Genomic DNA, 57,494 nt, shown 5'->3' on the forward strand with positions numbered 1-57,494 from the left:
CGCTTGGCGCGCACACGGTGGATGCGTTGGCGCACCACACCAATCGGCGCACGGTCACCGAGGTGGTCGGTGAGGCGTTCGTGAATGGTCAGGAAGTTATGGTCGTGGTAGCCGTTGACGGTGGCGCGGGGCAGCAGCACCACGTCCGGCAGGGCTTTCAATTCAGCAATGACGCTGGCAACCCATTCAGCGGCTGGCTTGCCGTCGAGGCTTTCGCGCGAGTCCAGCAGCGAACCGCCAAACTCTTCCTGCTCGTCAGCGAGGATCACACGGGCACCGCTGCGTGCAGCCGCCAGCGCAGCGGCCAGCCCAGCAGGGCCTGCACCTACGACCAGCACATCACAGTGACGGTTGAAGTTGTCGTAGGTGTCCGGATCGTTCTCGGTCGGCGAGCGGCCAAGGCCGGCGGCCTTACGGATGTACTTCTCGTAGGTCATCCAGAACGATTGCGGGTACATGAAGGTTTTGTAGTAGAACCCCGGCGGCATCAGCTTGCCGCCAACCTTGCCGAGGATGCCCATCACGTCAGTGTTGACGTTCGGCCAGCCGTTGGTACTGGTGGCGACCAGGCCTTGGTACAGCGCCTGTTGCGTGGCGCGCACGTTGGGAATCTGGGTAGCTTCGGTGGCGCCGATCTGCAGCACCGCGTTCGGCTCTTCGGCGCCCGCAGCGAAGATGCCGCGAGGGCGCGAGTACTTGAAGCTGCGGCCGATGATGTCGACGCCGTTGGCCAGCAGGGCGGCGGCCAGTGTGTCGCCTTCAAAGCCTTTGTAGCTCTGGCCGTTGAAGGTAAACGTCAGGACTTTATTACGGTCGATCCGGCCACCGTTGGACAGGCGATTGGTCTGGCTCATACCTTCTCTCCAGAGGCCTTGGCGGTGAATTGTGGCTTCTCACCGATCTTGTAGGTTTCAAGAATTTCGTAGGTCAGGGTGTCGCGGGTCGCGTTGAAGTACTGGCGGCAACCGGCGGCGTGGATCCACAGTTCGTGGTGCAGCCCGCGGGGGTTGTCGCGGAAGAACATGTAGTCGCCCCACTCTTCATCGGTGCAGGCATTCGGGTCCAGCGGGCGCGGGATGTGCGCTTGGCCGGAGGCGTGGAATTCCTCTTCGGAGCGCAGTTCGCCACAGTGAGGACAGAAGATATGCAACATAGGGAATTTCTCCTGTTAGTGGGCGACGGCCGCAGCGCCGTGTTCGTCGATCAACGCACCGTTGTGGAAACGGTCGATGGAAAAAGGTGCGGCCAACGGGTGCATTTCACCCTTGGCGAGGCTGGCGGCAAACACGTTGCCTGAGCCCGGCGTGGCCTTGAAGCCACCGGTGCCCCAACCGCAGTTGAAAAACATGTTGGGCACTGGGGTCTTGGAAATGATCGGGCAGGCATCCGGCGTGGTGTCGACGATGCCGCCCCACTGGCGGTTCATGCGCACGCGGGACAGCACCGGGAACATCTCGACGATGGCCTGGATGGTGTGTTCGATCACCGGGTACGAGCCGCGCTGGCCGTAGCCGTTGTAGCCGTCGATACCGGCGCCGATCACCAGGTCGCCCTTGTCGGACTGGCTGATGTAACCGTGTACGGCGTTGGACATGATCACACTGTCGATAATTGGCTTGATCGGCTCCGACACCAACGCTTGCAGCGGGTGGGACTCAATCGGCAGGCGGAAGCCCGCCAACGACGCCATGTGCCCGGAGTTACCGGCAGTGACCACACCGACGCGCTTGGCGCCGATAAAGCCCTTGTTGGTTTCCACGCCGATGCACACACCGTTTTCCTTGCGAAAGCCGATCACTTCGGTCTGCTGGATCAAATCCACGCCGAGGGCGTCAGCCGCACGGGCAAAGCCCCAGGCCACGGCATCGTGACGGGCCACGCCGCCGCGACGTTGTACGGTGGCGCCGAGGACCGGGTAGCGGGTGTTCTTGGAGCAATCGAGGTACGGGATCTCGTCGGCCACTTGCTTGGCGTTGAGCAGTTCGCCGTCCACGCCATTGAGGCGGTTGGCGCTGACGCGGCGCTCGGAATCACGGATGTCTTGCAGGGTGTGGCACAGGTTGTAGACGCCACGCTGGGAGAACATCACGTTGTAGTTCAGGTCCTGGGACAGGCCTTCCCACAGTTTCATCGCGTGTTCGTACAGGTGGGCCGATTCATCCCACAGGTAGTTGGAACGTACGATGGTGGTGTTGCGCGCGGTGTTACCGCCGCCCAGCCAGCCTTTTTCGACCACGGCCACATTGGTGATGCCGTGCTCCTTGGCCAGGTAGTAGGCGGTCGCCAGACCATGCCCGCCGCCGCCGACAATGACCACGTCGTAGACCTTTTTAGGGGTCGGCGTGCGCCACATCTTCTGCCAGTTTTCGTGGTGGCTGAGTGAGTGCTTGAAGAGGCCGAAGCCCGAGTAGCGTTGCATAGTCATTACTCCAAAACCGCGCTCAGCGATAAACCGGGAAATCAGCGCACAGGGCAGACACGTGCTTGGCCACGTTGGCCTCGACATCGGCATCGCCGAGGTTGTCGAGGATGTCGCAGATCCAGCCAGCCAGTTCAATGCACTGCGGCACTTTGAAACCACGCGTGGTCACCGCCGGGGTGCCGATGCGCAGGCCCGAGGTCACGAATGGCGACTGCGGGTCATTCGGCACGGCGTTCTTGTTGACGGTGATGTGGGCGCGGCCCAGGGCGGCATCCGCCTCTTTGCCGGTGAGGCCCTGACGGATCAGGCTGACCAGGAACAGGTGGTTGTCGGTGCCGCCGGACACTACATCGTAGCCGCGTTTGATAAACACCTCGGCCATGGCCTGGGCGTTGTCGATCACTTGTTGCTGATAGGCCTTGAAGCCCGGCTCCAGCGCTTCCTTGAAGCACACGGCCTTGCCGGCGATGACGTGCATCAGCGGGCCACCTTGGGCGCCAGGGAATACGGCGGCGTTGAGTTTCTTTTCGATTTCTTCGTTGGACTTGGCCAGGATCAGACCGCCCCGTGGACCGCGCAGGGTCTTGTGGGTAGTGGTGGTGACTACGTCGGCATACGGCAGCGGGTTCGGGTACAGGCCAGCGGCAACCAGGCCGGCGACGTGGGCCATGTCGACGAACAGCAATGCGCCCACCTTGTCGGCGATCTGACGGAAACGTGGGAAATCCAGAGTCTTGGAGTAGGCAGAGAAACCGGCTACGACCATTTTCGGCTTGTGCTCGACGGCCAGGCGCTCGACTTCGTCGTAGTCGATCAGGCCGGTGTCGGTGTTGATGCCGTACTGCACCGCGTTGTACAGCTTGCCCGAGGACGACACCTTGGCGCCGTGGGTCAGGTGGCCGCCGTGGGCCAGACTCATGCCGAGAATGGTGTCACCGGCGTTCAACAGGGCCAGGTACACCGCGCTGTTGGCGGAAGAACCGGAGTGCGGCTGCACGTTGGCGTAATCGGCGCCGAACAATTGCTTGGCGCGTTCGATGGCCAGGGCTTCAACCTTGTCCACGTGCTCGCAGCCGCCGTAGTAGCGCTTGCCTGGGTAGCCTTCGGCGTATTTGTTGGTGAGGCCGCTGCCTTGAGCTTCCATTACGCGTTTGCTGGTGTAGTTCTCTGACGCGATCAGCTCGATATGATCTTCCTGACGCTGCTCCTCGGCATTCATCGCCGCCAGCAGTGCGTCGTCATATCCCTGAATCTGGTCTTGTTTGCTGAACATCGCGTCTCTCCCAGCCTTTCGTATTGTTGAGGCCCGTGCAGGGCCCTTTGATGCGATGGTAGGGCTGGCGTCAGCAGGTCAAATGCCTACGCACGCCACGCAAAGGTGCGTTTACGACATGGAATGAATTCTGCGACTCAAGCAAGGCTGTGGCGCAAGGCCAGCAGCAGCAGGAAATGCGCGGGATAGAGGGCATACGCCCAGCGGCGCATAGGCGGCGGGGAGGCATTTTTGGCGTGTCGTAACAGGACCAGGCCGAGTATTGGCGCAATCAGGCAAGTGGCCAATCCCGCCAACGCGACGGGGGAGCCACTAGCGAGCAAAACCTGCCATTGATTGGCCGCGACGCAGACCACGCCAGGCAATACGCTGAAATACCAGGGACGACGGAACACCAGCAGCATCGCCAGTGGCAGTAATACACCGAAAAAACCAAACATCAGCTGCGTGGAAAACACCGCCGCAATCGTGGCCGCGATCAGCGCCAATCCGCGATCAAAAAGCGCTTTCTGCTGCCATCCTCGGGCAATAAGCAAACCCAACGCCAACGTCGGCAATACGTTCAATGTATCGGCATCATCGATAAACAGTCGGTACGGCACTTCGCTGATCACGCTGAACAGCAGCAGCCAGCCCAAATACCGCCACTGGCCCATGACAGGTGAGTTTCTCGCCCGATGCAGGTTGGCCGCAATCGCCAGGCAAAACCACGGGAACGCCAGGCGCCCCGGCACATACAGGCCATCCAGGTTCAAACCGACATAGCGCAAGTGGTCCAGCACCATGCTCAACAGCGCCAGCCACTTGAGCAGATCCAGAGCGCCATCACGGACGCGTCCGACAGGAATCGTTTGAGTACCGTGCATAATTCCCCAGTGACTTTGCATTTACAGTACGTGCGCACCCGCGACAATCTTGGTTACAGTGCGCACCAACATCGACCACAGGAATGGGCCATGACCGACAAGAGCCAACAATTCGCCAGTGACAACTATTCGGGCATCTGCCCGGAAGCCTGGGCCGCCATGGAACAAGCCAACCAGGGCCATCAGCGCGCCTACGGCGATGATGAATGGACCCACCGCGCCGCCGACGGTTTCCGCAACCTCTTCGAAACTGACTGCGAAGTGTTCTTCGCCTTCAACGGCACTGCTGCCAACTCCCTGGCGTTGTCTTCGCTGTGCCAGAGCTACCATAGCGTGATTTGCTCGGAAACCGCCCACGTCGAAACCGACGAATGCGGCGCGCCGGAGTTTTTCTCCAACGGTTCCAAGCTGCTCACCGCTCGCACCGAAAACGGCAAGCTGACCCCGGAGTCGATCCGCGAGATCGCCCTCAAGCGCCAAGACATTCACTACCCCAAACCACGCGTGGTCACCCTGACCCAAGCCACGGAAGTCGGCAGCGTGTATACCCCGGATGAAATACGCGCCATCAGCGTGACCTGCAAAGAGTTGGGGCTGAACCTGCACATGGACGGCGCGCGCTTCTCCAACGCCTGCGCGTTCCTCGGCTGCTCGCCCGCCGACCTGACCTGGAAAGCCGGCGTGGACGTGCTGTGCTTTGGCGGCACCAAGAACGGTATGGCCGTGGGTGAAGCGATCCTGTTCTTCAACCACAAGCTGGCCGAAGACTTCGACTACCGCTGCAAGCAGGCCGGCCAACTGGCCTCGAAAATGCGCTTCCTGTCCGCGCCGTGGGTAGGCCTGCTGGAAAACGACGCCTGGCTCAAACACGCGCGTCACGCCAACCACTGCGCTCAACTGCTGAGCAGCCTGGTGGCGGATATTCCCGGCGTGGAGTTGATGTTCCCGGTGCAGGCAAACGGCGTGTTCCTGCAACTCTCGGAACCGGCGATTGCCGCGTTGACCGCCAAGGGCTGGCGTTTCTACACCTTTATCGGCAAAGGCGGCGCACGCTTCATGTGTGCGTGGGATACCGAGGAAGAACGTGTAAGAGAATTGGCGGCGGATATTCGGAAAGTGATGGAAGCCTGAAACCACGGGCCTTTCAGCGCGTTTTCAGAGACTGTTTGTACGTATTTCTGACAGTATCTATCTACCCCCTGTCTTGGATAGGATCTCGTCACCCCGAACACACGGACGCGTTACTTCGGGGCTGACTGCCTGCCGAATAATCGGTCGGAAATGGAAATCCAGCAGAGGGTTACATCATGGAATATCAGAACAACGGCAACACCCTGCAAAGCGACGGCACGATCAGCACCACCGTCATTGATTGGGATGAATTTCGGAAACACGCAAAAGTCGGTGACACCATCCGAGAGCCATCAAGGACATTGAGGATCTACGAAAAAGCCTATGAATTGACAGCATCAGGCCAGCACTTTGTAGTCCATATCTACGCCCAATAACCGTCAGCGCCTAAGACCCGCGCCGCAGACTCATGACCTGCAACGCGGGACTTTTGATCGTTCCCACGCTCTACGTGGGAACGATCATTGGTCAGAACTCGATGCGCACATCACCCTTCGGCACACTGCAGCACGACAGGATGTAGCCTTCGGCTTCGTCTTCCTCAGTGATGCCGCCGTTGTGGTCCATCTCGACCTCCCCGCCCAGCTTCATCACTTTGCACGTGCCGCAGATGCCCATGCCACAGGCTTTCGGGATCAACAGCCCAAGCTTGGCCGCCGCCGCATGCACGGTTTCACCAGGGGCGACACGAATGCTTTTGCCCGACGCGATGAACTCCACCTGGTGCAGATCCGCCAGGTCGATTTCCGGCGCGTCGGCGGCTTGTTCGGCTTGTTCGACCGCATCCGCACGGGCTTCCGGCGGCGTGGCGCCGAACGATTCCTCGTGGTAACGCGTCATGTCGAAACCCGCCACTTCCAGCAGGCGCTTCACCGCGTTCATGTACGGCGTAGGCCCGCAGCAGAACACTTCGCGCTCCAGGAAGTCCGGCACCATCAGTTCGAGCATCTTGTGATTCAGGTAACCGCGATAACCCGCCCATGGCTCACCCAAGCCGTGTTTCTCGCAGATCAGGTGCAGGCTGAAGTTATCGATCCGCGACGCCATGTGTTCCAGCTCACGGTGGTAGATGATGTCCTTGGGCGAACGGGCGCTGTGGATAAACGTCATGTCGACGTTGGCGTTGGTGTCGTAGAACCAGCGCGCCATGGACATGACTGGCGTTATCCCCACACCGCCGCTGAGGTACAACACTTTCGGGCTTGGGAAGTCGATGGCATTGAACAAGCCTACCGGCCCGTGCACCGCCAGCTCTTGCCCTTCATGCAGGGTGTCGTGCAACCAGTTGGAAACCTTGCCGCCCGGCACGCGCTTGATGGTCACCGAGAAACTGTACGGCACCGACGGTGAGCTGGAGATGGTGTAGGAGCGCATGATCGGCTGGCCTTCGATTTCCAGCTCCAGGGTGACGAATTGCCCCGGCTTGAAAAAGAACAGGATCGGCTGGTCGGCCATGAAACAGAAGGTGCGCACGTCCCAGGTTTCCTGGATGACTTTGACGCAACGGACAATGTGCCGACCATTGGCCCAGGTCTGGGTGGTTACCGGATTCAGGAAATTATTGGACATGTTGTTCTCCACCGCCGACATCGGCCTTATGGTGGCGATTCTGCGTAACGCCAGAACCATCCATTTACCTATCTGCGACATTCACATACTTATCGCGACCAGGCCCCAACGACCTAGGGTTGCGCGTCGGGAACAGATTGGGCCATGTCGCCCATGGATAAGGTTCGGCCCATCGGCGGCCCCACACTCGCTCCCAACACAGACGCTTTTTTTACGCCTTGCTGCAAACCTGATTAGCCACTTATCTCGGCCACACAGAATGGCCATGAGGACACACACGATGGACGTCACCGCAACCTTAAGCTTGGGCGATCCGCTGGAACCCGCACGCAAGGCCACCGCGCAAATGCTGCAAGAGCGCGAGCGCACTTTCTCGCTGCCACAGCCGTTCTACTCTGATGAACGGCTGTTTGATATCGACATGCAGGAGATCTTCCAGAAAGAGTGGCTGATCGCCGGCATGACCTGCGAGATCCCCACCAAGGGCAACTACCTGACCCTGCAAGTAGGCAAGAACCCGATCATCGTGATCCGTGGCGCCGAAGGCGTCGTGCATGCCTTCCATAACGTGTGCCGTCACCGTGGTTCGCGCTTGTGCACCAGCGACAAGGGCAAGGTCGCCAAACTGGTCTGCCACTACCACCAGTGGACCTACGAACTGGACGGCCGCCTGCTGTTCGCCGGCACCGAGATGGGCGCCGACTTCGACATGAAGCAGTACGGTTTGAAGCCGGTGAACGTGAAGACCGCTGGCGGCTACATCTTCATCAGCCTGGCGGAGAACCCGCCGGCCATCGATGATTTCCTGTCGACGCTGAACCATTACATGGAACCCTACGACATGGAGAACACCAAGGTGGCGATTACCACCACCTTGATGGAGAAAGCCAACTGGAAGCTGGTGCTGGAAAATAACCGCGAGTGCTACCACTGCAACGCGTCGCACCCGGAACTGTTGAAAACCCTGCTGGAATGGGACGACGTCACCGACCCGCGCGCCGACCAGGCGTTCAAGGATCACGTGGCCGCCTCCGCCGCCGCCTGGGATGCCGAGAAGATCCCGTACGCGCACGCCAGCTTCGGCTTGCGTAACCGCATCGTGCGCATGCCGCTGCTCAAGGGCACCGTGTCGATGACTCTGGACGGCAAGCAGGGCTGCGCCAAACTCATGGGCCGCATCAAGAACCCGGACCTGGGGTCGATGCGCATCCTGCACCTGCCCCACTCCTGGAACCACTGCATGGGCGATCACATCATCGTGTTCACCGTGTGGCCGATCAGCGCCCAGGAAACCATGGTCACCACCAAATGGCTGGTGCACAAGGACGCCGTGGAAGGCGTGGACTACGACGTCGAGCGCATGCGCCAGGTGTGGGACGCCACCAACGACCAGGACCGTCGCCTGGCCGAAGAGAACCAGCGCGGCATCAACTCCACCGCCTACCAGCCAGGTCCATACTCCAAGACCTATGAGTTCGGCGTGGTGAACTTTGTGGATTGGTACAGCGAGCGCATGCTGAACAACTTGGGGGCCGCTCCAGCACCGTACCTCAAAGGTGTTGCAGTTCACGAATAACCTTTTGATCTTCAGGGGGCTGGGTTGTACAAAAAACACCCAACCCTCTGATAACCCTTGATTCCCCTGCCCTCCAGCCTTTACCCAACAACTTATCCACAAAGCCACCCACAGCAATTGTGGGCAAGTACGCTTCCCTCCTGAAATTAAGTGAAAAAAATCCGTGACTTATTCCAGTCAGTCGGTCTGGCCCAGCCTTGTTCATTTATTGATCAACTGAATAGAAGCCATGATTTACTTGGCCTGTAGCGGTACGCGAACACCTTATCCACAGAAGCACCAACAGACTTTGGGGGCAACTCTGAGAACGCTGTGGAAAACCACCGAAAACCTTCATAAATCGCGGTTTCCAGGGATTTCAGCCGGGAAAAAAACCAATTCGATCATATTTTGATCAATCCGGTGAAAGCCTTGATTAATAAGGGCTTCAGCCGAGAGCGAACATGTTATCCACAGAAGCGCCAACAGACTATGGGGGCAAGTCGGCCTGGAGAAATGCATAAGAGCAAAGAAAAACCCAAGTAAAAACCGTCAGTTAGCCTGGTTGTTTTTCGTACAGAGGGCTGCAGGGCTTGATTCACAGGGGGCGTGGACAACCGCGAACAGGTTATCCACAGACGGGTCAACAGGGATTGTGGGTAAACCCTCTGTAGGAGCCGGCTCGCCGGCGATGACGGCGTGTCAGTCGAGACATCCATCGGCTGAACGATTGCTATCGCTGGCAAGCCAGCTCCTACGGGGGGTTAGCGCACGACGCCTTCCTCTATAAGCAGTTTGAGGATAGCTTCGGCGCCCGCTTCCGGGCTGAGGCCCTTGAGTACTTGCCCACCGCCGCCACTGGCCTTGGCCGTGGCGGCTTTCATCCGGTCGGCACCACTTTTGGCCTTGATCACCTTGAGGCGCTTTGGCCGTGGTTTGGCCGGCTGGAGCACGGCGCCTGTGAATAACTCGTCTTGTTCGATTTCGACTTCATGGGCCGCCAGCTCACCGCGCTGCGCCGGACCGTAAGCGCTCTGCCGTGGTTTAGGCGCGGCGTTATCCACTGTCGCCAGGAACGGCAAGCGCACCTTCAGGCGCCGCCGCTGACCGCGTGGCAAGGCTTGCAGCACATGGGCCACGCCGCCATCGATGGACTCGACCTGCGCCAGCCCGACAATCAGCGGCCAACCCAACTGCTCGGCCAGCAGGTACGGCAACATACCCGAGCCTTCGCCGGTTTCGGCCTGGCTACCAGCGAGCACCACTTGGGCACCCGCGTCGCGCAGGTATTCACTGAGAACGGGCAAGGCATCGCTGCCCGCCGGTTGCTCCAGCACCTGCAATTGCGGCAATCCCATGCCCAGGTAGCTACGCAGGGTCGGCTCATTGATGTTGCCGGCGTGCAACACCTGCAACTTATCCCCAGCCATTTGCAGGCCGAGCTCCACCGCACGCGCATCCTGTTCGGCGCGGCGCGGGCGCCCTGAGGTCGGGTGGGCGCCGATGGATACCAGGCTGATGACATTCGTGTTCATGCTCATATCCTCAAGCCGCGTCGCGCTTGGCGCCGTTGCGGTAGGCCTCGACCGCAACGATCAAGGCTTGCAGAATCGCGGCGCTTTCGCCGATGACCGAGAGATCGGCCCGCTTGATCATGTCGCAACCAGGGTCGAGGTTGATCGCCACTACCTTGTCGCAGGCACCGATGCCTTGCAGGTGCTGGATCGCCCCGGAAATACCCACGGCCACGTAGACCCGCGCCGTGACCCAGGTGCCGCTGGCGCCGACTTGGCGATCACGCGCCATGAAGCCATCGTCCACCGCCACCCGCGAGGCGCCTTCGGTGGCGCCCAGGGCCGCCGCGGTCTGGTGGAACAAGGCCCAGTCCTTCACGCCGTTGCCGCCGGAGAAAATGAATTCCGCTTCGGCCATGGGAATCGCCGCCGGGTCCACCGCCACCGCGCCGAGGTCTTCGATGCGTGGCAGACTGCGCGCCAGGGCTGTGGATAACTCCACGGGGAGGACTTCGTGACGGGTTTCGCTGACGGGATCGGCACATTCAACGGCCGCCAGAATCAGGCGTGGCAGCGGACGGGCCAAGTCTTCCTGGCCCGCACCGGCGCGGCCGATGCACTCGTCGCCCTTGATCTGCCAAACCCGCGTAGCCGGGCGTTCCTTGAGGCTGGCGGCAAACCGTCGGCCCAATTCGCCACCACCGCTGCGGCTGTCGGGCAGTAACCAGTGGCGCGGGTTGAACTGGTTATCCACAGCGCGTAAACCCTGTACCCGTTGTTCCGGTGAATAACCGTCGAATTCGTGGCCGTCCAGCACCAGCAGGCGGTCGACACCTGCGGTGGCAAACGCATTTTCCTTGTGTTCGCCAAACACCACCGCCAGCACCGCGCCGTCGCTGCCAGCCAGTTGCCGGGCCAGGCCGAGCAAGTCGCGGTCGTGGCTGCTCAAGCGACCACCGACCATATCCGGCACCACGTTGATGTAGAACGCAGGCGCCGCCACCTGATGCAGTGGCAACTGCACTTCCACGGCCGCGGTACGCTTGGCCGCGCCGCCCTGCTGGGCGCCGCTGCGGTCGATGCGTTTGATGCCGTTGGGGCCGATGAAGCCGACGCCATGGACGTTCTTGCGGATGACCCCGTTAGGTCCCATCCAGCTGTGTTGCACCGGTTGCATCGCTGCGTGCAGCGGGTGCAGGCGGTTGCGGGCGATCCATTCGGCCCGTGGGTCGCGGCGGATAATGTCGCTCATTAATGCACCTCCGCAGGTTCACGCTTGATGGGAGCTTTGGTGGGCACTGCATCTTCAAGTAATGCGTCGGCCACCAGCTCGGCAATATCCTTGATCAACGGGCGCGGCTCGACTACGCCTTCCAGCATCGCCGTGCATTGCGGGCAACCCACGGCCACCAGCTCGGCGCCGGTTTCGCGGATGTCGTCCATACGCATGTCCGGGATCCGTTGCTTGCCGGGAATGTCGGTAATCGGCGCACCGCCACCCCCACCGCAGCAGCGTGAGCGGAAACCCGAGCGTTGCATCTCCTTGACCTCGATGCCCAATGCCCGCAGCACTTGGCGCGGCGCCTCGTACTCGCCGTTGTAGCGGCCCAGGTAGCAAGGGTCGTGATAGGTCACGCTGTTGCCCTTGTGCTGGCCCAGGTTCAGCGCGCCTTCGCCGATCAACTCGGCCATGAAGGTGCTGTGATGCTGCACCAGGTAGTTGCCATTGAAGGCGCCGTATTCGTTTTTCAGCACATGGAAGCTGTGCGGATCGCAGGTGACGATGCGCTTGAAGCTGTATTTGGCCAGGGTCTGGATATTGCGCGAGGCCAACAACTGGAAGGTCGCTTCATCGCCCAGACGACGGGCCACGTCGCCGCTGTCACGCTCTTCCAGGCCCAGCACGGCAAAGTCGACCTTGGCGGCTTTGAGCACTTTGACGAAGGCACGCAGGGTACGTTGGTTACGCATGTCGAAGGCACCGTCGCCGACCCAGAACAGCACGTCGGCGCTGCCCTTTTCGCTGAGCAGCGGCAGGTTCAGGTCTGCCGCCCAGTTCAGGCGACCACCCGGTGCGAAACCGCCCGGGTTGTCGGTGGCGATCAGGTTCTCCAGCACTTCGGCGCCCTTGTTCGGCGTGGCGCCTTTTTCCAGGGTGAGGTGGCGGCGCATATCGACGATGGCGTCCACGTGCTCGATCATCATCGGGCACTCTTCCACGCAGGCGCGGCAGGTGGTGCAGGACCACAGGGTCTCGGCGTCCACCAGGCCGTTGACGATGGGCTGATGCGGGTTGCCGCTGTGTTCGCCGATCGGTTTGCCTGGATAGGGGCTACCGGCGAACTTGGCATCAGTGCCACCGGCCAGGCCGACCACCATGTCCTGGATCAGCTTTTTCGGGTTCAGTGGCTGGCCGGCGGCGAAGGCCGGGCACGCGGCTTCGCACTTGCCGCACTGCACGCAGGCGTCGAAGCCGAGCAGTTGGTTCCAAGTGAAATCCTTGGGTTTTTCCACGCCCAACGGCGCGGTTTTATCGCTGAGGTCCAGCGGCTTCAAGCCGGTGGAACGGCCACCGCCAAAACGCTCGGCGCGGCGGTGCCAGGCCAGGTGCAAGGCACCCGCGAAGGCGTGTTTCATCGGGCCGCCCCAGGTCATGCCGAAGAACATCTCGGACACGCCCCACAGCACGCCCACGCTGAGCAACGCTGCAAGCAACCAGCCGCCGAAGTCCGCTGGCAGGATTCCAGCCACCGGCAGGGTGACCAGGAAGAAGCTGACCGAGAACGCCATGAGGCTTTTCGGCAGGCGCATCCATGGGCCCTTTGACAGACGTGAAGGCGGATTACGGCGACGCAGGTACACAAAGGTGGCGCCGACAAACATCAGCACCGACGCCAGCAGTAAGGCATAGCCAAGGATACGGCTCTGCAGGCCGAAGCCATGGACCAGAATGGCGAGCAACGCCGACAGCACAAAACCCAGCGCGGTGGCGACGTGGGTATTGGCGATGTATTTGTCGCGGGCGACCACGTGGTGCAGGTCGACCATGTAGCGCTTGGGCATGGCCAGCAGGCCGCCCAGCAGGTCGACCTTGGACGCGCGGCCACGGCGCCACATGTTCACCCGGCGCAAGGCGCCGACGACAGCAAGGCCCAGGGCGGCAAACAAGAGAATAGGCAGCAAGGTGTTCAACATGGTGAAGCTCCCGCAAGGCTCCTGTAGGAGCGAGCTTGCTCGCGAAGGTCGTCAGCGATTACGCGTCCATCCTGGATGAACACGTTGTCCTGGCGTTTTTCGCGAGCAAGCTCGCTCCTACAGGGAGGTTGCCTAGAAATCCTTGCACAAGCGCAGGGCGTCATAGATCGCAGCATGGGTATTACGCTGCGCCACACAATCACCAATGCGGAACAGCAAGTACCCATCACCCGCCTCGCTCAGGCACGGCTGCGGCTTGATCGCGAACAAGGCTTCGACGTCGATCTGGCCCTTGTTGCGCGAGCCTTCCTTGAGTGCGTAGTAGATGGCTTCGTCCGGGCGCACGCCGTTCTCGACGACCACCTGGTCCACCACCCGCTCCTCTTTGGCGCCGGTGTATTCGTTTTCCAGCACCGCCACCAGCTTGTCGCCTTCGCGGTAGACCTTTTCCAGCATCATGTCGCCGGTCATGATCACTTCCTTCGGGTACATGCTGCGGTAGTAGGTCGGGAACGACGTACCGCCAATGGCCACGCCCGGCTTGATGTCGTCGGTGACGATTTCGACCTGGCTGCCTTTGTCCGCGAGGAAATCCGCCACCGACATGCCGGTGAATTCGCAGATAGTGTCGTACACCAGCACGTTCTTGCCCGGCGCCACTTTGCCGTCGAGCACGTCCCAGCTGCTCACCACCAAGCCTTCGGCTGCGCCCCAGTGTTCGTTCTGTTCCACGTTCGGATGTCCGCCCACCGCCAGCACCACCACGTCCGGACGCACGTCCAGGATAGTGTCGGCATCGGCGGCCACGCCCAGGCGCAGGTCGACCTTCAACCGTGCCAGTTCCAGTTGGTACCAGCGGGTGATACCGGCAATCTGGTCACGTTGCGGCGCCTTGGACGCCGTGGTGATCTGCCCACCAATAAACTCTTTTTTCTCGAACAGGGTCACGTCGTGACCACGTTCGGCTGCCACGCGCGCAGCCTCCATCCCGGCCGGGCCGGCACCGACCACCACAACCTTGCGTTTGACGCCGGTGGTTTTTTCGATGATGTGCGGCACACCCATGTATTCACGGGAGGTCGCGGCGTTCTGGATGCACAACACATCCAGGCCCTGGTACTGGCGATCGATGCAGTAGTTGGCGCCGACGCACTGCTTGATTTGGTCGATCTGGCCCATCTTGATCTTGGCGATCAGGTGAGGGTCGGCGATGTGCGCACGGGTCATGCCGACCATGTCCACATAACCGCCCTCGAGGATGCGCGTGGCCTGGTTCGGGTCCTTGATGTTCTGCGCGTGCAGCACCGGAACCTTGACCACTTCCTTGATGCCGGCCGCCAAGTGCAGGAACGGCTCCGGTGGATAACTCATGTTGGGGATCACGTTGGCCAGGGTGTTGTGCGTGTCGCAACCCGAGCCCACCACGCCGATGAAATCCAGCATGCCGGTGTCGTCGTAATACTTGGCGATCTGCTTCATGTCCTCATGGGACAGGCCGTCCGGGTGGAACTCGTCACCGCACAGGCGCACGCCCACGCAGAAGTCGTCACCGACCTCGGCGCGTACGGCTTTCAATACTTCCAGGCCGAACTTCATGCGGCCTTCGAAGGTGCCGCCCCACTCGTCAGTACGCTTGTTAACCCGCGGGCTCCAGAACTGGTCGATCATGTGCTGGTGCACAGCGGACAACTCAACACCGTCCAGGCCGCCGGCCTTGGCGCGTTTGGCGGCGCTGGCGTAGTTGCCGATCACGCGCCAGATTTCTTCCGGCTCGATGGTCTTGCAAGTGGCACGGTGCACCGGCTCACGTACACCGGACGGCGACATCAGCGTCGGCCAGTTGAAGCCGTCCCAACGCGAGCGACGGCCCATGTGGGTAATCTGGATCATGATCTTGGCGCCATGCTTGTGCATGGCGTCGGCCAGGTTCTGGAAGTGCGGGATGATGCGGTCGGTGGACAGGTTGACCGAACTCCACCATTCCTGCGGGCTGTCGATAGCCACAACAGAGGAACCGCCGCAGATCGCCAGGCCGATACCGCCCTTGGCTTTCTCTTCGTAGTACTTCACATAGCGGTCAGTGGTCATCCCGCCGTCGGTCGCGTAAACCTCGGCGTGGGCGGTGCTGAGCACGCGGTTGCGGATGGTCAGTTTGCCGATCTGGATCGGCTGGAACATTGCTTCGAAAGCCATGGCACGGTCCTCGGCTTACAACGGCTTGACGGTGAACAGGCCGTCATCGTGGCCCTCTTCGGAGCCTCCGTAGACTTGTTCGGCGACAGTGCGGATCTGGCTGCCGCGGGCTTGCAGAATCTGGTCCATGGCGCCGGCAAACCAACCAGTGAACATGTAGTCCACTTTGCGCCCGACCTTGCCGTACACGTAGACGAAGGCCGAGTGTTCGAGCTTGACGCTGGCGGTGCCTTTGTCGAGGTCGATGTCCTGAATCTTGAACAAGCCCCAGCCGCGTTGCGACAGGCGCTTCATGTAGTGCTCGAACACCGCGACGCCTTCCAGGCCATGGCATTCAGCTTCTTTTTCACACCAGTGCCAAGCGGACTTGTAGCCAGCCTTGTAGAGGATTTCGGCGTAGGCATCGGCGCCCAGCACTTCTTCGATACCGATGTGGTTGTTGACGAAGAAATGGCGCGGCACGTACAGCATTGGCAGGGCGTCGGAGGTCCAGACACCGGTTTCGCTGTCGACTTCGATAGGCAATTGCGGGGCGATCTTGGCCATGGAAACTTAACTCCAGAAAAATTCTTGTTAATGCCCCCGGCGCGAACGGCCGGGGGGAAAAGATGCGTTGGCGGTGGCTTATTCGCCCCAGACGTCTTTCAAGACGTTGACCCAGTTTTCGCCCATGATCTTGCGTACCACGCGCTCGGGGTGGCCGCGTTTGAGCAGGGTCTCGGTGAGGTTGGGGAACTCGCCCACGGTGCGGATGCCCAGCGGGTTGATGATCTTGCCGAAGCTAGTCAGGCGGCGGGCGTAGCCCTTGTCATGGGTCAGCATTTCGAAGAAATCCTGGCCATGGCCCTGGGTGAAGTCGGTGCCGATGCCGATGGCGTCTTCGCCGACGATATTCATGGTGTATTCGATGGCTTCGGCATAGTCGTCGATGGTCGAATCGATGCCCTTGGCCAGGAACGGCGCGAACATGGTCACGCCGACAAAACCACCGTGGTCGGCGATGAACTTCAGCTCTTCATCGGACTTGTTGCGCGGGTGCTCTTTAAGGCCGGACGGCAGGCAGTGGGAGTAGCACACAGGCTTTTTCGATTCGAGGATGACTTCTTCGGAAGTCTTGGAGCCGACGTGGGACAAGTCGCACATGATGCCGACGCGGTTCATCTCAGCAACGATTTCACGGCCGAAACCCGACAGGCCGCCATCACGCTCGTAGCAACCGGTGCCGACCAGGTTCTGGGTGTTGTAGCACATCTGCACCACACCGACGCCGAGCTGCTTGAAGATCTCGACATAGCCGAGCTGGTCTTCAAAGGCATGGGCGTTCTGGAAGCCGAAGATGATGCCGGTCTTGCCTTGTTCCTTGGCACGGCGGATGTCGGCGGTGGTTTTCACCGGGATCACCAGGTCGCTGTTTTCACGGATCAGGGTCTGGCTGGCCACGATATTGTTGATGGTGGCCTGGAACCCTTCCCACACCGACACGGTGCAGTTAGCGGCAGTGAGACCGCCTTTGCGCATGTCCTCGAACAGGTCGCGGTTCCACTTGGCAATAATCAGCCCGTCGATAACGATGCTGTCGGCGTGCAATTCGGCTGGGCTCATCAGGCGTCCCCTTATTGGCAATTCATGCGCCGAATCGTCTGCCGGCGCTTTGGGGCCAGCATATGCCCAGGGGCCGACAGAGCCGGGTGCAAAAACGACAGGGGAATTGCCGAAAGCGTCAATCCACGACAAAGGCTGGTATGAGAGGTCTGACTGGCGGCTGTTCTTTGTCTTACGCTTGAGCCAGAATTCCCGCATCACCTGATATGAGACGGCGCAATGAAATCGATTTTCCTGGCTTTGGCACTCATCGCAACCGGCGTCCACGCGGCCGAAGACACCGACAGCACGCCGTGCGATGGCATCGAAAACGACAAGCAAACCCTGGAATGCGCCTCCTATAACAAAACCACCGCCGAGCAATTGCTCAAGGATAACTATCAGGGCCTGCTGGAACGCATGGCTTCGACCTACGGCAGCGACAAGACCAAGCTGGCGGACATTACCGCTCGTCTGAAGGATGCCCAGCAGAAGTGGGAAAAGTTACGCGATGCCGACTGCGCCGTGGACACCTTCCCGGCGGTGAACGGCACCAAGGCGTATGCGATTGCGCAGAATGATTGCCTGGCACGAATGAGCGATGAGCGGTCGGAGTTTTTGGAGTCGATCGGGCAGGAGTGACCGCTAAAACGCCTTCCTTATCGAGTTGAAGGCTATCTGCAGGTGATCACGCTGGGCTTTGTCGATATTGAGGTCAGCGCAATGCTGGTTCCACTGCGATAGGGCCTCCAACGTCTGCTCGATGTAGAGGTCAGGCTCAAGAAAGCTGAAGGGCGCACAGACCTTCTTGATTACCGTGCGTGATGGCTGACCTGCACCTGCAAAAGCGCTGGTGTGCTCATTCCCCCGACCGCTGGTATTGGCAAACGTCAGGTCGTAGGCCGGCGCCATCTGCCAGCCTGCCGATGAGCCAAAGAACGAAAAGTTTTTTGCATGATCGTCACGGTTGTGGGCCAGCGCGTTGAACACCATCAGTCGAGCCATTTTTTCTACATCCCTGGCGTTTTTGGTGATGGTGAAGGTCAGGCGCAACAGGTCACCATAATCCAGGCTCGGCATACGGAAGTCGGCATACAGAATCGCCGCGGCGGTGAGCATATGTCGCTTTGTAAGACCCACGCGATCAAAGCGCCGTGTGACGAAAAACCGCTCTATTGCGGTAGCTGTCTCTATCTCAAGTAACGCTGAGTCGGAGATTTCGACCCCCGCCATACGGGCCGTCATGGCGTAGGCCTGTTCGATAGCGCCACTGTCACGATGCTCTTCCTGGCTACGGAATTTGATCAACCAGTGTTCGTAACCTTCCGGCATCTCACCAAATGAAGAGATAGCTTGCGTCTTGTCGGATGAAAGCCCAATGACTGCCTTAGGACGTGCCCCCCCGGGGGAGCCACCCGCGAGGCGCAGTGATTCAATCACCTCTTTCGCTCCACCGGACAGCACCTCCTGTGAAGCCTGGTAAAGGGAAGCCAGGTCAAGTTCGTGCTGCTCTGTCCCCTTTTCGAACGCCGGTTTGTATTCCAGCGCCCCCATACCCCGATTTCCCATATAGCCGAGCCGGTCCAATGGGCCGATCGCACGGCGCTCAATGCCCAATTGCGTGCGAAAGAAACGGTCCATCAACAAGAGCCCCCAGCCATCGGGCAGCGAATTGCTGAACACCCCTTGCAGGCCACCAAACATCAGTGTGTCTGCCGCCAACTGAGGCGCGGAAGAAAAGTCCATGTACAACGGCGCCAGGTTGAAACCGTTAGCCAGCCAACTCGGATCATACGAAAAGTAAATGCCTCGGCCAGGCGCATCTACCAGCTCTCCCACTCGCGAACCCTGCAACATCACGTGCAGTGCAGAAACTTTTTTCATCGACGTCCTCGAAGCCTGGTTTGGCTTTTTAGTTCCTGAAGACTGAGTGGCGGCGGTGCACTGAACAAATTCGCCATTTGCTCCCCTACTCCCAGACTCATCGCGATCAGTAACAAAGCATCCAGTGACACCTTGCCGGTCGTTTCAAACCGCTTGAGTGTGGATTCAGCCACTCCGGACTGGGCTGCCAAGGCTCGGCGAGAAAGGTTTTTGCTCAGCCGCAGAGCCTTGGCATTACCGGCGATCTGCAAGGCAATCTCGCCAGGGGCGTAGAGAACATGAGTAAGGGCCATGGTTCGACCTCGAATGAGTGTTGCCAAGTGTAGCAGGCACGAAATAATCAGATTAAACAATGGATACCAGGTTATCCAATAAACGATAAAAAATCCTATAACGGACAATATATAGCCCTTTATATCAAAAAGTCCTTAACCTGATTTGCAGTCTCTTTGACCCCCATCGAAAGGTAAGCGACCATCTGCGCCATCTCACCTCCTTCAAGGCCAAACCATGAAAACCTGCGGCATCGAAATCAAAGGCAGCGAAGCCATCATCGCCGTCACCTCCCTGGACAACCAGGCGCTGAGCCACGTTGCCCTGGCCACCAAAAAGATCGCCCTCGACGATGATGACGAGGCCGCCAACGTCAAAGCCTTCGCGGCCCAGGTGAAGGCGTTCGTGCAGGAAAACGCTGTCGAGCGTATCGCGATCAAGAAGCGCAGCAAGAAAGGCGAGTTCGCCGGTGGCCCGACGACGTTCAAGATTGAAGGGGTGTTTCAGTTGCTGGAGGGAGTTGAGGTGACGCTGCTGTCGCCGCAGACCATCAATGCACAGAATAAGAAACACAACTTTGATCTACCGGCGACGCTGAACAAGTATCAGCATGAGGCGTACAAGGCGGCATGTTCAGCGCTGGTCAAGAAATAAGCCACACTGCAGATCCAGTGTGGGAGCGGGCTTGCTCGCGAAGGCGGTGTGTCAGTATCAGAAGTGCTGACTGACACGCCGCCTTCGTAAGCAAGCCCGCTCCCACATTTGATCTCTGTGTTCTTCAGGCAGCTGCACGGCGCCGGTGCTGCAGCCAATCCCCGAAGGATTTGTCCTCCAGGGCATAACCCCCCCGGCTCGACTTCCATACCAGCTCTTTATCGCGCAGGGCATCGATACAGGCCTGAATGGTCTGCGTGCCTGGCACCACGTCGCTGCCCATGTCTTCCAAGGCCTTGCTGACGGCCGTGATGGTGCTGTCGGTAAACGGCGCGAACGGTTCGTTGTTCTGTGAGCGCTCCACCATCACTTCCAGCACCGCACGCTGGGGAATGGTGAGGGCGTTCCAGGCACTTTCGAACTCGGTCCAAACGCCGGCGCGCAGCAGTTCGGCGCGACTGTGCAGCAGTTGGCCCAGATTGCTCGCCTCCCCCAGTTCCAACGCCACTTCACCAATGATGGTGCGCAACATTTCCGGGCGATGGCCCACCAGCTCAAACGCTTCATCGATGTCGGCAGCATTGAACTGGTTGGTCTTGGCCAGAAGGCCGTTGAGGTACACGGTGTAGGCCTGTGTGAATGCTTTGCCCAGCAGTGGAAATGGCGTGATGCTGGACCCGAAGAACGGCTGGCTTTTACCTAATACCAGGTGGGCAAGCTTGTCGCGATTGGACCCCGTGAACACCAGGCGCAACCCGCTGCCCTCGCCTTCACGGCCTTGGTTGAGCTGGTCCCGTGCGGCCTTGAGGGCAAACATCGCATTAACACCGGCTTCGGTGGTGAGCGCGTGTTGCGCTTCGTCGATCACCAGCACGACGGTTTTCTCGGCAGCGCTGTGAAGCAACTCCAGCGCTTGCGTCAGTGTCGCGCCAGCAGGCAATTGCGGCTTGGTGAAATCCCAGGACAAGGTGCGCAGGAAGCTGAGCTTTTCAATGCCGATATTCTTGGCCAGCTTGCGGATGCCCTTTTCAAAGGGCACCAGGGCACCGGCGATGGCACTGGAGATCAGGTCGGCGGGGTCTTTTTCTTTGTCCGCCCATAGATCGACATACACAGCCAGCCAACCACGCGCCTGGCATTGCGGAACAAGGTCCTCACGCAAAAAAGTACTTTTGCCCGTGCGACGCGGCGCCGCGAGAAACAAGCCAGAGGTGAAATCCTGAATACCGGCGCCCACCAGGCCATCGGCAATGCTGCTTGCCAGGTCGGGGCGGCGGAACACGAAGCCGCTGTTCTTGGACATGCTTTTATACCCAATTATGGAAAGGACTATAAATTATAGTCGTGAGTATAATTGACTATAATCAGCCGTCAAACGACCTCCCGTCGCCGATCTTCCCTTGGGCATTTCGCAAACCGTGCCCGATAACTCCGCGTGAAATACGACGGCGACTCAAACCCGCAGGCAATGCTCACTTCCAGCACACTCATACCGCTTTGACGTAAGAGCTGCCGGGCTTTCTCCAGGCGCAGGCCGAGGTAGAAGTTGCTCGGGGTGTCATTCAAATGCAGGCGAAACAGCCGCTCCAGCTGGCGCCGGGTGACCTTGATCGCCTCAGCCAGGGCCAATGTGCTCAGGGGCGGCTCAGTGTGCTGCTCCATCTCGCCGATCACCTGCACCAGCTTCTTGTTGTTGATGCCGTAGCGCGTGGCGATCTGCATGCGCTGGTGGTCTTTGCGTGGACGGATGCGGCCGAGCACGAATTGCTCGGAGACCTGGATCGCCAGTTCGGGGCCGTGGGCCTGGGCGATCAGGTCGAGCATCAGGTCGATGGACGCTGTGCCGCCAGCGCAGGTGATGCGACGGCGGTCGATCTCGAACAGCTCCTGGGTCACGGTGAGCTGTGGATAAGATTCCTTGAAGGCGTCGATGGCCTCCCAGTGCAGGGTCAATCGGTGGCCGTCGAGCAGGCCCGCTTCGGCGAGGACGCAGGCGCCGGTGTCAATGGCGCCGAGGGTCACGCCATCATGGTCGAGACGGCGCAACCAGTGTTCCAACGCGGGGGTGGCGAATTGCAGCGGTTCGAAGCCGGCCACCACCAGCAAGGTCGCGCCTTTCTTCAGCGGCTCCAACGCGGCATCGGCGTTGACCGACATGCCATTGCTCGCCAGCACCGCGCCGCCATCGGCACTCAACACATGCCAGCGGTACAACTCGCCACGAAAGCGATTAGCCACCCGCAGCGGTTCCAGCGCGGAGATAAAGCCGATGGCCGAGAAGCCCGGCATCAGCAGAAAGTAGAAATCCTGGGACATGGTGGCGCTCTCGTAGGACGGGCAGCGTGGCACTGTGATACTCCCGTTCTCGGGTGGATTCAAGGGGGCAGGTCGCTGCAGTGCAAGAGCTGGTCGCCGCCGTGCGTTTTGTCGCCCCAAAAGCTACGTAACTTGGCTCCACGGTGCACAAAGACACCGGCCCCCACAATAACGACCTGCCGAGGGATCCACCATGAACCGACTGATCAGCCGCTGTGTGCTTGCACTCAGCGCCAGCGCCATCTTGAGCACCAACGTACTGGCTGCCGACGCGGCATCCTGCCAGAACGTGCGCATGGGCGTGGTGAACTGGACCGACGTAATCGCCACCAGCGCCATGACTCAAGTGTTGCTCGACGGCCTCGGCTACAAGACCAAGCAGACCAGCGCCTCCCAGCAAATCATCTTCGCCGGCATCCGCGACCAGCGCCTGGACTTGTTCCTGGGTTACTGGAACCCGCTGATGACCCAGACCATCACGCCGTTCGTCGACGCCAAGCAAGTCAAAGTCCTCGACAAGCCCAGCCTGGAAGACGCGCGCGCCACCCTCGCCGTGCCGACTTACCTGGCGGACAAGGGCCTGAAAACCTTCGCTGACATCGCCAAGTTCGAGAAAGAACTGGGCGGCAAGATCTACGGCATCGAGCCAGGCTCGGGCGCCAACACCCAAATCAAGGCGATGATCGCCAAGAACCAGTTCGGCCTGGGCAAGTTCCAGCTGGTGGAATCCAGTGAAGCCGGCATGCTCGCCGCCGTCGACCGGGCGGTGCGCCGCAAGGAAGCCGTGGTGTTCTTCGGCTGGGCGCCGCACCCGATGAACGTCAACGTCGCCATGACCTACCTCACCGGCAGCGACGACGCCCTGGGCCCGAACGAAGGCATGGCCACCGTCTGGAGCGTCACCGCGCCGAACTACGCCGAGCAATGCCCGAACGTGCACAAACTGCTGACCAACCTGACCTTCACCGCCGCCGACGAGAGCCGGATGATGCAGCCGCTGCTGGATCACAAGGACGCCATCGAGTCCGCCAAGCAGTGGCTCAAGGATCACCCGCAAGACCAGGCGCGCTGGCTAGAAGGGGTGACGACCTTCGACGGTAAGCCGGCCGCGGCCAACCTGCAACTGACCAGCAAATAACTTTTTCTGAACCACCGTTTCGCAGCTCAACCGGGCTGCGAACGGCACCACCACGCCTGTAAGGAACCGCCTAATGAACCACGACGTCATCATCACCTGCGCACTCACCGGTGCTGGCGACACGACCAGCCGCAGCCCACACGTGCCGGTCACCCCCAAACAAATCGCCGCCGCCGCCGTGGAAGCTGCCAAGGCCGGCGCCACCGTTGTGCACTGCCATGTGCGCGACCCTGAAACCGGCAAGTTCAGCCGCGACGTCGCCCTGTACCGCGAAGTGATGGAGCGCATCCGTGAGGCCGACATCGACATCATCGTCAACCTCACCGCCGGCATGGGCGGCGACCTGGAGATCGGCGGCGGCGAGAACCCGATGGCGTTCGGCCCCAACACCGACCTGGTCGGCCCGTTGACCCGCCTGGCTCACGTGGAAGAGTTGCTGCCAGAAATCTGCACCCTGGACTGCGGCACGCTGAACTTTGGCGATGGCGACACTATTTACGTCTCCACCCCGGCGCAACTGCGGGCCGGCGCCAAGCGCATCCAGGAACTGGGCGTGAAGGCCGAGCTGGAGATCTTCGACACCGGCCACCTATGGTTCGCCAAGCAGATGATCAAGGAAGGCCTGCTCGACGACCCGCTGTTCCAACTGTGCCTGGGCATCCCATGGGGCGCGCCGGCGGACACCACCACCATGAAAGCCATGGTCGACAACCTGCCCGCCGACGCGGTGTGGGCCGGCTTCGGCATCGGCCGTATGCAAATGCCGATGGCGGCGCAAGCGGTGCTGCTGGGCGGCAACGTGCGGGTCGGCCTGGAAGACAACCTGTGGCTGGACAAAGGCGTGCTCGCCACCAACGGCCAGTTGGTGGAACGGGCGAGCGAAATCCTCAGCCGCCTGGGTGCACGGGTCATGACCCCGGCCGAAGGTCGCGTGAAGATGGGCCTCACCAAACGCGGCTAACCCTCTGCCGAAACGCATCAAGAATGTGGGAGCGGGCTTGCTCGCGAATGCGGTGAATCAGCACCGAATGCATCAACTGACACACTCATTCGCGAGCAAGCCCGCTCCCACAAGAAATCACCGAACTCCTCAGGAATGTGGCCCATGAGCTTTATTACAGAAATCAAAACCTTCGCCGCCCTCGGCAGCGGTGTCATCGGCAGCGGCTGGGTCTCCCGTGCCCTGGCCCACGGCCTGGATGTGGTCGCCTGGGACCCGGCGCCCGGTGCCGAAGCCGCACTGCGCAAACGTGTCGCCAACGCCTGGGGCGCCCTGGAAAAACAAGGCCTGGCGCCGGGTGCGTCTCAGGACCGCCTGCGCTTTGTCGCCACCATTGAAGAGTGTGTGAAAGACGCCGACTTCATCCAGGAAAGCGCCCCGGAACGCCTGGAACTGAAACTCGACCTGCACAGCAAGATCAGTGCTGCGGCCAAGCCGAATGCGTTGATTGGGTCGAGCACCTCCGGCCTGTTGCCGAGCGAGTTCTACGAGGGCTCGACCCACCCTGAGCGGTGCGTGGTCGGCCATCCGTTCAACCCGGTTTACCTGCTGCCACTTGTGGAAGTGGTCGGCGGCAAGAACACCGCGCCGGAAGCCGTTCAAGCCGCGATCAAGGTGTACGAATCCCTCGGCATGCGACCCCTGCATGTGCGCAAGGAGGTCCCAGGCTTTATCGCTGACCGTCTGCTCGAAGCGCTGTGGCGTGAAGCCCTGCATCTGGTCAATGACGGCGTGGCCACCACCGGCGAAATCGACGACGCGATCCGCTTTGGCGCGGGCTTGCGCTGGTCGTTCATGGGTACCTTCTTGACCTACACCCTGGCCGGCGGCGACGCCGGCATGCGCCACTTCATGGCGCAGTTCGGCCCGGCGCTGCAATTGCCGTGGACCTACCTGCCGGCGCCGGAGCTGACCGACAAGTTGATCGACGATGTAGTCGACGGCACCAGCGATCAACTGGGCAAACACAGCATTTCGGCGCTGGAGCGCTATCGTGATGACTGCCTGCTGGCGGTGCTGAAGGCGGTGAAAACCACCAAGGCCAAGCACGGCATGACCTTCGCCGAATAACGGAACCCCTGACATGCCCGCACTCACCACCTACACCACCCAGGTCCACCCCGACTGGGTGGACTACAACGGCCATCTGCGCGACGCGTTCTACCTGCTGATCTTCAGCTACGCCACCGACGCGCTGATGGACACCCTGGGCCTGGACAGCGAAAACCGCGAAGCCAGCGGCCATTCACTGTTCACCCTGGAGCTGCACCTCAACTACCTGCACGAAGTGAAACTCGGTGCCGACGTGGAGGTGCATACCCAACTGATCGCCTTTGATGCCAAGCGCCTGCACCTCTATCACAGCCTGCATTTAGTGGGCGATGAAAAGGAGCTGGCGGGCAACGAGCAGATGCTACTGCACGTTGATCTGACGGGCCCGAATTCGGCGCCGTTCACCGAGGCCACATTGGAAAAACTCACGGCTATCAGTGCGGAGCAGGCCGACCTGCCGCGCCCCGCACTGCTTGGCCGAGTGATTGGACTGCCGCTGAAAAAATAGCCACCCAAAAAACAATAAGGAGCCACCATGCAAACTGCCGCCGCTGTTGCCGATTTCCGTACTTACCCGAAGATTTGCGACATCGCGGACGTCAGGGTGCTGGAGGATCAAATCCTTGTGCAGTGGGTGGATGGACGGGTCAGCCCGTTTCATCATCTATGGCTGCGGGATAACTGCCCGTGCACGGAATGCGTGTACAGCGTGACCCGTGAGCAGGTGCTGGAGATTGTCGACGTGGATGCCAATCTCAGTGCGGCCTCTGCATGCATTGATCAAGGCAATCTGAGCCTGGAATGGAGCGGCGGGCACCGCAGCCAATACGATCCCGGCTGGCTGCGGGCCCATGCCTACGACGATGAATCCCGTGCCGAACGCCGTGCGGCAAAGCCCCATTCGCAGCTGTGGGACAGTCGCTTCCAACTGCCGGCGTTCGAATACAAGGCCGTCATGGAAGACCCGAACGCGCTACTGCAATGGTTGCTGGCGCTGCGCGATTCAGGCCTGACGCAAATCCGGGGCGTCCCAACCGAGCCCGGCTCCCTGGCGCTGATCGCCAAGCGCATATCCTTTATCCGCGAGAGCAACTTCGGCGTGCTGTTCAATGTGCAATCCAAGGCCGATGCCGACAGCAATGCCTACACCGCTTTCAACCTGCCCTTGCACACTGATCTGCCCACGCGGGAGCTGCAACCGGGCCTGCAATTCCTGCATTGCCTGGTGAACGATGCCAGCGGTGGCGAGAGCATTTTTGTCGATGGGTTTGCCATCGCCCATGCGTTGCGCACAGAAGACCCAGAAGCGTTTCGCGCACTGTGTGAAATACCCGTGGAGTTTCGCAACAAGGACCGTCACAGCGACTATCGCCGCCTGGCGCCGATCATTGCGCTGGATGCCCTGGGGGAGGTGGCGGAGATTCGCATGGCCAACTTTCTGCGCGGGCCGTTCGAGGCCAGTGTGGAACAGATGCCCTTGCTGTATCGGGCCTACCGGCGGTTTATTGCAATGACGCGGGAGGACCGTTTTCGGCTGGTCAAGCGCCTGAACCCGGGCGAGTTGTGGTGCTTCGACAACCGCCGCACCTTGCATGCACGCAATGCTTTTGATCCCACTTCGGGGGCGCGGCACTTCCAGGGATGCTATATCGACCGGGATGAATTGCTCTCGCGCATCCTGGTGTTGCAGCGCTAGTCCGTGCCGGCGATGGCGTCCGTGTAATCAGCACAAATCCCAGGCAAAAAAAGCCCCGATCCAGCCGTGACTGAATCGGGGCAGAGTGCCTTGTGTGAGCGTGACATCCTGAGGGTGACCAAACCTTCAAGCTGAGTGCCTGAGTTCAGTGTGCCCATTAATGCGTTCGGTAAACGGCCCGAAAACGACATGCTCATAGCCATCTGAGGCATTCGTGCAATCGGCCCTTGCCGACCGCTTGGGTGGCTACCAGAATCCAGTTCAAGCCCCGTTCCCTTTACCAGGATAAACGTCATGATGCATGCGGATTTGATTGACCAGGATGACCTGCTGGGCCAACTGCGCTCACTGGGTTTCGAAGTGTCCAGTGGCGCCACCGCCGAACAGGCCTGCGAGTGCGCCGTACGCGGTTTGAGCCCGGCGCGGGCCAAGGCCCTGAAGGGCATGGTTGAGCAGATGTATACCGGCAGCGCGACGATTCTGCCGGCCGTGAGGCAGGCGATCGACAAGCAGCTGTTGCCGGCATTGGTGCAGTTCAAACAGAACTCCGGCGCCTGATAAATCGTTGTGGTGAGCGGGCTTGCCCCGCGCTGGGCTGCGCAGCGGCCCTAAAATCTTGGGAGCGCTTCGCACTCCAGCGCGGGGCAAGCCCGCTCACCACAGTAAGCCCGCTCACCACAACAGAACGTTCACCAAAAGGTCTAGAGCCTTACGCTGGCGAACGTCGATTCGTTTCTGGCCTGACTCAACGCCGACATCGGCCCCGACAACGGTGACAACACCAGTGCCTGCGGAATTGGCATCATCGCCACTTGCTGGGTGGTGTTGGAACCCACACGCTCATCCCGTGGCGGAATGCCGAAGTATTCGCGGTAGCACTTGGAGAAATGCGGTGTGGAGACAAACCCGCACACCGACGCCACTTCGATGATCGACATCGGCGTTTGCTTGAGCAACTGCCGTGCACGGATCAGGCGCAGCTTGAGGTAGTAACGCGACGGCGAACAATGCAGGTATTTCTGGAACAGGCGCTCCAACTGGCGACGCGACACGGCGACGTACACCGCCAGTTCGTCCAGGTCGATCGGCTCTTCCAGGTTGGCTTCCATCAGCGCGACGATTTCCTGCAGCTTCGGCTGGTTGGTGCCGAGCATGTGCTTGAGCGGCACACGCTGGTGATCCTGTTCGTTGCGGATGCGTTCGTACACGAACATCTCGGAGATCGCGGCCGACAGTTCACGGCCGTGGTCGCGGCTGATCAGGTGCAGCATCATGTCCAGTGGTGCGGTGCCGCCGGAGCTGGTGAAGCGGTTGCGGTCGAGGGTGAACAGGCGTGTGCTCATGGCCACGCGGGGGAAGGCTTCCTGCATCGAGGCCAGGCATTCCCAGTGCACGCTGCAATCAAAGCCATCGAGCAAACCGGCGCAGGCCAAGGCCCAACTGCCGGTGCACACCGCGCCGAGGCGACGGGACTGACGCGCCTGGCTTTGCAGCCACGACACATGCTCACGGGTAACGGTGCGCTGGATGCCCACGCCGCCGCACACGATCACGGTGTCCAGGGCCGGGGCTTTGTGCATGGAAGCATCGGGGGTGATTTGCAGACCGTCGCTGGCCCACACCTGGTTTCCGTCGACGCTCAAGGTCGTCCAGCGATACAGCTCGCGGCCGGAAAGCTGGTTGGCCATGCGCAGGGGTTCGACTGCGGAGGCCAGGGAAATCAGCGTGAAATTGTCCAGCAGCAAAAAGCCGATGGATTGAGGCGCACGGTTCTGGGGTTGGGCCCCGGAGTTGAACGACGTCATCGCGGTATCTCCTCACACAAAGCGGGTGATGGCCTCAGGCCAGGCTCTTGTTATTGCGCTCTTCATCCAGCGAGGAGAGAGGCTTTGAATTGATAGAGCAAATGCCATGCCTAAAATTGAATGGCCATCCAATAACTCCTAAAAACGACCTGATGACGCGTCTAGATAAGCCCGCGCCGCGAGTACGGATATAGCTGAAATCAGCCGTAGGAATGAGTCTGCCCACGGGGCGTGAGCAGATCGGTAGCACTTGTGGGAAGGCGCTTTGCGGGTGTGGGAAAAGTCTGTCACCCCAAGCACGGGTGACAGCGGGTCGGGCGGGAAATCGTTCGGTAGCTACTTATCTGTTTGCGACGCGCTAAAAGGTGGCGCTTTTGCATCCGGGTGTTCACTTGTGGTGAGCGGGCTTGCCCCGCGCTGGGTGGCGAAGCCGCCCTAAAATCAGGCGACTCGGTATTAACTGACACTATGTGGTGCCTTTATTGGGGCGGCTTCGCCACCCAGCGCGGGACAAGCCCGCTCACTACAAAACCATCAACATTCGACCGCACTCACCGCCAACCCACCCCGCGATGTCTCTTTGTATTTGTCATGCATATCCGCCCCGGTATCGCGCATGGTGCGAATCACCCGGTCCAGAGAGATAAAGTGCTGGCCATCGCCACGCAGCGCCATTTGCGCCGCGTTGATCGCCTTCACTGCCGCAATTGCATTGCGCTCGATGCACGGCACTTGCACCAGCCCACCCACCGGGTCGCAGGTAAGGCCCAAGTTATGTTCCAAGCCGATTTCGGCGGCGTTGCACAGCTGTTCCGGCGTGGCGCCAAGAATCTCGGCCAAACCAGCAGCCGCCATCGCGCAGGCCGACCCCACTTCACCCTGGCAACCGACTTCGGCACCGGAGATCGAGGCGTTCTTCTTGCACAGGATCCCCACCGCCGCCGCACCCAGCAGGTAGTCGACCACATTGGCTTCGGTGACTTCCTCGCTGAACTTCATGAAGTAGTGCAACACCGCCGGGATAATCCCCGCCGCGCCGTTGGTGGGTGCGGTGACCATGCGTCCACCGGCGGCGTTTTCCTCGTTGACTGCCAGGGCGAACAGGTTGACCCATTCCATGGCGCTCAAGGTCGAACCGATCACGTTCGGCTTACCCAACTCTTGCAGGCTGCGATGCAACTTGGCGGCGCGGCGGCGCACGTTCAGGCCGCCAGGCAGGATGCCTTCGTGCTTGAGGCCCTGCTCCACGCAATCCTGCATGGCGCGCCAGAGTTTCATCAGGCCGCTGCGAATTTCTTCTTCGGAGCGCCAGGTTTTTTCGTTAGCCAGCATCAACTCCGCGACGCGCAGGTTGTGGGTCTTGCACAACTGCAGCAGCTCCACCGCGCTGGAAAAGTCGTAAGGCAACTCGGTACGGTCCATATCGGCCACGCCGCTTTGCGCCTGGGCTTCATCCACTACAAAACCGCCGCCTACTGAATAGTAGGTATCGCGGTGCAGTTCACCCTTGTCACCGAACACCACCAGTGTCATGGCGTTGGGGTGGAACGGCAGGTTTTCGTCGAGCAGGCGCATGTCCCGCGCCCACACGAAGGGCACCGGCAGGTGCCCGTCCAGCAGCAACGTGTCGGTCTCGCGCAGGGTGTGAATGCGCAGGCCGATTTGCGACGGATCGATCGCGTCCGGCCATTCGCCCATCAGGCCCATGATGGTCGCGGTATCGCTGCCGTGGCCGATGCCGGTGGCGGACAAGGAGCCGTAGAGCTGAACTTCGACGCGCCGCACTTGTTCCAACAGTTCACGTTCACGCAAGCCTTGAACGAACAACGCCGCGGCGCGCATGGGGCCGACGGTGTGAGAACTCGAAGGCCCGATGCCGATCTTGAACAGGTCGAAAACACTGATAGCCATTAACGTGGAACTCCGCAGGTGAACAGGCCGGACACCAACGAGCTGCTACGCTCAGATCGCCCAGATGGCGGCATCATCAAGCTTTTACTTGCCGTCACGGCGTCTCACACCGACGCACTCATGCTCACAAGCGTCGCTACCGTGCGATCACCTGTTTTGGCCGTTTTTAGCGGTGCAGATGGGCAAAACCTGCAGTTTTGCCGCTGGAAAAATCTGTAAGCGACGTCACCGACACTGGATACGACCATCCCTGTACTGGATACGACGCCCCCTGTAGGCGTCAGATTTTCACTGGTACATGATCAGTCTCGACTCGTTTGCAAGGCACCGTGCCAGAGCTGTTGTCGCACGCACCAACCGCAACACTTATAAAGCGCGGCGAATGCCGCCAGAAAAAACACAGGAGTCTACCCAGATGAAAGGTTCACCCTCGTTGTTGTTGGCCGCCATGCTGAGTCTGCCAGTCATGGCGCACGCCGCAGAACCGGCACAATGTCAGACCGTCAACTTCTCCGATGTCGGCTGGACCGACATCACCGTCACCACCGCGACCACCAGCGAGATCCTCAAGGGCCTGGGCTACAAGCCGCGCACCACGATGATTTCGGTACCAGTGACCTACAAGTCCCTGGCCGACGGCAAGAACATGGACATCTTCCTCGGCAACTGGATGCCGACCATGGAAAACGACATCAAGCAGTACCGTGATGCCGGCACCGTGGAAACCGTGCGCGCCAACCTGGAGAACGCCAAGTACACCCTGGCCGTCCCGGAAGCGCTGTACAACAAGGGCCTCAAGGACTTCGCCGACATCGCCAAATTCAAGGATGAGCTCGGCGGCAAGATCTACGGCATCGAGCCGGGCAATGACGGCAACCGCACCATCCAGACCCTGATCGACAAAGACGCCTTCGGCCTGAAAACCGCCGGCTTCAAAGTCGTCGAATCCAGCGAAGCCGGCATGCTCTCCCAGGTCGAACGCGCCACCAAGCGCGACCAGGCCATCGTGTTCCTCGGCTGGGAACCGCACCCGATGAACACCCGCTTCAAGATGAAGTACCTGACCGGCGGGGACGACTCGTTCGGCCCCAACTACGGCCAGGCCACCATCTACACCAACACCCGCAAGGGCTACACCGAGGAATGCAGCAACGTGGGCCAGTTGCTGAAAAACCTGGTGTTCACCCTGAACATGGAAAGCACCCTGATGGGTAACGTCCTGGACGACAAACAAAAGCCTGACGCCGCCGCCAAGGCCTGGCTGAAAGCCAACCCACAAGTCCTCGACACCTGGCTCGCCGGTGTCACTACCGTAGATGGCAAACCAGGACTCGACGCCGTTAAAGCCTACCTCGCCAAGTAATGTTGTCCCCGGGGCGGTGCGCTGCCCCGGGATGTTTTCCCTCTTCGCATGTGGACATTCACTACCATGCTGACTGAACAGAAAATCCCACTAGGCCAGTACATCGCTGCCTTCGTCGAATGGTTGACCCAACACGGCGCCAACTACTTCGACGCAATCGCATCGACCCTGGAAACGATGATCCACGGCGTGACGTTCGCGCTGACCTGGTTCAATCCGCTGGCATTGATCGGTCTGATTGCGCTGCTGGCTCACTTTATCCAACGTAAATGGGGACTGACTGTTTTTGTCATCGCCTCCTTCCTGCTGATCCTCAACCTGGGGTACTGGCAGGAAACCATGGAAACCCTCGCGCAGGTGTTGTTCGCCACCCTGGTCTGCGTGGTCATCGGTGTGCCGCTGGGCATTGTTGCCGCGCACAAACCGTTGTTCTACACCATGATGCGGCCGGTGCTCGATCTGATGCAGACCGTACCGACCTTCGTCTACCTCATCCCTACCCTGACCCTCTTCGGGCTGGGTGTGGTGCCTGGGCTGATTTCCACGGTGGTGTTCGCGATTGCCGCGCCGATCCGTCTGACCTACCTGGGTATCCGTGATGTACCGCAAGAGTTGATGGACGCCGGCAAGGCCTTTGGCTGCTCGCGCCGTCAGTTGCTCTCGCGCATTGAACTGCCCCACGCCATGCCGAGCATTGCCGCCGGCATTACCCAATGCATCATGCTGTCGTTGTCGATGGTGGTGATCGCGGCCCTGGTGGGCGCCGACGGCCTCGGCAAACCCGTGGTCAACGCACTCAACACCGCCGACATCGCCCTGGGCTTTGAAGCCGGTCTGGCGATCGTGCTGCTGGCCATCATGCTCGACCGCATCTGCAAACAACCCGACGCTAAAGTAGGGGGTGATGCATGAGCATTATCCGATTCGACAAAGTCGACGTGATCTTCTCCAAAGACCCACGTGAAGCGCTCAAGCTGCTGGATCAGGGCATGAGCCGTAATGAGATCCTGAAAAAGACCGGGCAGATTGTCGGCGTTGAAAAAGCCAGCCTGGATATCGAGAAAGGCGAGATCTGCGTGCTGATGGGCCTGTCGGGCTCCGGCAAATCCAGCTTGTTGCGCTGCATCAATGGCCTCAACACCGTCAGCCGTGGGCAACTGTTTGTGGAACATGAAGGTCGCCAGATCGACATCGCGTCCTGCACACCTGCCGAGCTGAAAATGATGCGCACCAAACGCATCGCCATGGTGTTCCAGAAATTCGCCCTGATGCCTTGGCTGACGGTGCGCGAGAACATCAGCTTCGGCCTGGAAATGCAGGGCCGTCCGGAGAAAGACCGGCGCAAGCTGGTGGACGAAAAGCTCGAACTGGTAGGCCTGACCCAATGGCGCAACAAGAAGCCGGACGAACTCTCCGGCGGCATGCAACAGCGCGTCGGCCTGGCCCGCGCGTTGGCAATGGACGCCGACATCCTGCTGATGGACGAACCCTTCTCCGCCCTCGACCCGCTGATCCGCCAAGGCCTTCAGGACGAGTTGCTGGAGCTGCAACGCAAGCTGAGCAAGACCATCGTGTTCGTGAGCCACGACCTCGACGAGGCGCTCAAACTGGGCAGCCGCATCGCGATCATGAAAGACGGCAAGATCATCCAGTACAGCGTGCCGGAAGAGATCGTGCTGAACCCAGCGGACGACTATGTGCGCACCTTCGTCGCGCATACCAACCCGCTGAACGTGCTGTGCGGGCGCAGCCTGATGCGCACACTGGACAACTGCAAGCGCGTCAACGGTTCGGTGTGCCTGGACCCGGGCGGCGACTCGTGGCTGGACCTGGCCGAAGGCAACACCATCAAGGGTGCCCGTCAGAATGGCGCGGTGATGAATTTGCAGAACTGGGCACCGGGGCAAGCGGTGGAAGGTTTGGGCCGAGTGCCGACGCTGGTGGACTCGAACATCGGCATGCGCGATGCGTTGCAGATTCGCTATCACACCGGGAACAAGCTGGTGTTGCATGACAACAACCAGGTAGTGGGGATCTTGGGCGACAGCGAGCTTTACCATGCCCTGCTGGGCAAGAACCTCGGCTGACAGATACCGCAAAAGCAATTGAAGAAACTATGTGGGAGCTGGCTTGCCTGCGATAGCGGTGGTGAATTCACTACCGCTATCGCAGGCAAGCCAGCTCCCACAGTTGATCCCATTCCAACATTGGAACAGTGGTGTCAGTGAAGACACCACCTAGCTCACGTATCAGCTATAGACACGGCCAAGGAGCTGCCGATGGCTTTCAAACTGATCGAGCACGTCCCGGGTGATCTGTTCCTGGGCGAAGCCCATCAGGTCGTATTCCTGAGGTCCGTTGTGCAGGTAGACCTCGGCGCGGTAGTAACGCGTACGCTCTTCCTCGGGCAGGTCGCTCGGTGCCGACGAGTAAGCATCCAGGCTCACTTCGTAGACAAACGGGTTGCCCTCTTCCATCTCGATGCGCACACCGATGCAGCGCTTGGATTTACCCAGCAGTGTCTGCACCTCCAGCCCCTGTTCACGCAAGGCCGTCGCCGCTTCTTCCAACGCTGGGGTGACGTGCTTGTCCATAAAGCGTTGCACGGTGCCTTGGCTCGGCTGCAGGTCCAGCGCGGTCAAACGCTCGCTGAAACCACGGCGGCCACGCTCAGCCAGTTGCGCCTGCTCCTGTTCGATGGCCACATCCTGGCGCATGGCTTTGTGCAAGCCGAACATAAAGAAGATCAACACCACCGAGAACGGCAGCCCGGCCAGCACCACCATGGTCTGCATGGCTTCGAAGTTGCCGGCGAACAACAGACCGATGGTCACCAGGGTGATCACCGCCGACCAGAAGATCCGCAACCAGTGCGGCGCATCTTCGTCCACGTTGCCGCCTTTGCACGACAGGTTGGCCATCATCACCGCGCCGGAATCCGCCGGGGTCAGGAACAGCACGAAGCCTACGAAAATCGACACACCGATGACGATTTTCGACGCAGGGTAATGCTCAAGCACTTGATAGATGGCCATGGACGGCTGTTCCAGCGCGGTCTTGCCCAACGCCACCGCACCGTGGTTCAGCACGAGGTCCAAAGCCGAGTTGCCGAAGATCGACAGCCACGCCAGGGTAAAGCCCAGCGGGATCAGCAGCACGCCGGCCACCAGTTCACGCACCGTGCGTCCACGGGAAATACGCGCGATGAACATGCCCACGAATGGCGCCCAGGAAATCCACCACGCCCAGTAGAACAGGGTCCACAGGCCCATCCAGCGCTCGGTCTTGTCGGCGTCGCCTTCGTACACATAGAGGTCGAAGGTTTTCAGGATGATGCCGTTGAGGTAGTCACCGGTGTTCTGCACCAAGCCGTTGAGCAAGTGCAGGGTCGGGCCGAACAGCAGCACGAAGATCAGCAGGCCGCTGAACAGCACGATGTTGAGGTTGGACAGGCGGCGGATGCCGTTCTCCACGCCCGACACGGCGGCGATGGTCGCCACGGTGCTCATCACGATGATCACAATCAGCAGGTTGGTGTTGCTGTGTTCCATGCCGAACAGGTTTTCCAGCCCGGACGACACCTGCATCGAACCAATCCCCAGGTTCGTCACCAGGCCCAGCAGCGTCACGAACATGCCGAAACCGTCCACCGCGTGGCCGGCCGCGCCTTTCACCCAACGCTCGCCCACCAGCGGGTACAGCGCCGAACGCAAGGCCAGCGGCTGGTTATGGCGATACGCGAAGTACGCCACGGCCAGGCCGACCAGGGCGTAGATCGCCCAGCCGTGCAAGCCCCAGTGCAGGAAGGTCAATTGCAGCGCCTGGCGTGCGGCGCCATTGCTGGCGGCAGCGCCTTCGGGCGGGTTGAAGTAGTGGTCCAGCGGCTCGGAAGCGCCGAAGTACAGCAGCGAAATGCCGATGCCCGACGAGAACAACATGCCGGCCCAGGCGCCGTAGCTGAAGTCCGGGGTGTCGTCCTTGCTGCCCAGTTTCAATTTGCCGTAGGAGGAAAACGCCAGGCCGACCACAAACACCAAGTAGGCGGCGATGACCACCATGTAGTACCAGCCAAAGCTTTTCGACAGCCACGCCTGGGCGACACCGAGCATGCGCCCAGCCTCCTGCGGGGCGATGATCAGGATGGCAGTCAACAACAGAATCAACGCGGTGGAGGTGTAGAACACCCAACCGTTGACCCGCACCTTTTCTGGCGGGGTCTTTATAAGAGAGGCAGAACTCATGGCGCAGATGCTCCGGGCAGTGCGAGAGAGAAACACAAGGCAACGGTTATCCCGGGACATCGATTTTTCGGCAGTCGACGGACGGGTGTTATAAAGACACCCCTTAAATCCCTGCACCCCATGAGCGCAGTGCCCAGGGACGTTTCAGGGGTTTAACCAGGTGCCAGATGTCGTGACTACATGTAGGAAATACCTGTAGGACGCGACCATTTGTCGCAGATCTTATTCTTTGTTGATTGAACGTTCAATCAAAACAAAATAGACTGGCCCTCAAGCCGACGGACGTTGATCGCCCATCGGCAGGCCTAAGGAGAGGTGCTACATGCCCAAGGTCGGTATGCAACCCATACGCCGCCAGCAGTTGATCGAAGCCACGCTAACGGCCATCGATCAGGTCGGAATGGGAGATGCCAGCATTGCGCTGATCGCCCGTTTGGCCGGCGTCTCGAACGGCATCATCAGTCACTACTTTCAGGACAAGAACGGCCTGATCGCCGCGACGATGCGGTACTTGATGAATGTGCTGATCGAGAACGTCCACGAACGCAGGCTCGCACTGAAGGATGACAGCCCACGGGCGCACCTTCAGGTGATCATCGAGGGCAACTTCGATGCCAGCCAGGTCAACGGCCCGGCAATGAAAACCTGGCTGGCCTTCTGGGCCACCAGCATGCACCACCCGTCATTGCACAGGTTGCAGCGGATCAACGATCAACGTCTGTATTCCAACCTGTGCTGCCAGTTCCGCCGAGTGCTGCCGCTGCCGCACGCACGCAAAGCAGCCCGAGGCCTGGCGGCCCTGATCGACGGTTTGTGGTTGCGCGGCGCCCTGTCGGGAGACGCTTTCGACACGGCGCAGGCGCAACGGATCGCTTACGAATACATGGATTTCCAATTGGCCAAGCAGGTGAGTTAGAGCACACATAACCGCTCAACCCCTGAACTGCTGTTGATCAGTGTTGCCACACCCTTATGGCCCACTGTTCGGCGGTTAACGCCAACCACTTATGCACTTGCGAGGACTTTATGGCCCGTTTCGAACTGCAAAAACTCTACATTGACGGCGGCTACAGCGACGCTGGCAGCGATGCCACCTTCGAAGCCATCAACCCGGCTAACGGTGAAGTTCTCGCCCAAGTGCAACGCGCCACTAAAGAAGACGTTGAACGTGCCGTGGTCAGCGCCGAAAAAGGCCAGAAAATCTGGGCTGCCATGACCGCCATGGAACGTTCGCGCATCCTGCGTCGTGCCGTCGACATCCTGCGCGAGCGCAACGACGAACTGGCCGCCCTGGAAACCCTGGACACCGGTAAATCCTTCTCCGAAACCAAGTACGTCGACATCGTCACCGGCGCTGACGTGCTGGAATACTACGCAGGCCTGGTGCCAGCCATCGAAGGCGAGCAGATCCCACTGCGTGATACCTCGTTCGTCTACACCCGCCGTGAGCCGCTGGGCGTGGTTGCCGGTATCGGCGCGTGGAACTACCCGATCCAGATCGCCCTGTGGAAATCCGCACCGGCACTGGCCGCCGGTAACGCGATGATCTTCAAGCCGAGCGAAGTCACCTCGCTGACCACCCTGAAACTGGCCGAGATCTACACCGAAGCCGGCGTTCCGGCAGGCGTGTTCAACGTGCTGACCGGCAGCGGCCGTGAAGTCGGCACCTGGCTGACCGAACACCCGCGCATCGAGAAAGTCTCGTTCACCGGTGGCACCGACACCGGCAAGAAAGTCATGGCCAGCGCTTCCAGCTCTTCGCTCAAAGACGTGACCATGGAACTGGGCGGTAAGTCCCCGCTGATCATCTTCGATGACGCCGACCTCGACCGCGCCGCCGACACCGCGATGATGGCCAACTTCTACAGCTCCGGCCAGGTCTGCACCAACGGCACTCGCGTGTTCGTACCGAAGCACCTGCAAGCTGCGTTCGAAGCCAAGATCGTTGAGCGTGTCGCGCGCATTCGCGTTGGCAACCCGGAAGACGAAAACACCAACTTCGGTCCGCTGGTCAGCTTTGCCCACATGGAAAGCGTGTTGGGCTACATCGCCAAGGGCAAAGAGCAAGGCGCCCGCCTGCTGTGCGGTGGCGACCGCCTGACCGACGGCGAATTCGCCAAAGGCGCCTTCGTGGCCCCGACCGTGTTCACCGACTGCACCGACGACATGGTCATCGTGCGTGAAGAAATCTTCGGCCCAGTGATGAGCATCCTCACCTACGAAACCGAAGAAGAAGTGATCCGCCGCGCCAACGACACCGACTTCGGCCTGGCTGCTGGCCTGGTGACCAAAGACCTGAACCGCGCCCACCGCGTGATTCATCAGCTGGAAGCGGGTATCTGCTGGATCAACGCCTGGGGCGAGTCCGACGCGAAGATGCCGGTCGGTGGCTACAAGCAGTCGGGTGTTGGCCGTGAGAACGGCATCAGCTCGCTGAACAACTTCACCCGCATCAAATCGGTACAGGTTGAGTTGGGCGACTACGCCTCGGTGTTCTAACCGCGGCGCCGCCAATCGCCCGCAAGCGGGCTCCTACAAGGATTACGCATGACCTGTAGGAGCTGGCTTGCCGGCGATCGAGGGCAACGCCCTCGCCTGACCTGACCAACTTCAAAGAGGGTGCATCCAATGTCCCAAGAATACGATTACATCATTGTGGGGGCCGGCTCCGCCGGTAACACCCTGGCGACCCGTCTGACCGAAGACGAAGGCGTCACCGTCCTGCTGCTGGAAGCCGGCGGCCCGGACTACCGTCTCGACTTCCGTACCCAGATGCCAGCCGCCCTGGCCTTCCCACTGCAAGGCCGCCGCTACAACTGGGCGTACGAGACCGATCCAGAGCCACACATGGACGGCCGTCGCATGGAGTGCGGTCGCGGCAAGGGCCTCGGCGGCTCTTCGCTGATCAACGGCATGTGCTACATCCGTGGCAACGCCATGGATTACGACAACTGGGCGAAATTGCCAGGCCTGGAAAACTGGACCTACCTCGACTGCCTGCCCTATTTCCGCAAGGCCGAAACCCGCGACATCGGCCCGAACGACTGGCACGGTGGCGATGGCCCGGTCAGCGTGACCACGCCGAAAGCCGGCAATAACCCACTGTTCCACGCCATGGTCGAAGCCGGCGTGCAGGCCGGTTACCCGCGTACCGAAGACTTGAACGGCTACCAGCAAGAAGGCTTCGGCCCGATGGACCGTACCGTCACGCCGAACGGCCGTCGCGCCAGCACCGCACGCGGTTACCTGGATACCGCCAAGAAGCGCTCCACGCTGACCATCGTCACCCACGCCCTTACCGACAAGGTGTTGTTCGAAGGCAAGCGTGCCGTTGGCGTGCGTTACCTGATCGGCGCTGCCGAAGAGCGCGTTGAAGCCCGTGCGCGCAAAGAAGTGCTGGTGTGCAGCGGCGCAATCGCTTCGCCGCAGCTGCTGCAACGCTCCGGTGTCGGTCCGGCCAAGCTGCTGGAAAGCCTGGACATCCCGGTAGTACACGACCTGCCAGGCGTCGGCGAAAACCTGCAGGACCACCTTGAGCTATACCTGCAATATGCGTGCACTCAGCCCGTGTCGCTGTACCCGTCGCTGCTCTGGTACAACCAGCCGGCGATCGGCGCCGAGTGGCTGTTCAACGGCACCGGCATTGGCGCCAGCAACCAGTTCGAAGCGGGCGGTTTCATCCGTACCCGTGAAGAATTTGAATGGCCGAACATCCAGTACCACTTCCTGCCGGTGGCGATTAACTACAACGGCAGCAACGGTGTGAAAGAGCACGGTTTCCAGGCGCACATGGGCTCCATGCGTTCCCCAAGCCGTGGTCGCGTGCAATTGAAGTCGAAGAACCCACGGGACTACCCGAGCATCCTCTTCAACTACATGGCCACCGAGCAGGACTGGCAGGAATTCCGCGACGGCATCCGCCTGACCCGTGAAATCATGCAGCAGCCGGCACTCGACCAGTACCGTGGCCGCGAGATCAGCCCCGGCATTGACGTGCAAACCGATGAGCAGCTCGACAAGTTCATCCGCGAGCACGCCGAGACTGCGTTCCACCCGTCCTGCTCGTGCAAGATGGGCACCGATGAGATGGCCGTAGTAGACGGCGAAGGCCGCGTGCATGGCATGCAGGGCCTACGCGTTGTGGATGCGTCGATCATGCCGATCATCACCACCGGTAACCTGAACGCGCCGACGATCATGATCGCCGAGAAAATCGCCGACAAGATCCGTGGCCGCCAGCCGCTGCCGCGCAGCACCGCCGACTACTACGTGGCGGGCGATGCGCCAGTGCGTGGCAAGCCGATGCGTGAAGTGGGCCCTTCGGCGCAATAACGCTGAACCTTGTGGTAAACAGGCTTTGTGTGTGGTGAGCGGGCTTGCCCCGCGCTGGGCTGCGCAGCGGCCCCAAAAATCTTGGGAGCGCTTCGCACTCCAGCGCGGGGCAAGCCCGCTCACCACAAAAAGCCTGCTCACCACAATAAGCTCAAGCCACACAAATGGTTGCCTTTCCTTGATCAGCTCCCAGCCCAGGCCTACTCTGTTTGCCTGCCCGCGACGAGCCGCCCACAAGGAAGGCCCCATGTTCGACCACCACGCCACACTCAAAAAACACTTCACAGCCCTGCGCACGCGCGCCGAATTCTTCTCGCTGCGCTACGTACGCGAGTCCGGCCAATACCTGGCCGTACGCAAAAACGTCGCTGAACCACCGCACCTGAACCACGACGAAGGCGCCATGCTCACCGTGCGTCTCAACGGTGTGGAAGCCTACGCGGCGACCAACGATCTATCCCTGCCTGGCCTGCAAGCCGCCCTTGAGCGTGCCGAACAGCAAGCCCGGTTGATCAAACCCCACGCCCTGCTCGACCTGCGTGACCAGCATGTCTCCAGCGATGTGGCGGACTACCTGTCCCCCGAACTCAATCAGCCTTTCCCGTCCCTGAGCGACTGCTACCAATTGCTGGGCGACGAATCTGCCGCTGTGCCCAAGGACGAGCGCTTGGTGAGCTGGGAAGTCAGCCTCGGCCTGACACACGTCGAGCAGATCTACCTCAACAACGCCGGCGCCGAGCTGCGCCAGGCCCAGCGCTTCGTGTTCCCCGGCGTCAATGTCACGGCCTACGATGGCAACGACAGCCAGAGCCGCACCCTGGGCGGCAGCAACTTTGGCCAGCAAGGTGGCTTTGATGTGATCAGCCGCTTCGGCCTGGTCGGCGCAGCGCCACGCATTGCCGACGAAGCCCTGCAACTGCTGCTCGCGCCCAACACCCCCAATGGCCCGCGCGACCTGTTGCTGATGCCTGACCAGATGATCCTGCAGATCCACGAATCCATCGGCCACCCGCTGGAGCTGGACCGCATCCTGGGTGACGAGCGCAATTACGCCGGCACCAGTTTTGTGAAGGCCAGCGACTTCGGCCATCTGCACTATGGCTCCAAGTTGCTCAACGTGACGTTCGACCCGGACATCCCAGAGCAACTCGCCAGCTACAGTCATGACGACGACGGCACGCCCGCCAGCAAGCAGTTCCTGATCCGCGAAGGGTTGCTGCTCAAACCGCTGGGCGGTGCGCTGTCGCAATTCCGTTCGGGTATGAGCGGCGTGGCCAATAGCCGGGCCAGCAGTTGGAACCGTGCGCCCATCGACCGCATGGCCAACCTGAACATCGAAGCGGGCGACAAGAGCCTGGCACAACTGATCGGCGGTATTGAAAGCGGCATCCTGATGTCGACCAACCGCTCATGGTCCATCGACGATGCGCGCAACAAATTCCAGTTCGGCTGCGAATGGGGTCAATTGATCGAGAACGGCGAGCTGAAAGGTGTGGTGAAGAACCCTAACTACCGCGCCATTTCTGCCAACTTCTGGCGCAACCTCAGCGCGGTCGGTGACGCCAGCACCTTCAAGGTCCTGGGCACGCCGAACTGCGGCAAAGGCGAACCCAATCAGGTGATCCGCGTCGGCCATGCGTCACCGGCCTGCGTATTCAGTGATGTCGACGTATTTGGGGGAGACGCCTGATGAACAACTTCAAGGCATTGGTGGAGTGGCTCAAACACGCCATCACCGACAATGAACAATTCCACCTCGGCTATGCGGATGAAGCGTCCGAATTCGTGCGCTTCAATCACGCCAAGGTGCGCCAGGCGGGCCAAGTTCAACAGGCCAGCCTCAACCTGAAACTGATCAACGATGGCCGCCACGCCGACCTCGGCATCACCCTTGCCGGCGAGCCCGAGCTGGACCGCCAGCGTTTGGCCGATGGCCTGCAACAGTTGCGCGAAACCCTGCCGCTGCTGCCACAAGACCCGTACCTGCTGCTGAACCACAACGCCTGGCAAAGCAACAACGAACAAACTCGCCCGCTGCCGGAACTGGCCCAGGTACTGGAAGACATCAGCCGGGCCGCCCAAGGCGTGGACCTGGTCGGCTTTTATGCGGCCGGCCCCATCAGCCGGGGCTTTGCCAGTTCATCGGGCGCCTTCGGCTGGCACCAGGCCAATAGCTTCAACTTCGACTTCAGTCTGTTCCACGCCAATGGCGAAGCGGTAAAGGCCAGCTACGCCGGGCACACTTGGGACAGCGCCGAGTTTGCCGCGCGCTTCCAGCAGGCCCGCGAGCAGCTTGAGTTCCTCGGCCGTCCACTGCACAAGCTGGCACCCGGACACTATCGCGCCTACCTCGCCCCGGCGGCGATTGAAGAAATCATCAGCATCATCACCTGGGGCGGGTTTTCCGCCCAAGCCATCGCCAGCAAGGGCAGTTCGCTGCAAAAGCTGTATGCCGGTGAACAGTCCCTGAGCCCGCTGGTGACAGTTGCGGAACAGATCAGCGGCTCCCTGAGCCAGGCGTTTTCCACCGAAGGTTACCCGCGCAGCGACGTCACGCTGATCAAGGCGGGGCAAGCCGATGGCCAATTGATCAACTCGCGCAGCGCGGCTGAATATGGCTTGAGCACTAACGGCGCAAGCAGCGATGAATCGCCCAGCGCGTTGCAGATGGCCGCCGGCAACTTGGCCCAGGCCGATATCCTCAAGCAGTTGGGCACCGGGTTGTACATCAGCAACCTGTGGTACCTGAACTATTCGGACCTGCCGGCGGCCCGCCTGACCGGCATGACGCGCTTCGCCACCTTCTGGGTGGAAGACGGCGAGATCAAGGCGCCGGTCAGCACCATGCGTTTTGATGACAGCGTCTACAACCTGCTCGGCGCGCAGTTGGAAGCGCTGACCGCTGATCGGGAACTGCTGCTGTCGGCCAGCACCTACAGCCAGCGCAACACCGCCTCAAATCTGCTGCCAGGGGCCTTGGTCAAACGCCTGACCTTAACCTTGTAAATACAAAACCCTTGTGGGAGCGAGCAAGCCCGCTCCCACACCGTCTTGCGGTTACTTCCGACACCTCGACTCAATCCTTCCTACCGTTAAATCCCATCTCACGCTTGCTCCAGCGTGCTCAGTTGTCGCGCTTAAAAAACCTCGTTATAAGGGTTAGTGGCATCCCGCCACCCCCACCCACGAGAGCACGACCTTGCCCGGGAAGGGCAAGCTGGAGCGTTGACATGAACCATGGAAGTTTTGTCATTGAAAAGCTGTTCAAGCACTACAACGTTCATGTTGAGCAACTGGGAAACGATTCGCAAAAAAAGACCGTCCTGATGGTCAACGGTGCGCTGTCCACTACGCGCTCCTTCGCTCGCACCAGCAAATGCCTGGCCGAGCACTTCAATGTGTTGCTGTTCGACCTGCCGTTCTCCGGCTATTCCCGCGAACACAACACTGACCTTGACCTGGTGACCAAGGACGACGAGGTGCAGATGCTGCGCGCCCTGGTCGAGCGCTTCCAGGTCAACCATCTGGTGTCGGCCTCCTGGGGCGGCATCTCCACGTTGCTGACCCTGGCGCACAACCCACCCTCCATCGAAAGCTCAGTGGTGATGGCCCTCGCGCCCAACCTCAACCAAGCCATGCTCGACTATGTGGAACGTGTACGCGTATTGATCGAAGCGGACGACAAGTCCGCCGTCGGCCACTTGCTCAATGAAACCGTGGGCAAGTATTTGTCGCCCCGGCTCAAGCGCAACAACCACCGGCACTTGTCGACCATGGCCACCACCGAATACCGCCAGGCGCGTTTTCATATCCACCAAGTGTTGGCCTTGGGCGATGGCAACTACCTGCCGGCACTGCGGCAGATTGAAACGCCGGTGCACTTCCTCAACGGCGCCCTGGACGAATACACCCCCGCCGCCGAGGCCCAGTTGTTCAAGCAATACGTGGGGCGCAGCAGTTTTGCTGTGGCCGAACATACTGGCCACTTGCTCGACCTTGAATCCAACGAAGCCGCCGTGGCGGTGCACCGTGAACTGCTGGATTTCCTGGTGGGAAAACGCGCGACGAATGGCGCATAATCGCCAACACATAGCCTGCTAACCAAAAAGGGTTTCCATGCCGAACCGCGTCCCGCTCGATGCCAAGACCGCCCGCTGGCTCCCCTGGGTGGTCGCGATTGCCTTCTTCATGCAGTCGCTCGACGGGACGATCCTCAATACGGCATTACCGGCCATGGCCCGGGACCTCGCGGAAAACCCGCTGCGCATGCAAGGGGTGGTGATCGCCTACATGCTCACCGTCGCCTTGCTGATCCCGGCGTCGGGCTGGATCGCCGACCGCTTCGGCACCAAGAAAATCTTCTTCGGCGCAATCATGCTGTTCAGCATTGGCTCACTGCTGTGCGCGCTGTCCAGCAGCTTGACCATGCTGGTGGGCGCTCGGGTGATCCAAGGCCTGGGCGGTGCGCTGATGCTGCCCGTGGGCCGGCTGGTGGTGTTGCGTGCGTATCCGCGCTCCGAACTGGTGCGCATCATGGGCTTCATCACCATTCCCGGTTTGCTCGGCCCGTTGCTCGGCCCGACCATGGGCGGCTGGATGGTGCAATACCTGACGTGGCACTGGATCTTCCTGATCAACCTGCCGGTGGGCATGATCGGCTGCTACGCCGTGTGGAAATTCATCCCCGACCTGCGTGGCAGTGAACGCACGCGCTTCGACGGGATCGGCTTCCTGCTGTTTGGCGCCGCGATGGTGTTGATCACCATCGCCATGGAAGGCCTGGGCGAGCTGCACTTGCCGCACCTGCGGGTGATGTTGCTGCTGTTCGGCGGCCTCGCGTGCCTGGCGGCATATTGGCTGCGCGCCGGGCATATCGATAACCCACTGTTCTCGCCGGTGCTGTTCAAGACCCGCACCTTTGCCGTCGGCATCCTCGGCAACCTGTTCGCGCGGCTGGGCAGCGGCGCCCTGCCGTTCCTGGTGCCGCTGCTGTTGCAAGTGGCGCTGGGGTATTCACCGTCGGAAGCCGGCATGAGCATGCTGCCCCTGGCGGCGGCGGCGATGTTTGCCAAGTCCGTGGCACGCCCGCTGATCGAACGCTTGGGCTACCGCATCGTGCTGACTGGCAACACCCTGGCGCTGGGCATCATGCTGGCGAGCATGGGATTGGTCACGGAACACACGCCCTACCCTCTGCTACTGGGCATGCTGGCGGTATTGGGGGCGATCAACTCGCTGCAATTCACCGCGATGAACACCGTCACCCTGATCGACCTCGATGACGCCCAGGCCAGCAGCGGCAACAGTTTGCTGTCGGTGGTGGCGCAGTTGTCGTTGAGCCTCGGGGTCGCCTGCGCCGGTGCACTGCTCGGCGGATTTACCGCTGAAACCGGCAATGACGGCGTGAGCACGGTCCTCGGCGCGTTCCAACTGACCTTCCTCACGGTGGGCATCATGGCGATGCTGGCGGCGGCGATCTTCCTGCAACTGTCGCCAAAAGACGGCAAGCGTGCAGCCAGTCCCGATCAGCATATCGAGCATTAACAGGCTTCTCGTCTAGAACTTGCGGGGAAAATCCCACAGGGCTGGTACACTGCGCGACATTTTGTTTTGCAGAGCCAGTCCCGTGACTACCATCGCCACCGCTTTTAATACTTTGCCCCTGTCCGCCGCCATGCTGGCTAACCTCGACTCGCTGGGTTATGTCGAGATGACGCAGATCCAGGCGCAAAGCTTGCCGGTGATCCTCAAGGGGCTGGACCTGATTGCCCAGGCCAAGACTGGCAGCGGCAAGACCGCCGCCTTCGGCATCGGCCTGTTGAACCCGATCAACCCGCGCTACTTCGGCTGCCAGGCCCTGGTGATGTGCCCGACCCGTGAGCTGGCCGACCAGGTCGCCAAGGAAATCCGCCGTCTGGCCCGTGCCGAAGACAACATCAAGGTGCTGACCCTGTGCGGCGGCGTGTCCCTTGGCCCGCAGATCGCTTCCTTGGAACACGGCGCCCACGTCATCGTCGGCACCCCGGGCCGTATCCAGCAGCACCTGCGCAAAGGTTCGCTGGTGCTGGATGGCCTCAACACGCTGATCCTCGACGAAGCCGACCGCATGCTCGACATGGGCTTCTACGACGCCATCGAAGACATCATCAGCAAGACCCCGCCACGCCGCCAGACCCTGCTGTTCTCGGCCACCTACCCGGTGAGCATCAAGCAGTTGGCCTCCAAGTTCATGCGCGCGCCGCAGCAAGTGAAAGCCGAAGCGTTCCACTCCGATGACCAGATCGAGCAGCGTTTCTTCGAGATCTCGCCGGAAGAGCGCATGGACGCGGTGACCAAAGTCCTGGCGCATTTCCGCCCGGCCTCCTGCGTGGCGTTCTGCTTCACCAAGCAGCAAGTGCAGGAAACCGTGGATCACCTGACGTCCAAGGGTATTTCCGCCGTCGGCCTGCATGGCGACCTGGAACAGCGCGACCGTGACCAGGTGCTGGCGATGTTCGCCAACCGCAGTACCTCAGTGCTGGTCGCTACCGACGTTGCCGCCCGTGGTTTGGACATTGATTCGCTGGACATGGTGATCAACGTCGAATTGGCCCGCGACTCGGAAATCCACATCCACCGCGTCGGCCGTACCGGTCGTGCCGGTGAGACCGGCATCGCCATCAGCCTGGTCGCCCCGTCCGAAGCGCACCGCGCCCAGGCCATCGAGCAACTGCAGAAGTCGCCGTTGAACTGGGACCAACTGGACAACCTCAAGCCGCAAAGCGGTGGTCCGTTGCTGCCACAGATGAGCACCCTGTGCATTGCGGCCGGGCGTAAAGACAAGGTTCGTCCAGGCGACATCCTTGGCGCACTGACCGGTGAAGCGGGCATCCCGGGTGCCCAGGTCGGCAAGATCGCGATCTTTGATTTCCAGGCCTTCGTGGCCGTGGAGCGCGGGATCGCCAAGCAGGCATTGCAGCGCTTGAACGACGGCAAGATCAAGGGCCGCTCGTTGCGCGTACGAATTTTGTAACACTCTCCAATCCAATGGAGACCCATTGTGGGAGCGGGCTTGCTGTGGTGAGCGGGCTTGCCCCGCGCTGGGTTGCGAAGCAGCCCCAAAATCTTGGGAGCGCTACGCACTCCAGCGCGGGGCAAGCCCGCTCACCACAACAGCCCTCTCCCACATTCAATTGCATTTCATATCAAGTTTTTGTGAGGACACTGCTGTGCGCTCGACCGAAGTTGTGATCATTGGCGCCGGCGCCGCAGGCTTGATGTGCGCCCTGACCGCCGCCGGGCGTGGACGCAAGGTGATGTTGATCGACCATGCCAACAAGGCCGGCAAGAAGATCCTGATGTCCGGTGGTGGCCGCTGCAATTTCACCAATATGTACACCGAGCCGGCCAACTTCCTCTCGCATAACGCGCATTTCTGCAAATCAGCCCTGGCCCGCTACACCCAATGGGACTTTATCGGGCTGGTGGCCAAGCACGGCGTGCCGTATCACGAGAAGAAGCTCGGCCAGCTGTTCTGCGATAACAAGTCCAGCGACATCCTCGGCATGCTGCTCGATGAGTGCATCCAGGTCGGCGTGAGCCTGCATCTGGACACATCGATCCAGGAAATCGCCAAGCTCGACAGCGGCTACCAGTTGCAGACCACCCTGGGTGAGCTGCGCTGCGAATCCCTGGTGATCGCCACCGGCGGCCTGTCGATTCCCACCCTGGGCGCCACCGGTTTTGGTTATCAGGTGGCCAAGCAATTCGGCCACGAACTGCTGCCGACGCGCGCGGGGCTGGTACCGTTCACCATCACCGATCAGCTCAAGGACTTGTGCGGCGAGTTGTCGGGCACGTCGGTGGATTGCCTGGTGAGCTGCAACGGCCAGAGCTTTCGCGAAAACATCCTGTTCACCCACCGCGGCCTGAGTGGGCCGGCGATCCTGCAGATTTCTTCGTATTGGGAATCCGGCGACACGGTGGAAATCAACCTGCTGCCCGACCATGACGCCCACACTTGGCTGCAACAGCAACAGGTCGAGCGTCCCAACAGCGAGCTGAAAACCCTGCTGGGCGAGATCTTCACCAAGAAGATGGCCAACCTGCTGGCGGACACCTGGTTTGCGTCCAAGCCGATGAAGCAGTACACCCACGCCGAAATTGCCGACATCGCGCAAAAACTCGGCAACTGGCAATTGGTGCCGGCAGGCACCGAGGGTTATCGCACGGCGGAAGTCACGCTGGGTGGTGTGGACACACGGGAAGTGTCGTCCAAGACCATGGAATCGCTGAAAAGCCCCGGTCTGTACTTTATCGGTGAAGTGCTGGACGTGACCGGTCACCTGGGCGGCTTCAACTTCCAGTGGGCCTGGGCTTCGGGTTACGCGGCGGCGCAGTACGCCTGATCGGCGCAGTGGAATAAATTTTGCTGTTGGATGTGATCGCCACGCTTGCCGTGGCGTCCTTGATAGCTCAATTTAGCGGCATCGTCCCGGAAGACTCCAGACTTCATGTCATCGACCTCGTTCAAGCAGTCCATGCGGCGCCTGTGGGCGCTGGATAAATTCAGTTACAGCATTCGGGTGTTCATCGCCCTCACCGGCAGCATGGCGCTGTGCTGGTATCAGGATGAAATGACGCTGCTGATCCCATTGTTCCTGGGGATTATCGCCAGCGCCCTGGCCGAGACCGATGACAGTTGGCAAGGCCGTCTCAATGCCCTGGCGGTGACGCTGGTGTGTTTCAGCATTGCCGCGCTGTCGGTGGAGCTGCTGTTCCCTTATCCCTGGATCTTCGCGATCTCCCTGGCCCTTGCCACCTTCTGCCTGACCATGCTCGGCGCCTTGGGCGAACGTTATGGCGCGATTGCATCCGCGACGCTGATCCTGTCGGTGTACACCATGATCGGCGTGGACCAGCGTGGCGGCGCCGTTTCCGACTTCTGGCACGAGCCGCTGCTGCTGGTGGCCGGTGCCGCCTGGTACGGCGCACTGTCGGTGCTGTGGCAGGCGCTGTTTTCCAACCAGCCGGTGCAGCAAAGCCTGGCGCGGTTGTTTCGCGAGCTGGGGCGTTACCTCAAGCTCAAGTCGTCGCTGTTCGAGCCGATTCGCCAGCTGGACGTGGAAGCGCGTCGCCTGGAACTGGCCCAGCAAAATGGGCGGGTTGTGGCCGCGCTGAATGCGGCGAAGGAAATCATCCTGCACCGCGTGGGCAATGGTCGCCCTGGCTCGAAAGTCAGCCGCTACCTCAAGCTGTACTTCCTCGCCCAAGACATCCACGAACGCGCCAGCTCGTCCCACTACCCCTACAACGCCCTGGCCGAGGCCTTCTTCCACAGCGATGTGCTGTTCCGTTGCCAGCGCCTGCTGCGCCAGCAGGGCAAGGCGTGCCAGGCCCTGGCCGAGTCGATCCAGCTGCGCCAGCCGTTCATCTATGACGACAGCTTCGCCGAAGCCTTGGGCGATTTGAACGCCTCCCTGGAACACCTGCGCATCCAGAGCAACCCGGCCTGGCGCGGCCTGCTGCGCTCGTTGCGCGCGCTGGCGGCCAACTTGTCCACCCTGGACCGCCTGCTGGGCGACGCCAGCAACCCCGACAGCCTGGCGGACGCCACCGACAGCAACCTGCTGGACCGCGCCCCGCGCAACCTCAAGGAAATGTGGACGCGCCTGCGTACGCAGATGACGCCCACCTCGTTGCTGTTCCGCCATGCCCTGCGCCTGTCCCTGGCGCTGACCGTGGGCTACGGCATGTTGCATGCGATTCACGCCTCCCAAGGCTACTGGATCATCCTGACCACGCTGTTCGTGTGCCAACCGAACTACGGCGCCACGCGGCGCAAGCTCGGCCAGCGGATCATCGGCACCGCCATCGGCCTTACTGTGGCCTGGGCGCTGTTCGATCTGTTCCCGAGCCCGTTGGTGCAGTCGATGTTCGCTATCGCCGCCGGCCTGGTGTTCTTTATCAACCGCACCACCCGCTACACGCTGGCCACCGCCGCTATCACGCTGATGGTGCTGTTCTGCTTCAACCAGGTGGGTGACGGTTACGGGCTGTTCCTGCCGCGTCTGTTCGATACCCTGCTCGGCAGCTTGATTGCGGGCCTGGCGGTATTCCTGTTCCTGCCGGACTGGCAGGGCCGCCGCTTGAACAAGGTGTTGGCCAACACCCTGACCTGCAACAGCATCTACCTGCGCCAGATCATGCAGCAGTACGCCGCCGGCAAAAGCGACGACCTGGCCTACCGTCTGGCCCGACGCAATGCACACAACGCCGATGCGGCGCTGTCGACCACCCTGGCGAACATGTTGATGGAGCCTGGGCACTTCCGTAAGGAGGCGGATGTGGGCTTCCGCTTCCTGGTGCTGTCGCACACGTTGCTCAGCTATTTGTCAGGGCTGGGCGCGCACCGCGAAACCCAGTTGCCGGCCGAGGTGCGTGAACATCTGATCGATGGCGCCGGGAATACCTTGGCGGCAAGCATCGATGAAATCGCCACGGGATTGGCCAACAAGCAGCCGATTGCGATCCAGAGCGATGCCGAGGAAGCGTTGGCAGCCGACCTGGAGCAGATGCCGGATGAGATCGATGAGGGGCAGCGATTGGTGCAGACGCAATTGGCATTGATTTGTCGTCAACTGGGGCCGTTGCGCACGCTGGCGGCGCACCTGATCAAGGACACCAGCGCGGTCTGACCTGTGGCGAGCAGGTTTGTTGTGGCGAGCGGGCTTGCCCCGCGTTGGAGTGCGAAGCGCTCCCAAGATTTTTGGGGCCGCTGCGCAGCCCAACGCGGGGCAAGCCCGCTCGCCACAACAAGCTCGCTCACCACAACAAGCCCACTACATACCATGCGCCTTCATCAACCGCGCATAACTGCCATCGGCCTTCATCTTGGCAATCTCTCGATCAAAGCTGGCGACGATCTGTTCATGCTCGGGGTTCTTCAAACTCACCAGGATATGCAGGCTGTTTTCGCTCAACGGCTTGGGTAAAAACTCCACCGAATTGCGCACCCGAGCCGATTCACGCGACAGGTAATAACGCGCCACATATTCGTCCTCCACCGTAAGCCGAACCCGCTGCGCCGCGAGCATGCGCACCGCCATGGCAAAATTGTGCACCGGCACTTTCTGCAACTGCGCATCGCCATCGAACGCCGATGAATAGGCATACCCACGCACCACCGCGATGGGGTAGTCGTGCAGTTGCTCAAGGTTCTGGAATTCAATGGGATCGTCACGCCGCTTGATGAAACGCACGCGGTTGAGCAGGTACTCGTCGGAGAATTGCCCAAACTGCGTGCGCGCATCGTCATACCAGGCGTTCACCAAAACGTCATAACGACCGTCGCCCACGCCCATCAACGCCCGGGCCCAAGGCACCTGTTCGAAGTCACTGGCATAACCCGCGCGGGCCAGGGCAGTGCTGACGATATCGGTGGCCAGCCCGCCATTGATCAAGGTGGCGTCGGTAAAGGGTGGCCAGGCATCCGCTACCAGGCGCAGACGTTGCGCGAACGCTGGCTGAACCAGTAGCAACACTCCAATTAAAGCAACGGCACGAGAGAATCGCGGCATGCTCAAAGTCCTTGGCAGGCAGGCGGTGGCCTTAGCTCAGGCGGGGCCTGAGGTTCTAACAGTAGCTCAGATTACACAAAGAAACCGGCGCAGGACGCACTCAATGATGGCAATTTGATTTCACTCACAAAAATAGCCGATTTAGACACAAACGCCTGCCGCGCTTACTATCCGCAACAGACATCTATAAGAGAACATGCCATGACCGTTGAATGGGTTTGCAAGCACCACGATGACCTGGGCAAGGAGCAGCTTTACGCCATCCTGCGCCTGCGCAACGAGGTCTTCGTTGTGGAGCAGAAATGCGTCTACCAGGATCTCGACGGGCAGGATCTTTCCGGCGACACCCACCATTTGATGGCCTGGCAGGACGACCAACTGGTGGCCTACCTGCGCCTGTTGGACCCAGAGACTCAAGGCGGTGACGTGGTGATCGGCCGCGTGATTGTGGCACCGGTGGCGCGTGGCACCGGGTTGGGGCATCGGATGATGGAAGAAACACTCAAGCGGATTGAGGACATCTGGCCTGAAACACCGATTTTCCTGTCAGCCCAGGCGCATTTGCAGGGCTACTACGGGCGTTATGGATTTGTGGTGGCGGGTGAGGAATACCTTGAGGATGACATTCCGCACATTGGCATGCGAAAAGGTCAGGGGTAACCCAGCACCTGCTTGATCTGCGCCAGATTTGCTTCGATCCAGCGCCGATCGATCGCTCCCCAGTTGCGAACCCGATAGTGCCCGGCGTGGTTGCGGGCACCGTCCTCCTGCTCGAATTCACACAAGATATCCAGGTCGGCCAACGCCGCAATCGTGTCCTGCGCCGTGCGCCGGGGCATGCCGGTAACGTCGGTCAACGCCGGGACATTGCTGGCCTGCCCGCTGTCGATCAGGTAAGCCACATACAGGCGGCGGTAGAAGCTGCTCTTGGTCTTGCTCACATCCATGGTCGGTCGCCTTGTGGTCAGGGTTTGCCCTGCAGGTCGCGGTACGTGAGGTAGACGCGCAGGTCGAATTCCACCTGATGGTAGCCCGGCATCATGTACTCACAGAGTTTATAGAACGCTTTGTTGTGGTCCGACTCCTTGAAGTGCGCCAGTTCGTGCACGACGATCATGCGCAGAAACTCCGGCGCGGCCTCCTTGAACAGCGCGGCAATGCGAATCTCTTTTTTCGACTTGAGGTTGCCGCCCTGCACCCGGGAGATCGTGGTGTGCAGGCCGAGGGCGCGGTGCGTCAGGTCCAGGCGGTTATCGAACAACACCTTGTCGATGGCCGGCGCGTTGCGCAGGTGTTCCTGCTTCAAGGCCAGGGCGTAAGCGTACAGCGCCTTGTCGCTCTGTACGGCGTGGCGTTCGGGGTAACGTTGTTCCAGATAGGCACCCAACTGGTCCTTGGCAATCAGTTGGCGCACTTGTTCCTGGAGGGCGGCGGGATAGGCCTGGAGGTATTTCAGCGCGGTCATGGGGTCTGCAACAGGTTCGGATGGCCGTCAGTGTAACGAATTCAGCCCAGACGGGCGCGGCACCAGTCCGTCACTTCCTCGGCCATCAACGGCTGCGCCGCCAAAGGGCCTTGGATAAACGGGCAACCGTTGGCCTTGAGCCATTGGGCTTGCTCCTGGGTTTCGACGCCCTCAGCCACAACCACAACCTCAAAATGCCCACACAGCTCAATGATGCTGCGCGCCATCACCGCGTCGCGCGCGGAACCCGGCAGGCGCGCAACCAATTGCGGGTCGAGCTTGAGCGTATCGAACGCCAGATCGCGCAGATGCGCCAGGGAGCAATTGCCCAGGCCAAAGTCATCCAGGGCAATGCGCACGCCGATCTGGCGCAACAGCTTGAGCTGCTTGGTCGACTCTTCCAGGTTACTCATCAGGCAGTCTTCGCTGATTTCCACCTCCAACTGTCGCCCCTGCAACCCATGTCGCTCCATCACCTGCTGCAGTTGGCTGGCCAGGTTGGGCATATTGAACTGGTTGCTGGACAGGCTCACGCTCAGCACCAGCTCATCACCAAACGTTGCTTGCCACACTTGGCGCTGCGCGGCGACCTGTTGATAAATCCAGGTGCTGAGCTGGCTGATCAACCGCGCCTCTTCCAGCAACGGCAGAAACAACCCCGGCGGCACATCGCCAACACTCGGATGCTGCCAGCGCAACAGCGCTTCAACGCCACGCAGGCGGCCGTCCTCCAGAGAAACTTGAGGCTGATAGACCAGGGTGAAATCCTTGTTCTGAATCGCCGTGCGCACACTGTCTTCGAGCATCAGGCGCGAGCGGGCGCGGCCGTTCATTTCCTGGTCGTAGTAGCGATATTGCTGACGGCCCGCGCGCTTGGCTTCGTACATGGCAATGTCGGCGGCGCGCAGCAGGCCGTTCAGGTCCGAGCCACAATCCGGGAACGTGGCGATACCGATGCTGACACCCAGCATCACATCCAGTCCGTCGATCTGCTGGCACACCGACACTCGTTCGATCAGTTTTTCCGCAATCTTCGCGGCTTGCTCCGGGAATTCCAGTTCCAGCAATGCCGTGAATTCATCCCCACCCATGCGCCCGAGCATGTCGCCAGATCGCAAAGAGGCCTGCATCTGTTCCGAGACCCAGCGCAACACCCGGTCGCCTGCGTCATGTCCCAACGAGTCATTAACCCGCTTGAAGCCATCCAGGTCCAGATACAGCAACACCAGAGATAGCTCATTACGCTCGCTGCGCAGCAGTGTGTTCTCTGCTGCCTGGTGGAAACCACGCCGGTTCAACAACCCGGTCAACGGGTCGGTGACGGCCTGGAACTCCAGTTGCTGGTGCAGATGACGCACTTCGGACATGTCCAGCACCGTCACCACCATGGCCTTCTGCTCCGCAGGCAACGGCGCGCAAGACAGCGCCACCGGCACCTGCTGACCGCGACCGGTGCGTAAAATGGCGTCATGCTGGCGCCACGTTTCGCCTTTGCGGTACGCCTCGAACATCGCGAACCCCAGCCAGGCCGGCACATGGGGTTTTTGCAGAAAACTCAGGAAGCTCTCTCCCTGCAATTCCGTCATGGTGGCATTCAGCAGCCGCGAAATAGCCGGGTTGGCGTACTCGATCACACTGCCCTCGCCCACCACCAGAATGCCCTCGGCGGCGTTATCCAGCACCGAGGCATTAAAGGCACGGGCGGACTCAAGTTCATGGCTCAGGCGCTGCAAGGCACGGCGATTACGCTGGTGCTCCAACAGGGCCTGGACCTTGGGCTTGAGGATATTCGGGTCAAACGGCTTGAACAGATAATCGACGGCACCACTGGCATAGCCTTCCAGCACCGCTGCGGGCGACTGGGCGTTGGCCGTGAGGAAGATGATTGGCGTCATGCGTGTGCGTTGGCTGCCACGCATCAGCCGTGCCACTTCAAAACCGTCCATGCCGGGCATCCGCACGTCCAGCAACACTAGGTCGACTTCGTGAGCGAGCAGTAGCTCCAAGGCTTCCAGGCCGGAAGCGGCGGTAATTACCCGCCAGTCTTCGCGCTGCAAAAGCGCACGCATGCTGATGAGATTTTCCGGGTAGTCATCGACCACCAGAAGAACCGAACTGCCATCGCCGTGGTGTGGAGCGCATTCCATGCTACGTCTCTTCCTTGGGAGCCACTCCGGTCAATTCTGAGAGAAAACCCGGACAAACGCTGAGGCCTCACTCTATCCCCGGTTCCAAAAAAGCAGAAGTAACGGCAGTGCCATCATTGCGCCAATTTTCAGGAAGCCGACTAACGGTCAACCCCTACAGCCCACGATTCATGGGAAACATGGCTTTTTGGCATTCCTTTGACGCCAATAAATTGCCAGCAAACATTTAACAAGACGGTTAACACCACCTATAAAGAACCTGTCTGGCCCACGGGCCAAAGCCTTCACCTTCTGTAAAAAGGCAAATGCCATGATCGACCTTTCCACCTGGAACCTCAGCATCCCGGTAGGCTCCCCGCCCGCGACCATCGACACCCCGAAGCTGATGAACGGCTTCAAAGACCAGTATTTCCAGGCCGAAGGCAGCAACGTGCAATTCTGGACACCCGTCACCGGCACTCGCACCGAGAATGCCGTGTACCCCCGCAGCGAATTGCGTGAAACCTACGCCGATGGGCGGTTGCGCAACTGGACCTACCCCGACGCGGACAACTTCCTGCGCGCCACGCTGGAGGTCAATCAGGTGCCTTCCACCGGCAAGATTGTCATCGGGCAGATCCATGCCTATGACAGCCAGAAGCCCCTGATCAAACTGGAGTATCAATTCAAGGAAAAGACCCAGACCGGCAATATCGTCGCCAAAGTGCGCATGCGCCCGGATGAGGATGAAGGACGGGTGATCATCGTTGCGTCGAATGTGCCGCTGGAGAAGAGCTTTACCTACGTGATCAACCTCAACAAAGCCGGACTGCTCAGCGTGTATGCGGCGGATGGGGAGTGGAATGAGCGCATTGGTGCAGCGTGGGGAGCGAAGCCGTTGTACTTCAAGGCAGGCGCCTATGTGCAGGATAACAGTGGGGATAGCAAGGAAGGCGCACGGGTGACGTTTGCCAAGTTGGATATTGATCACGACTGAATCGCAGCCACAAAAAAAGCCCGCATCGCTGCGGGCTTCTTTTATAAACGCTGAGGCTTAATTCACCTTGGCGTTCAACTCACCTTTCAAATAACGCTGGTACATCGCTTCCAACGAGATCGGTTTGATCTTCGAAGCATTACCGGCAGTGCCAAAGGCCTCGTAGCGCGCGATACACACATCACGCATCGCGGTCACGGTCGCGCCGAAGAACTTACGCGGGTCGAACTCGCTTGGGTTGGTGGCCATCAGGCGGCGCATCGCGCCAGTGGACGCCAGACGCAGGTCGGTGTCGATGTTGACCTTGCGCACGCCGTACTTGATGCCTTCAACAATTTCTTCAACCGGCACGCCGTAGGTTTCTTTGATGTCGCCGCCGTACT

General features: G+C 60.5%; 50 protein-coding genes (2 of these 50 running past the window's edge). 26 read left to right on the forward strand and 24 right to left on the reverse strand.

All coding sequences use genetic code 11. The annotated features are described in order from the left end of the window. The 5 genes from ACP7C6_RS16275 to ACP7C6_RS16295 form a co-directional block, all read right to left on the reverse strand. Positions 1–854 carry the start of a sarcosine oxidase subunit alpha gene (locus ACP7C6_RS16275; protein WP_028618219.1) on the reverse strand. Its footprint begins 2,164 nt before the window's first position, so the window shows 854 of its 3,018 coding nt (coding positions 1–854); it begins with the start codon at positions 852–854; its stop codon lies beyond the left edge, outside the window. After that, a complete protein-coding gene (locus ACP7C6_RS16280; RefSeq protein WP_010207083.1) occupies positions 851–1,153 on the reverse strand; it encodes a sarcosine oxidase subunit delta in 303 nt (100 codons plus the stop codon). The genes ACP7C6_RS16275 and ACP7C6_RS16280 overlap by 4 nt, the downstream gene beginning before the upstream one ends. 15 nt (positions 1,154–1,168) lie before the next feature. Beyond that, positions 1,169–2,419, reverse strand: coding sequence for a sarcosine oxidase subunit beta (locus ACP7C6_RS16285; RefSeq protein WP_010207084.1), 1,251 nt, complete (start codon positions 2,417–2,419; stop codon positions 1,169–1,171). Positions 2,420–2,441: 22 nt separating this feature from the next. Next, on the reverse strand, positions 2,442–3,695 hold the full coding sequence (glyA, locus tag ACP7C6_RS16290) for a serine hydroxymethyltransferase (RefSeq protein WP_068936259.1): 1,254 nt from the start codon (positions 3,693–3,695) through the stop codon (positions 2,442–2,444). A 137-nt stretch (positions 3,696–3,832) separates the two neighbouring features. Beyond that, a complete protein-coding gene (locus ACP7C6_RS16295) occupies positions 3,833–4,561 on the reverse strand; it encodes a TraX family protein (protein WP_426108993.1) in 729 nt (242 codons plus the stop codon). Between the two features lie 90 nt (positions 4,562–4,651). On the opposite strand from ACP7C6_RS16295, the gene ACP7C6_RS16300 reads away from it, so the two are divergent. Both ACP7C6_RS16300 and ACP7C6_RS16305 read left to right on the forward strand, forming a co-directional pair. Continuing rightward, positions 4,652–5,692, forward strand: coding sequence for a threonine aldolase family protein (locus ACP7C6_RS16300; protein WP_028618222.1), 1,041 nt, complete (start codon positions 4,652–4,654; stop codon positions 5,690–5,692). 176 nt (positions 5,693–5,868) lie between these two features. Then, positions 5,869–6,069 carry a hypothetical protein gene (locus tag ACP7C6_RS16305; RefSeq protein ID WP_028618223.1) on the forward strand — a complete coding sequence of 67 codons (201 nt, stop codon included), beginning with the start codon at positions 5,869–5,871 and terminating at the stop codon, positions 6,067–6,069. A gap of 91 nt (positions 6,070–6,160) precedes the next feature. Here ACP7C6_RS16305 and gbcB read toward each other — a convergent pair whose 3' ends face one another. Further along, positions 6,161–7,261, reverse strand: coding sequence for a glycine-betaine demethylase subunit GbcB (gene gbcB / locus ACP7C6_RS16310; protein WP_028618224.1), 1,101 nt, complete (start codon positions 7,259–7,261; stop codon positions 6,161–6,163). Between the two features lie 280 nt (positions 7,262–7,541). Between gbcB and gbcA the strand changes: the two genes are divergently transcribed. Next, positions 7,542–8,837, forward strand: a complete 1,296-nt coding sequence (gene gbcA, locus ACP7C6_RS16315) for a glycine-betaine demethylase subunit GbcA (RefSeq protein WP_068936255.1) — start codon at positions 7,542–7,544, stop codon at positions 8,835–8,837. A 743-nt stretch (positions 8,838–9,580) separates the two neighbouring features. Here gbcA and ACP7C6_RS16320 read toward each other — a convergent pair. From ACP7C6_RS16320 to ACP7C6_RS16345, 6 genes are all read right to left on the reverse strand, one after another. Beyond that, positions 9,581–10,351, reverse strand: coding sequence for an electron transfer flavoprotein subunit beta (locus ACP7C6_RS16320; RefSeq protein ID WP_123475008.1), 771 nt, complete (start codon positions 10,349–10,351; stop codon positions 9,581–9,583). A 10-nt stretch (positions 10,352–10,361) separates the two neighbouring features. Beyond that, positions 10,362–11,582, reverse strand: a complete 1,221-nt coding sequence (locus ACP7C6_RS16325) for an electron transfer flavoprotein subunit alpha/FixB family protein (protein ID WP_028618227.1) — start codon at positions 11,580–11,582, stop codon at positions 10,362–10,364. Continuing rightward, entirely contained in the window at positions 11,582–13,525 is a 1,944-nt protein-coding gene (gene dgcB, locus ACP7C6_RS16330) for a dimethylglycine demethylation protein DgcB (protein ID WP_068936249.1), read from the reverse strand. The genes ACP7C6_RS16325 and dgcB overlap by 1 nt, the downstream gene beginning before the upstream one ends. A gap of 132 nt (positions 13,526–13,657) precedes the next feature. Beyond that, complete coding sequence (gene dgcA, locus ACP7C6_RS16335) at positions 13,658–15,718, reverse strand: dimethylglycine demethylation protein DgcA (protein WP_426108994.1); 2,061 nt, start codon at positions 15,716–15,718, stop codon at positions 13,658–13,660. Positions 15,719–15,733: 15 nt separating this feature from the next. Then, on the reverse strand, positions 15,734–16,264 hold the full coding sequence (locus ACP7C6_RS16340) for a DUF5943 domain-containing protein (protein ID WP_016977793.1): 531 nt from the start codon (positions 16,262–16,264) through the stop codon (positions 15,734–15,736). A gap of 78 nt (positions 16,265–16,342) precedes the next feature. Further along, the gene (locus tag ACP7C6_RS16345; RefSeq protein WP_005792153.1) at positions 16,343–17,320 is read right to left on the reverse strand and encodes a dipeptidase; all 978 of its coding nucleotides are present in this window, start codon (positions 17,318–17,320) and stop codon (positions 16,343–16,345) included. A 219-nt stretch (positions 17,321–17,539) separates the two neighbouring features. Between ACP7C6_RS16345 and ACP7C6_RS16350 the strand changes: the two genes are divergently transcribed. Continuing rightward, positions 17,540–17,941, forward strand: a complete 402-nt coding sequence (locus ACP7C6_RS16350; protein WP_016977792.1) for a lysozyme inhibitor LprI family protein — start codon at positions 17,540–17,542, stop codon at positions 17,939–17,941. Positions 17,942–17,944: 3 nt separating this feature from the next. Here ACP7C6_RS16350 and ACP7C6_RS16355 read toward each other — a convergent pair whose 3' ends face one another. Both ACP7C6_RS16355 and ACP7C6_RS16360 read right to left on the reverse strand, forming a co-directional pair. Then, positions 17,945–19,183, reverse strand: a complete 1,239-nt coding sequence (locus ACP7C6_RS16355; RefSeq protein ID WP_426108995.1) for a type II toxin-antitoxin system HipA family toxin — start codon at positions 19,181–19,183, stop codon at positions 17,945–17,947. Beyond that, a complete protein-coding gene (locus tag ACP7C6_RS16360; protein ID WP_236317498.1) occupies positions 19,180–19,476 on the reverse strand; it encodes a helix-turn-helix domain-containing protein in 297 nt (98 codons plus the stop codon). The genes ACP7C6_RS16355 and ACP7C6_RS16360 overlap by 4 nt, the downstream gene beginning before the upstream one ends. 217 nt (positions 19,477–19,693) lie before the next feature. On the opposite strand from ACP7C6_RS16360, the gene ACP7C6_RS16365 reads away from it, so the two are divergent. After that, on the forward strand, positions 19,694–20,110 hold the full coding sequence (locus ACP7C6_RS16365; RefSeq protein WP_305383181.1) for a DUF3010 family protein: 417 nt from the start codon (positions 19,694–19,696) through the stop codon (positions 20,108–20,110). 124 nt (positions 20,111–20,234) lie between these two features. Here ACP7C6_RS16365 and ACP7C6_RS16370 read toward each other — a convergent pair whose 3' ends face one another. Together ACP7C6_RS16370 and ACP7C6_RS16375 are read right to left on the reverse strand one after the other, a co-directional pair. Further along, positions 20,235–21,413 (reverse strand): AAA family ATPase, encoded by a 1,179-nt coding sequence (locus ACP7C6_RS16370; RefSeq protein WP_028618232.1) that lies wholly within the window; start codon positions 21,411–21,413, stop codon positions 20,235–20,237. Between the two features lie 68 nt (positions 21,414–21,481). Then, a complete protein-coding gene (locus ACP7C6_RS16375; protein ID WP_028618233.1) occupies positions 21,482–22,426 on the reverse strand; it encodes a GlxA family transcriptional regulator in 945 nt (314 codons plus the stop codon). A 193-nt stretch (positions 22,427–22,619) separates the two neighbouring features. Between ACP7C6_RS16375 and ACP7C6_RS16380 the strand changes: the two genes are divergently transcribed. The 6 genes from ACP7C6_RS16380 to ACP7C6_RS16405 all read left to right on the forward strand — a co-directional run bounded on the left by ACP7C6_RS16380 (position 22,620) and on the right by ACP7C6_RS16405 (position 27,871). Beyond that, on the forward strand, positions 22,620–23,564 hold the full coding sequence (locus ACP7C6_RS16380; RefSeq protein WP_028618234.1) for a choline ABC transporter substrate-binding protein: 945 nt from the start codon (positions 22,620–22,622) through the stop codon (positions 23,562–23,564). Positions 23,565–23,637: 73 nt separating this feature from the next. After that, positions 23,638–24,525 carry a 3-keto-5-aminohexanoate cleavage protein gene (locus tag ACP7C6_RS16385; RefSeq protein ID WP_010207113.1) on the forward strand — a complete coding sequence of 296 codons (888 nt, stop codon included), beginning with the start codon at positions 23,638–23,640 and terminating at the stop codon, positions 24,523–24,525. Positions 24,526–24,669: 144 nt separating this feature from the next. After that, entirely contained in the window at positions 24,670–25,635 is a 966-nt protein-coding gene (locus tag ACP7C6_RS16390) for an L-carnitine dehydrogenase (protein ID WP_426108996.1), read from the forward strand. A gap of 13 nt (positions 25,636–25,648) precedes the next feature. After that, positions 25,649–26,125 (forward strand): thioesterase family protein, encoded by a 477-nt coding sequence (locus ACP7C6_RS16395; protein ID WP_028618236.1) that lies wholly within the window; start codon positions 25,649–25,651, stop codon positions 26,123–26,125. Between the two features lie 27 nt (positions 26,126–26,152). Next, positions 26,153–27,313: a gamma-butyrobetaine dioxygenase gene (locus ACP7C6_RS16400; protein ID WP_305383182.1), complete on the forward strand. Its 1,161-nt coding sequence runs from the start codon at positions 26,153–26,155 to the stop codon at positions 27,311–27,313. A gap of 294 nt (positions 27,314–27,607) precedes the next feature. Continuing rightward, positions 27,608–27,871, forward strand: a complete 264-nt coding sequence (locus ACP7C6_RS16405) for a hypothetical protein (protein WP_028618238.1) — start codon at positions 27,608–27,610, stop codon at positions 27,869–27,871. A 143-nt stretch (positions 27,872–28,014) separates the two neighbouring features. Here the strand turns inward: ACP7C6_RS16405 and ACP7C6_RS16410 are convergent, their stop codons facing one another. Continuing rightward, on the reverse strand, positions 28,015–29,118 hold the full coding sequence (locus ACP7C6_RS16410) for a GlxA family transcriptional regulator (RefSeq protein WP_005792167.1): 1,104 nt from the start codon (positions 29,116–29,118) through the stop codon (positions 28,015–28,017). Positions 29,119–29,652: 534 nt separating this feature from the next. Then, positions 29,653–31,029 carry an L-serine ammonia-lyase gene (locus ACP7C6_RS16415; protein ID WP_068931607.1) on the reverse strand — a complete coding sequence of 459 codons (1,377 nt, stop codon included), beginning with the start codon at positions 31,027–31,029 and terminating at the stop codon, positions 29,653–29,655. A gap of 415 nt (positions 31,030–31,444) precedes the next feature. Here ACP7C6_RS16415 and ACP7C6_RS16420 point away from each other — a divergent pair, with 415 nt between their 5' ends. From ACP7C6_RS16420 to choV, 3 genes are all read left to right on the forward strand, one after another. Beyond that, the gene (locus tag ACP7C6_RS16420; protein WP_028618240.1) at positions 31,445–32,392 is read left to right on the forward strand and encodes a choline ABC transporter substrate-binding protein; all 948 of its coding nucleotides are present in this window, start codon (positions 31,445–31,447) and stop codon (positions 32,390–32,392) included. A 66-nt stretch (positions 32,393–32,458) separates the two neighbouring features. After that, on the forward strand, positions 32,459–33,304 hold the full coding sequence (gene choW / locus ACP7C6_RS16425; RefSeq protein ID WP_016972877.1) for a choline ABC transporter permease subunit: 846 nt from the start codon (positions 32,459–32,461) through the stop codon (positions 33,302–33,304). Beyond that, on the forward strand, positions 33,301–34,479 hold the full coding sequence (gene choV / locus ACP7C6_RS16430; RefSeq protein ID WP_028618241.1) for a choline ABC transporter ATP-binding protein: 1,179 nt from the start codon (positions 33,301–33,303) through the stop codon (positions 34,477–34,479). Before choW ends, choV begins: the two co-directional genes overlap by 4 nt. A gap of 162 nt (positions 34,480–34,641) precedes the next feature. Here the strand turns inward: choV and ACP7C6_RS16435 are convergent, their stop codons facing one another. Continuing rightward, positions 34,642–36,576, reverse strand: coding sequence for a BCCT family transporter (locus ACP7C6_RS16435; RefSeq protein WP_426109117.1), 1,935 nt, complete (start codon positions 36,574–36,576; stop codon positions 34,642–34,644). Positions 36,577–36,955: 379 nt separating this feature from the next. Between ACP7C6_RS16435 and betI the strand changes: the two genes are divergently transcribed. The 10 genes from betI (at position 36,956) to yccS (ending at position 51,641) form a co-directional block, all read left to right on the forward strand. Then, complete coding sequence (gene betI / locus ACP7C6_RS16440; protein WP_028618243.1) at positions 36,956–37,549, forward strand: transcriptional regulator BetI; 594 nt, start codon at positions 36,956–36,958, stop codon at positions 37,547–37,549. A 110-nt stretch (positions 37,550–37,659) separates the two neighbouring features. Continuing rightward, a complete protein-coding gene (gene betB / locus ACP7C6_RS16445) occupies positions 37,660–39,132 on the forward strand; it encodes a betaine-aldehyde dehydrogenase (protein WP_311893629.1) in 1,473 nt (490 codons plus the stop codon). Positions 39,133–39,261: 129 nt separating this feature from the next. Further along, positions 39,262–40,965 (forward strand): choline dehydrogenase, encoded by a 1,704-nt coding sequence (gene betA / locus ACP7C6_RS16450; RefSeq protein ID WP_028618245.1) that lies wholly within the window; start codon positions 39,262–39,264, stop codon positions 40,963–40,965. A gap of 247 nt (positions 40,966–41,212) precedes the next feature. Then, entirely contained in the window at positions 41,213–42,655 is a 1,443-nt protein-coding gene (locus ACP7C6_RS16455) for a TldD/PmbA family protein (RefSeq protein WP_028618246.1), read from the forward strand. Then, a complete protein-coding gene (locus tag ACP7C6_RS16460) occupies positions 42,655–43,971 on the forward strand; it encodes a TldD/PmbA family protein (protein WP_426108997.1) in 1,317 nt (438 codons plus the stop codon). The genes ACP7C6_RS16455 and ACP7C6_RS16460 overlap by 1 nt, the downstream gene beginning before the upstream one ends. A 224-nt stretch (positions 43,972–44,195) precedes the next feature. Continuing rightward, complete coding sequence (locus tag ACP7C6_RS16465) at positions 44,196–45,044, forward strand: alpha/beta fold hydrolase (RefSeq protein ID WP_028618248.1); 849 nt, start codon at positions 44,196–44,198, stop codon at positions 45,042–45,044. A gap of 37 nt (positions 45,045–45,081) precedes the next feature. Then, the gene (mdtD, locus tag ACP7C6_RS16470) at positions 45,082–46,509 is read left to right on the forward strand and encodes a multidrug transporter subunit MdtD (RefSeq protein WP_426108998.1); all 1,428 of its coding nucleotides are present in this window, start codon (positions 45,082–45,084) and stop codon (positions 46,507–46,509) included. Positions 46,510–46,639: 130 nt separating this feature from the next. Continuing rightward, a complete protein-coding gene (gene dbpA, locus ACP7C6_RS16475; protein WP_233081520.1) occupies positions 46,640–47,977 on the forward strand; it encodes an ATP-dependent RNA helicase DbpA in 1,338 nt (445 codons plus the stop codon). A 196-nt stretch (positions 47,978–48,173) separates the two neighbouring features. Beyond that, complete coding sequence (locus tag ACP7C6_RS16480; RefSeq protein ID WP_028618249.1) at positions 48,174–49,352, forward strand: NAD(P)/FAD-dependent oxidoreductase; 1,179 nt, start codon at positions 48,174–48,176, stop codon at positions 49,350–49,352. Between the two features lie 105 nt (positions 49,353–49,457). Then, complete coding sequence (gene yccS, locus ACP7C6_RS16485) at positions 49,458–51,641, forward strand: YccS family putative transporter (RefSeq protein WP_016977767.1); 2,184 nt, start codon at positions 49,458–49,460, stop codon at positions 51,639–51,641. Positions 51,642–51,785: 144 nt separating this feature from the next. Here yccS and ACP7C6_RS16490 read toward each other — a convergent pair whose 3' ends face one another. Continuing rightward, positions 51,786–52,523, reverse strand: coding sequence for a substrate-binding periplasmic protein (locus ACP7C6_RS16490; protein ID WP_311893620.1), 738 nt, complete (start codon positions 52,521–52,523; stop codon positions 51,786–51,788). Positions 52,524–52,724: 201 nt separating this feature from the next. Here ACP7C6_RS16490 and ACP7C6_RS16495 point away from each other — a divergent pair, with 201 nt between their 5' ends. After that, positions 52,725–53,183: a GNAT family N-acetyltransferase gene (locus ACP7C6_RS16495; protein WP_028618252.1), complete on the forward strand. Its 459-nt coding sequence runs from the start codon at positions 52,725–52,727 to the stop codon at positions 53,181–53,183. Here ACP7C6_RS16495 and ACP7C6_RS16500 read toward each other — a convergent pair. Genes ACP7C6_RS16500 through ACP7C6_RS16510 form a run of 3 tightly spaced genes read right to left on the reverse strand, consistent with a single transcriptional unit; the run spans position 53,174 to position 56,135 of the window. After that, positions 53,174–53,470, reverse strand: coding sequence for a winged helix-turn-helix domain-containing protein (locus ACP7C6_RS16500; protein WP_068937842.1), 297 nt, complete (start codon positions 53,468–53,470; stop codon positions 53,174–53,176). The genes ACP7C6_RS16495 and ACP7C6_RS16500 overlap by 10 nt on opposite strands. Before the next feature lie 17 nt (positions 53,471–53,487). Beyond that, positions 53,488–53,988: a M48 metallopeptidase family protein gene (locus ACP7C6_RS16505; protein ID WP_010207148.1), complete on the reverse strand. Its 501-nt coding sequence runs from the start codon at positions 53,986–53,988 to the stop codon at positions 53,488–53,490. A 41-nt stretch (positions 53,989–54,029) separates the two neighbouring features. Continuing rightward, positions 54,030–56,135, reverse strand: coding sequence for a putative bifunctional diguanylate cyclase/phosphodiesterase (locus tag ACP7C6_RS16510; RefSeq protein WP_426108999.1), 2,106 nt, complete (start codon positions 56,133–56,135; stop codon positions 54,030–54,032). Positions 56,136–56,445: 310 nt separating this feature from the next. On the opposite strand from ACP7C6_RS16510, the gene ACP7C6_RS16515 reads away from it, so the two are divergent. Then, the gene (locus ACP7C6_RS16515; protein ID WP_016977762.1) at positions 56,446–57,111 is read left to right on the forward strand and encodes a polysaccharide lyase family 7 protein; all 666 of its coding nucleotides are present in this window, start codon (positions 56,446–56,448) and stop codon (positions 57,109–57,111) included. A 57-nt stretch (positions 57,112–57,168) separates the two neighbouring features. On the opposite strand, the gene fba is transcribed toward ACP7C6_RS16515, so the two are convergent. Next, positions 57,169–57,494: the 3' end of a class II fructose-bisphosphate aldolase gene (gene fba / locus ACP7C6_RS16520; RefSeq protein WP_003177554.1), read on the reverse strand. It continues 739 nt past the right edge of the window; the window shows 326 of its 1,065 coding nt (coding positions 740–1,065); its start codon lies beyond the right edge, outside the window; it ends in the stop codon at positions 57,169–57,171.

This window comes from Pseudomonas sp. TWR1-1-4, assembly GCF_049897165.1.
Lineage (GTDB): Bacteria > Pseudomonadota > Gammaproteobacteria > Pseudomonadales > Pseudomonadaceae > Aquipseudomonas > Aquipseudomonas canadensis.

What these genes read in the sequence shown, in the direction of transcription:
- ACP7C6_RS16375 (WP_028618233.1), bottom strand. Translation starts at nt 22,426, where the DNA reads ATGTCCCAGGATTTCTACTTTCTGCTGATGCCGGGCTTCTCGGCCATC.
- mdtD (WP_426108998.1), top strand. Translation starts at nt 45,082, where the DNA reads ATGCCGAACCGCGTCCCGCTCGATGCCAAGACCGCCCGCTGGCTCCCC.
- ACP7C6_RS16395 (WP_028618236.1), top strand. Translation starts at nt 25,649, where the DNA reads ATGCCCGCACTCACCACCTACACCACCCAGGTCCACCCCGACTGGGTG.
- betA (WP_028618245.1), top strand. Translation starts at nt 39,262, where the DNA reads ATGTCCCAAGAATACGATTACATCATTGTGGGGGCCGGCTCCGCCGGT.
- dgcA (WP_426108994.1), bottom strand. Translation starts at nt 15,718, where the DNA reads ATGGCTTTCGAAGCAATGTTCCAGCCGATCCAGATCGGCAAACTGACC.
- ACP7C6_RS16355 (WP_426108995.1), bottom strand. Translation starts at nt 19,183, where the DNA reads ATGAAAAAAGTTTCTGCACTGCACGTGATGTTGCAGGGTTCGCGAGTG.
- ACP7C6_RS16345 (WP_005792153.1), bottom strand. Translation starts at nt 17,320, where the DNA reads ATGAGCCCAGCCGAATTGCACGCCGACAGCATCGTTATCGACGGGCTG.
- ACP7C6_RS16365 (WP_305383181.1), top strand. Translation starts at nt 19,694, where the DNA reads ATGAAAACCTGCGGCATCGAAATCAAAGGCAGCGAAGCCATCATCGCC.
- ACP7C6_RS16420 (WP_028618240.1), top strand. Translation starts at nt 31,445, where the DNA reads ATGAAAGGTTCACCCTCGTTGTTGTTGGCCGCCATGCTGAGTCTGCCA.
- glyA (WP_068936259.1), bottom strand. Translation starts at nt 3,695, where the DNA reads ATGTTCAGCAAACAAGACCAGATTCAGGGATATGACGACGCACTGCTG.
- ACP7C6_RS16280 (WP_010207083.1), bottom strand. Translation starts at nt 1,153, where the DNA reads ATGTTGCATATCTTCTGTCCTCACTGTGGCGAACTGCGCTCCGAAGAG.
- dgcB (WP_068936249.1), bottom strand. Translation starts at nt 13,525, where the DNA reads ATGTTGAACACCTTGCTGCCTATTCTCTTGTTTGCCGCCCTGGGCCTT.
- betB (WP_311893629.1), top strand. Translation starts at nt 37,660, where the DNA reads ATGGCCCGTTTCGAACTGCAAAAACTCTACATTGACGGCGGCTACAGC.
- ACP7C6_RS16360 (WP_236317498.1), bottom strand. Translation starts at nt 19,476, where the DNA reads ATGGCCCTTACTCATGTTCTCTACGCCCCTGGCGAGATTGCCTTGCAG.
- dbpA (WP_233081520.1), top strand. Translation starts at nt 46,640, where the DNA reads ATGCTGGCTAACCTCGACTCGCTGGGTTATGTCGAGATGACGCAGATC.
- ACP7C6_RS16415 (WP_068931607.1), bottom strand. Translation starts at nt 31,029, where the DNA reads ATGGCTATCAGTGTTTTCGACCTGTTCAAGATCGGCATCGGGCCTTCG.
- ACP7C6_RS16455 (WP_028618246.1), top strand. Translation starts at nt 41,213, where the DNA reads ATGTTCGACCACCACGCCACACTCAAAAAACACTTCACAGCCCTGCGC.
- gbcB (WP_028618224.1), bottom strand. Translation starts at nt 7,261, where the DNA reads ATGTCCAATAATTTCCTGAATCCGGTAACCACCCAGACCTGGGCCAAT.
- ACP7C6_RS16495 (WP_028618252.1), top strand. Translation starts at nt 52,725, where the DNA reads ATGACCGTTGAATGGGTTTGCAAGCACCACGATGACCTGGGCAAGGAG.
- ACP7C6_RS16370 (WP_028618232.1), bottom strand. Translation starts at nt 21,413, where the DNA reads ATGTCCAAGAACAGCGGCTTCGTGTTCCGCCGCCCCGACCTGGCAAGC.
- betI (WP_028618243.1), top strand. Translation starts at nt 36,956, where the DNA reads ATGCCCAAGGTCGGTATGCAACCCATACGCCGCCAGCAGTTGATCGAA.
- gbcA (WP_068936255.1), top strand. Translation starts at nt 7,542, where the DNA reads ATGGACGTCACCGCAACCTTAAGCTTGGGCGATCCGCTGGAACCCGCA.
- ACP7C6_RS16390 (WP_426108996.1), top strand. Translation starts at nt 24,670, where the DNA reads ATGAGCTTTATTACAGAAATCAAAACCTTCGCCGCCCTCGGCAGCGGT.
- ACP7C6_RS16295 (WP_426108993.1), bottom strand. Translation starts at nt 4,561, where the DNA reads ATGCACGGTACTCAAACGATTCCTGTCGGACGCGTCCGTGATGGCGCT.
- choW (WP_016972877.1), top strand. Translation starts at nt 32,459, where the DNA reads ATGCTGACTGAACAGAAAATCCCACTAGGCCAGTACATCGCTGCCTTC.
- ACP7C6_RS16505 (WP_010207148.1), bottom strand. Translation starts at nt 53,988, where the DNA reads ATGACCGCGCTGAAATACCTCCAGGCCTATCCCGCCGCCCTCCAGGAA.
- ACP7C6_RS16340 (WP_016977793.1), bottom strand. Translation starts at nt 16,264, where the DNA reads ATGGCCAAGATCGCCCCGCAATTGCCTATCGAAGTCGACAGCGAAACC.
- ACP7C6_RS16285 (WP_010207084.1), bottom strand. Translation starts at nt 2,419, where the DNA reads ATGCAACGCTACTCGGGCTTCGGCCTCTTCAAGCACTCACTCAGCCAC.
- yccS (WP_016977767.1), top strand. Translation starts at nt 49,458, where the DNA reads ATGTCATCGACCTCGTTCAAGCAGTCCATGCGGCGCCTGTGGGCGCTG.
- ACP7C6_RS16490 (WP_311893620.1), bottom strand. Translation starts at nt 52,523, where the DNA reads ATGCCGCGATTCTCTCGTGCCGTTGCTTTAATTGGAGTGTTGCTACTG.
- ACP7C6_RS16405 (WP_028618238.1), top strand. Translation starts at nt 27,608, where the DNA reads ATGATGCATGCGGATTTGATTGACCAGGATGACCTGCTGGGCCAACTG.
- ACP7C6_RS16460 (WP_426108997.1), top strand. Translation starts at nt 42,655, where the DNA reads ATGAACAACTTCAAGGCATTGGTGGAGTGGCTCAAACACGCCATCACC.
- ACP7C6_RS16320 (WP_123475008.1), bottom strand. Translation starts at nt 10,351, where the DNA reads ATGAACACGAATGTCATCAGCCTGGTATCCATCGGCGCCCACCCGACC.
- ACP7C6_RS16380 (WP_028618234.1), top strand. Translation starts at nt 22,620, where the DNA reads ATGAACCGACTGATCAGCCGCTGTGTGCTTGCACTCAGCGCCAGCGCC.
- choV (WP_028618241.1), top strand. Translation starts at nt 33,301, where the DNA reads ATGAGCATTATCCGATTCGACAAAGTCGACGTGATCTTCTCCAAAGAC.
- ACP7C6_RS16305 (WP_028618223.1), top strand. Translation starts at nt 5,869, where the DNA reads ATGGAATATCAGAACAACGGCAACACCCTGCAAAGCGACGGCACGATC.
- ACP7C6_RS16400 (WP_305383182.1), top strand. Translation starts at nt 26,153, where the DNA reads ATGCAAACTGCCGCCGCTGTTGCCGATTTCCGTACTTACCCGAAGATT.
- ACP7C6_RS16300 (WP_028618222.1), top strand. Translation starts at nt 4,652, where the DNA reads ATGACCGACAAGAGCCAACAATTCGCCAGTGACAACTATTCGGGCATC.
- ACP7C6_RS16465 (WP_028618248.1), top strand. Translation starts at nt 44,196, where the DNA reads ATGAACCATGGAAGTTTTGTCATTGAAAAGCTGTTCAAGCACTACAAC.
- ACP7C6_RS16515 (WP_016977762.1), top strand. Translation starts at nt 56,446, where the DNA reads ATGATCGACCTTTCCACCTGGAACCTCAGCATCCCGGTAGGCTCCCCG.
- ACP7C6_RS16510 (WP_426108999.1), bottom strand. Translation starts at nt 56,135, where the DNA reads ATGGAATGCGCTCCACACCACGGCGATGGCAGTTCGGTTCTTCTGGTG.
- ACP7C6_RS16410 (WP_005792167.1), bottom strand. Translation starts at nt 29,118, where the DNA reads ATGACGTCGTTCAACTCCGGGGCCCAACCCCAGAACCGTGCGCCTCAA.
- ACP7C6_RS16350 (WP_016977792.1), top strand. Translation starts at nt 17,540, where the DNA reads ATGAAATCGATTTTCCTGGCTTTGGCACTCATCGCAACCGGCGTCCAC.
- ACP7C6_RS16325 (WP_028618227.1), bottom strand. Translation starts at nt 11,582, where the DNA reads ATGAGCGACATTATCCGCCGCGACCCACGGGCCGAATGGATCGCCCGC.
- ACP7C6_RS16385 (WP_010207113.1), top strand. Translation starts at nt 23,638, where the DNA reads ATGAACCACGACGTCATCATCACCTGCGCACTCACCGGTGCTGGCGAC.
- ACP7C6_RS16500 (WP_068937842.1), bottom strand. Translation starts at nt 53,470, where the DNA reads ATGGATGTGAGCAAGACCAAGAGCAGCTTCTACCGCCGCCTGTATGTG.